Genomic DNA, 57,671 nt, shown 5'->3' on the forward strand with positions numbered 1-57,671 from the left:
AACGTCTTCGGGACCTATCTCACGGCGTTGGAGCGTGGCGAGATCGTCGGGCAGGCGACCGGCAACCTCTGGCTCCCCCGCGAGCATCCCGAGCAGGCGCTGCCGGAGTTCATTGCGGCCCGCGAACGAGTCGCGCCGAACGATCACCTAGCGCTGAACGGGGTGAAGGTGATGTACGACGGCGTCTGCGAGACGTTCACCGCGGCCATCTCGCAGCCGTACACCGATGACACGCAGACGAACTCCGGGCTCACCTTCTTCGAGCCGGCCCAACTCACACCGATCATGCGTGACATCGACCGTGCCGGATTCGACATTCACGTGCACGCCATCGGTGACCGGGCGACCGACGAGATCCTCACCGTGTTCGAGAGCTTCATGCGCGGTGCACCCACCCGCGATCACCGCCACCAGATCGCGCATCTGCAGATCACCAACTCTGCGCTCATCGACCGCATGGCGGCGCTCGGCATCATCGCCAACGTTCAGCCCTTCTGGGCGCAGTCGGATGCTCAAATGACGCAGATGACACTGCCCTATCTCGCGGAATCGCTTCGCGCCACTCAGTATCAGTTCCGCTCCATGGCGCGCGCCGGCGTATCGCTGGCCTTCGGCAGCGATTGGCCCGTGACAACACCCAACCCCATGGACTGGATCCACGTCGCCGTCAACCGCGACTATCCCGGGGAAACCGATGGCCCGTTCCTGCCGGAGGAGGCCCTGTCAGTCCGGATGGCGTTCGAAGCGGCCACCAGCGGTGCGGCCAGGGCGGCACGCCAGGATGCACGCGGTGTGATCGAGCCCGGTCGGCAAGGCGATCTCGTGGTGCTCGACCGCACTCTGGCCGAGGTGCCCGACGAGGAACTCCACGACGTCGCGGTTGCCGCCACGATCGTGCGGGGCGACGTCGTCTTCGAACGCGGCGCAGTCACGCCGGCCGCCCGGTGATGGCTACAGCCCGGCGAAGCGCTCCTTGACCTGCTCGTCGGTCAACCCGTAGTCCGACAGCGAGTAAGTGTGCTTGGGCGCGCGGGGACCCTTCTGGCTCTCCGCGTGACTGTGGACGATCGCCGTGCGAGCCTCGTCGGTGAACCCGATGCCGAAGTGCTCATAGATGCCCTCGACGGCCGCGACCGGATCCTTGACGAACTCGAAGTAGTCGACATCGCAGAACTGAGCCGGGTCATGATCGGCCCGAACATCGTTGAACCGCTTGAGGCCTCGCGACCACGTCTCCAGGGCGTCCGCACCGATCTGGGCGCCGGTGAACGAGTTGGACCAGCCCGCCGTGGTGTGCTGCGCCAACGAGCACATGGACGCCATGATGGTCTCCGCCGGCCGGTGACACTGCACCACCAGCGCATCCGGGTACGTCTGCATCAACGCGTCGAGCGCGAATAGATGGCTCGGATTCTTGAGAACCCAGCGCTTCTCCGGATCGTTGAGACCGATCAGCTGCAGGTTCTTGCGATGCCGCAGATAGGATTTCGTCCAGTCTTGACCGGCCAGCCACTTCGAGTACGTGGGCAGGTGCGCCAACGTCTCGTAGGACACCGAGTGCAGCGACTGACGCAGCAACTGCCAGCACTCCTCCACCTCATCGGCGGTCATGTAGTGCAGGCCCGTGTAGTCCGGGTCCTCCGCGTGAGCCTTGCTGAACTGGGCGTCCAGCTGGGCGAACACCGGGTTCTGCGACCAGGTTTCGCGCGGTGGCCGGGGCTGCGGGAACTCCGCGAGCCATAGTTCCAGCCCCTGGTGGCGTGGGTCCGCGGTGAGCAGGCGGTGGATCACCGTGGTGCCGGTGCGCGGCAGCCCGGTGACGAAGATGGGCCGCTCGATCGGCACATCGACGTGCTGCGGATACTGCGCGAATGCCGCCTCGGACACCAGCCGGGCGACGAGCGCGTTGCGCACGAAGAACCGGTTCATCTTGCTGCCGAGTTCGGTCAGGTCGGCGTCACGCCTGAAGGACTCCAGAAGCACGCCGAGTGCCTCACGGTAGTTGTCGTCGTCGACACCGAAGTCGTCGAGACCGCAGGCCTTGGTTGCCGACGCGTGCAGGTCGTCGACGGTTCCGACGTCGGTGCGTGCCGGGTTGTTCATCAGGCCTTGTACTCCCCACAGTTCACGTCGAGCGCCTGGCCCGTGATTCCGCTGGACAGGTCGCTGGCCATGAAGAGGATGGCCGAGGCCACCTCATCCTCGGTCGGCAGCCGCTTGAGGTCGGACGCCGCCGCGGTGGCCTTGTAGATCTCGTCAACGGTGGTGCCGTACTTGCCCGCCTGGTGGTTGAAGTAGCTCTCCAGCGTGCCACCCCAGATGTAGCCGGGCAGAATGGAATTGACCCGGATGCCCTGATCGCCCAGCTCGGTGGCCAGCGACTGCGACATCGCGAGCAGTGCGGACTTCGCCATCTTGTAGGCGCCGTACTTGGCCTGCGAGTGCCGCACGACCATCGAGTTGACGTTCACCACGGCGCCGTTGGCCTCGGCAAGCGCCGGCGTGAAGCCCTGGATGAGGCGCAGCGCGCCGAACACCGTGAGTTCGATCGCGTCCCGCATGTGCTCGAACGTGGTGTCGGCCAACGGCCTCATCGACGGCACCCGGAACGCGTTGTTGATCAGCACGTCGACCTTGCCGTAAGCCTTCAGCGCCTCCTCGACGAGGTTGTTCACCTGGGCATCGTCGGTGATGTCGGTACCGACCGAGACCGCCCGTCGCCCGAGATCGGTGACGGTCTTCGCCACGTCCTCGAGCCGTTCGACGGTCCGCGCCGCGAGCACCAGGTCGGCCCCCTCCTCGGCACATCGTCGCGCCAGCGTCGTACCCAGCGCGGGTCCGACGCCACTGATCACGACGACCTTGTCCTTGAGAATGCCACCCACGGCTAGCCCACCATCCTGTCGCCAATTTGCTTCTGGCGTAGCGCGATACGCGCGCGCCAGTCTTCCTCGGAGATCTTGTTCGCCTCGTGGTACGGCAGCGCCGCGGCCACCTGTTCGATGTCGACCAGTTCCATCGTCGGGCCGTCGGCCTCGGTCAACTCACGCGAGACCCGCTGCCACCGGAACTGTAGGTAACCCTTGCCGTGGCCCAGCGTCTCGCACCAGTTCGTCACGCCGGGGTTGGCGTCGGACACGACGATGCGGATCTTGCCGTCCGGGTCGGCCTGCATCTGGGTGCCGTTGAGCGAGGTCTGGTGGTTGATGTAGTCCAGCGAGATGTACCACAGGCTGCCCAGCTGGAAGCCCAGGTACGGCGCGTCGGTGACCGGCAGCGTGATGACGATGGCCTGGTCGGGTTTCAGGTCGAAGTGCCCGACCGACGAGTACTGGGTGGCCAGCCCGCCCGGGGTCAGCCGCGGGGCGGTCAGCGTGTTGACGGGCAAGTCGTCGTAGAACCACTTCGGGAACTGCAACCACGTCTTGACGCGCTGAACGAGCTGCTTACCGGCCACGGCGTAACGCTTCTCGATGAGTTCCTTGGTCAGCGGCGGCGGCGCGGTGCCCTCGGTGTCGGTGCGCGCGATGGCGAAGGAGCCGCGGTGCGCTGACCAGTCGTTGTACACCTCGCGGATGACGAGCTGGGCCGGACTGGTGGGCGTGAATCGCCACTCGAAGGTGCCGTCTGCGGCGATGTCGAGCTTGCGGTCGTCGAATGCCGTCTCGCTATCGGGCACGTTGTCGTCGGTGTACTCACCGCCGAGCAGCTGGAAGCTCACGTCGGTGGTACTGCCGCGCCTGCCCGTGACGACGTACTCGCGGTTGGCCTGCACCCGGGTGCCGAAGTACATCGTGTCCGGGTTGTCCAGGCCCATCTTGGTGAACGGCCCTGTCCCCTCGTGGAGGAACGGGTGGTCGCGGTCGTAGTCGAACGCGACGTGCGTGCACGCGGCGATGCAACCTGCCAGGTACTGGAGCCCCTCGATGAGGTCGGCCTCGGACTCGATGAATGGTGCCGTCGTGACGAGGTGCTCTGCCTCGGCGATGGCGTCGACCAACGGTTGTGAATACATACGGATTGCTGCCTCCGTGATCGTCTGCCCGACTCCTCCGCGGCTTCGTTTCTCGCAGCATCGTCGTCTTCGGCGGTTCAATATTGGACCGTGCTGGTAGAGTTTCTGACCTGAGAGTAGAACGCGTTCTAATCTCAGTCAACGTTCCAGTGACGGGTAGGTGCAGCATGGACGGCGAATCCGGCCGGGCGTCTCCACCCACCACACGCGTGGTCACCGTCCTCGAGTTCCTGGCCCGCCATCCCCACGACCGCTTCGGTCTCTCCGAGCTGGCCCGCCGTGCAGGGGTGAGCAAGCCGACCTGCCTGGGCATCGTCACGACGCTCGCCGCCTCCGGGTACCTGGTTCGCGACGCGCAGGACAAGACCTACCGACTGGGTCCCGCACTGATCACGCTGGGACACAAGGCCCAGGAGTCACTGCGCGTGAGCCCGGCCGCGCGTGACGAACTGGGTCGGTTGTCCGCTCGCTTCCGGGTGGCCGCCGCGCTGTCCGGAGTGATCGACGATCGCATCACGCTGATCGAGTTGGTGGAGCCGCCCGGTTTCCGCGCCGGCGTGGAGGTCGGCCAGAGCTACCCCTTCGCACCACCGGTCGGGCTGATGTTCGTGCTCTGGGATGACGAGGCGCTACGCGACTGGCTCGCCAAGGAGCCCACCGTGCCGCTGCGCACGAAGACCGCTCAACTCAACCGGGTGATCGAGAACTGCCGCGCAGACGGATATCTGGTGGAATGCCTGACGCCGGGAGGCAGACGGCTGTACGCGTTGATGGCTGGGATGTCGACGACGAACCTGCCCGACGAGTTGCGCGCGCTACTTGGCGAACTGGTGTCCGATATCGGCGAACGGGTGTATCTGCGCGACGAGAGTCCGCGTGGTCGCACGCCGCACGACATCAGCGTCATCTCCGCGCCGGTGTTCGACCATCACCAGCGCCAGGTCATGGTCGCCTCACTGCATATCGGAAAGGCCTTGACCGACAAAGAGATCACCGAGCGCGCCCAGGCGCTAGCGGCAACGGCCGACGAGTTGACCAAACAACTCGGCGGAATCAAGCCGCAGCGCCCAGCCCACTCGCCTCAGTAGTTGTTACAGCTGCCGAAGATCTGCTGCATCAAGCCAAGGTACTGCTGATTTCCCGGCACACTCATGATCATCGCGGCCATCTGTTGACGTTGATCGGGCGGCGCCCCGAGGAACTGCCGCAAATACCCCTGCGACTGCGATGATCCGCTGAACTGCGCGGCAGCCGCCGGGTCCTGAGCATTCGCCGCCGACATCACCTGCTCGTAGCTGCAGGTTGTGTTGACCATTGGCCCCAGATCAGGTTCGGCGGCCGCGAGTCCGGCCCCGGCTGTCAACGACAACGCCACACCGCCGACCACGGCGGCAATTCTGCTCAATGACAGTGCAATCATGTGAAAACCTCCCCCAAGGCGCACTTTAATCCGTCGGCTCGAACTCTTCCGGGGTTTCGCAACGCCTCAGCGCTCATCCTTGGGCAGCAGGAGTTCACGCACCACCGGCCGGGGGCCTGTCGGCTGAAGGAGTGAACTGGCGGGGCGCTGGCGCACCCGTTGCGGCCACCAGAACCAGCGTCCCAGCAACGCGGCGATCGAGGGTGTCATGAGCGCGCGCACCACCAGGGTGTCCAACAACAGACCGATACCGATGGTGGAACCCACCTGCCCGATGATGCGCAGGTCGCTGGCCAACATCGACATCATGGTGAAGGCGAACACCAGACCAGCGGACGTCACGACCTTGCCGGTGCCGCCCATCGCCCGGATGATGCCGGTGTTTATCCCGGCACCTATCTCCTCTTTCATCCGCGACACCAGCAGCAGGTTGTAGTCGGAACCGACCGCCAGAAGGATGATCACAGACATCGCGAGGACGAGCCAGTGCAGGTGGATGCCGAGGATGTGCTGCCAGATCAGCACCGACAGCCCGAACGCCGCGCCCAGCGACACCGCCACCGTGCCGACGATAACCAGCGCGGCCACAAGGCTTCTCGTCACTATCAACATGATGATGAAGATCAGACACAGCGCGGCGACTCCCGCGATCAAGAGGTCGTAGGTGGAGCCGTCGCGCATGTCCTTGAACGTCGCCGCGGTCCCCGCAAGATAGACGTGGGCGTTCTCCAGCGGTGTCACCTTGAGTGCCTCCACGGCGGCGCTCTGCACCGCGCCGACCTGCGCGATACCCTCGGGCGTCGCGGGATCGCCCCTGTGCGAAATGATCAAGCGCACCGACTTCCCGTCCGGTGAGAAGAACAAGTTCATGGCGCGTTTGAAGTCGGCATTCTCGAAGACCTCGGGGGGCAGGTAGAAGGAGTCGTCGTTCTGCGCGGCGTCGAAAGCCCTGGCCATTTCGCTGGAGTCCGCACTCGACTCGTCCATGAGCTCAAAAGTGCCCGACATGGTGCTGTACATCGTCAGCATCATGTTCCGCATTGTCTTCATCATCGCAATCATCGGCGGGAACTGCGCCAACAACTGCGGCATGATCGCGTCCAGTCGATCGAGACTTCCGACGAGACCCTGCAATTTGTCGCTGACGTCATTGATACCGTCGACGGCGTCATACAAGGATCGGAAGGCCCAACAGATGGGAATGTCGTAGCAGTGCGGTTCCCAGTAGAAATAGTTGCGGATCGGTCTGAAGAAATCGTCGTAATCCGCAATGGACTGCCGCAACTCGTTCGTGAGAATCTCCAGCTGATGCGCGTTGCGCACCATATCGTGGGTCGCATTGATGAGCTTTTGCATCACGCCGTACATGTCTTGCATGATGTTCGTCATCTTCGTCAGGCCGTCGGCCTGGACGAGTAAGTCCTTCATGCGATCCTTCTGAAACGGCAAGACCTGCTTCTGACTCGCGCTCTGCAGGCTGAGTAGAAACGGTATCGACGTTTGTTCAATCGGCGTTCCCTCAGGTCGAGTTATGCCCTGCACCCTGGAAATTCCGGGAACCGCGAAGACAGCCTTGGCCAGTTTGTTCAAGACCAAGAGGTCTGCCGGGTTACGCATGTCGTGGTCGGACTCGACCAACAGAATGTCGGGCATCATTCGCGACTGCGGAAAATGTCTGTCCGCAGCCGCGTAACCGACATTGGAGGGGATGTCCTTGGGCAGGTACATTCGGTCGTCATAGCTGGTCGTGTAACCCGGCAGCGCCAATAGGCCGATAAGCGCGATAACGCATGCGGTGAGGAGAATGGGCGCGGGCCACCGGACGATAGCTGTGCCCAGCCGCCGCCATCGACGGACGTTGATCTTGCGCTTGGGCTGGAACAGCCCTAAACGGCCACCTACCGCGAGAACCGCGGGAATCAGCGTCACGGCCACCGCAACCGCGACGACCATCGCCACAGCAGTGGGCGCACCCAGCGTCTGGAAGTAGGGCAATCGGGCGAAGCTCAGGCAGTAGATCGCTCCGGCGATGGTCAGGCCCGAGGCCAAGACCACCTTCGCAACGCTGCGATATGTTGTGTAGAAAGCGGTTTCGAGGTCTTGGCCGGCCTGACGCGCCTCCTGATAGCGCCCCGTGAAGAAGATCCCGTAGTCCGTTCCGACCGCGATCCCCAGCGATACCAACAGATTAACGGCAAATGTCGAAAGCCCGATGATCTCGTGATCGCCGAGAAGCGCGACGGCTCCGCGGGCCACCTGCACCTGTATCCCCACCATGACCAGAAGGAGGATGGCGGTGGCAACCGATCGGTAGACAAGAACCAGCATCGTGAAGATCACCGCGAGAGTCACCACGGTGATTCTGATGATGGAGTGATCGCCGGCATGGTTCATATCGGTCACCAAAGGTGCTGGGCCAGTGACATATGCCGTGACCCCCGGCGGCGGCGAGGCCCGTTCCACGATGTCCCGGACGGCCTCCACTGACTGGTTCGCCAGGGCCTCGCCCTGGTTGCCTGCGAGGTTCAACTGGACATACGCGGCCTTACCATCAGCGCTCTGCACACCCGTCGCGGTGAGCGGATCTCCCCAGTAATCCTGCACATGCTCCACGTGCGTCGTATCGGCTCGCAACTCACGAACCAAATCGTCGTAATAACGGTGCGCACCGTCGTCGAGAGGACGCTGGCCCTCTATGACGATCATCGCCACACTGTCGGAACTGGATTCCTCGAAGCTCTCCCCCATCCGCTGCATCGCCTCGAACGACGGCGCGTCCCTGGGCACCAGCGATACGGAGAACTCCCGTCCAACCTGTTCCAGCGACGGAATGACAAAAGTCACGAGACCGACGATCACCAGCCACCCGAGAATGATTGGCACGGCCAGCCTGTGGATCGTCCGCGCAACGAACGGCGGACGGTTGGCTGTGCGCTCGCCGCTCATGCTGCCTTCATCTACGGTGAACGTTCTTCTTGACCCAATAGAAGGGCACGGACCAGCGGCCGGGGGCCCGTCGAGCGAAGTAGCGAACTGGCGGGCCGCGGACGCACCCGTAGCGGCCACCAGAACCAGCGCCCCAGCAGCGCGGCGATCGAGGGCGTCATGAACGCACGCACCACCAGGGTGTCGAACAACAGACCGATACCGATGGTCGACCCGACCTGACCGATCGTGCGCACATCGCTTGCCAGCATCGACATCATCGTGAAGGCGAACACCAGACCCGCGGCAGTCACGACCTTTCCGGTACCACCCATTGCCCGGATGATGCCGGTGTTTATCCCCGCGCCCACTTCCTCCTTCATCCGTGACACCAGCAGCAGGTTGTAGTCAGAGCCGACGGCCAGAAGAATGATCAGAGCAATTGCCTGCACGAGCCAGTTCAATTCGATGCCGAGGATGTGCTGCCAGATCAGCACCGACAGCCCGAAGGCCGCGCCAAGCGACACCGCAACCGTGCCCACGATAACCAGCGCGGCGACAAGGCTTCGGATCATGATCAGCATGATGATGAAAATCAGGCAGAGCGCAGCGACTCCCGCGATCAAGAGATCGTATCGGGATCCGTCCACCTGATCCTTCGCCATGGCCGCGCTGCCCGTTATGGAGATCCTGGCACTCTCCAATGGAGTTCCCTTGAGACCCTCCTCCGCGGCGGTTCGTATCGGATCGACTCGCGCGATCCCCTCCGGCGTTGCGGGATCGCCGCGTTGCGAAATGAGCATTCGCATCGACTTTCCGTCCGGCGACACGAACACATTCATGACTCGTTTGAAATCCTTGTTCTCGAAGATCTCCTTGGGCAGGTAGAACGAGTCATCATTGCGTGCCGCATCAAAATCCTTGCCCATGGCGGTGGCGTTCTGGCTCGAGTCCTCCATCTGGGTGAATACTCCCGACATGGTGCTGTGCATGGTCAGCATCATGGTCCGCGTGCTCTCCATGGTGGCGATCATCGACGGGAACTGAGCGAGCAGCTGCGGCATGAGCGCATTCAGCTGGTCGAGGTTCTGGACGAGATCATCCATCTTCTGGCTGATCCGATCGACGCCGTCCAGGGCATCGAACAGGGACCTTATGGACCAGCAGACGGGAATATCGAAACAGTGCGGCTCCCAATAGAAGTAATTGCGAATCGGCCTGAAGAAATCATCGAAGTCCGCAATGTGATCACGCAGCTCGTTCGTGACGTCCTCGAGTTCGTGCGTTTGACGAACCATGTCATTCGTCGTACTGGCAAGCCTTTGCATCAGACCGTACATACGCTGCATCACGTCTATTGTCTTGGACAATTCGTCGGCCTGCGTGAGCATATCCTCCATACGGGCCTTTTGAAATGGCAGGAGTTGCAGTTGACTGGCGTTCGACATGCTGATCATGAACGGTAATGTGGTGTGCTCGAGTGGAGTGCCCTCGGGCCGAGTCACCGCCTGAACTCTGGAGATTCCGGGAACGGCAAGAACGCTCTTGGCCAATTTGTTCAACACCAGGAAATCCGCCGGGTTACGCATATCGTGATCGGCCTCGACCAACAAAATGTCGGGCGACACCATCAGCGACTGAGGAAAGTGCCGGTCAGCCGCCGCATACCCCTCATTGGCGGGAATGTCCTTGGGGAGATACTTCTGATCGTTGTAGCCGGGTTGGTAGGCCGGCAGCGCCAGCAGGCCGATAAGTGACACGGCGATCGTCGTCAGAAGGATGGGTGCGGGCCACCGCACGACCGCCGTACCCACCCGCCGCCATCGACGGACGATGATCTTCCGCTTCGGCTCGAACAGCCCAAAACGGCTTCCCACCGCAAGAACCGCGGGAATCAACGTCAGCGCCACAGCAACCGCGACGATCATTCCCAAGGCGCAGGGAACACCCAGGGTCTGAAAATAGGGCAACCTGGTGAAGGTCAGACAGAAGACAGCTCCGGCAATCGTCAGGCCCGAGGCCAGGACCACCTTCGCCACGCTGCGATATGTGGTGTAGAAGGCCGTTTCCCGGTCCTCGCCAGCCTGACGCGCCTCCTGATACCGCCCGGTGAAGAAGATGCCGTAGTCGGTGCCAGCCGCGATTCCGAGCGTCACCAGCAGGTTGACGGCGTAGGTGGACAGACCGACCCACCCCTGGTCACCGAGAAATGCCACCACTCCTCGGGCAACCTGCAGCTGCAACCCCACCAGGATCAACAGAATGATGGCGGTGGCAACGGAGCGGTAGAAGAAGAGCAGCATCGTGAAGATCACCGCGAGGCTCAGCCCAGTGACCAGCAGGACCGTCTTATTGCCGCTCTGGCTCAGGTCCGCGATGAGGGCCGCGGGGCCGGTGACATAGGCCTTGACCCCCGGCGGCGGTGGCGTCCGGTCAACGATGTCCCGGACGGCTTGCAGGGACTCGTTGGCCAAACCCTGGCCAAGATCACCCGTGAGGCTCATCTGGACGTATACGGCCTTACCGTCGGAGCTCTGCGCCGCGCCAGCCGTAAGCGGATCCCCCCAGAAATCCTGCACGTGCTGCACATGCGCGGTGTCGGCCTTCAACTGCCGGATCACGTCGTCGTAATAGCGGTGTGCGTCATCGCCCAGGGGTTGCTGTCCCTCCAAGACGATCATCGCCACACTGTTTGACGTGGATTCCTCGAAGCTCACACCCATGCGGTGCATCGCCTCGAATGACGGCGCATCGTTCGGAATCATCGATACCGAACGCTCTTTCTCAACTTGCTCCAGCGGGGGGACGGTCGCGCCGAGGACATAGGCGATCACCAACCACCCGAGGATTACGGGAATCGCCAGCCGACGGATCATCCGCGCTATGAACGGCGGATTGACGCTCGTCGGCTGGCTGGTCATGCGGCCTTCAGCTGGCAGAAGGTGAACGCACTCGCCCCTTGCCTGACTCGCTCCGCTTTGACCTCATCGCCCACGGTGATGCGGCAGCCGATGCTGTCGCTGTTGCCCTGCGCGACGATATTGGCCATGGCGGTCGCCTTGGTCATTGCGAACTGATACGACCACGGCAGGCTTGCTCCCTCGACGAAACGCGGCTCCGAGTCGCCGTCGAAATAGCTGATACTCGCCACCGTCCCGGGCGGCCCGAAGACCTCGTAGACCAGCTGCTTGGGGTTGTAGGGCTGACGCTCCTCGGTTTCGGTGTCGGAGTAGGCCGCGCGATTCTCAGAACCGAATACGCCGTGCAGCCGGGACACAGTGAAGCCCCCAACCGCGAGCACCACCGCTATCAGCAGCGGAATCCACAGCCGCCTCAGAACCCCCAAGATTGCGAACCCCCTACATCCGAATTCCAGGCTCGGACCACGAAAACTGCTCCAGCCGGCGATGCCCATAGGCCGCGCTGCGCCGACGCCTCGAATGCTGTGAGCACCCGAGGCCAGCCGTGTGGGGGATCACGGCAAACGTGCAACGCCTCGGATAGCGCAATCCGAACCTGACGAGTAAAACATGAAGGCCCCCCTCCATATCAGTTCATTTCCCCACTGTGATATGGGATCGTAATACATTCAACCTTCACCCAGACGAGGAACGGAAGGTTTAAGCCGGTCGCAACCGACCGCAGAAAACTGTGTATTCGCTACCTAGACGCTGCGGATTGCATACCGCTGACACCGGTCGATCACACTGGCCATGCGCGGCGCTATCCGACGTCAATGATGCTGGCGCCCAGAGCCTTACGGTTGATGGGACTGCGCTCGCCCAGTAAGTGCCGCGACACACTCGGCCAACCGCACCGTCGACTCCGGCGCTCAGGTGCGGCGAGCGCTCCAGAAGCTGCGCGGTTCTAGCACCGCCAGTTTGGACGCGTCCGCTCATCGCGTCCCCGGAGGCCGTCGTCAAAGAAGTCAAGAATCGCCGAGTTGACCGCTTGTGGCCGTTCGAGGAAACCCAGATGACCCGTGTCAGCAATTTCGAGATAGCTCCCATTCGGAAGCGCCTGTGCGACCTCCGCGCCAAGGTGCGGGGGCATCACGAGATCGTCGGAGAATCCGATCACCAGCACACGTGCGGTGATCGATGCGTAGGCAGGCAATCGATCGTGCTCCGGCGCCACGCCATACTGGGCGCGAGTGCCTGGGGTCGGTTTTGCGGGCCACATCGTGAAGGTGTCGATCCAGTCTCGAACGGACTTGTCATCGTTCAAGGTCTTCGGTGAAAAGCTGCCAAGCAAACGACGCTTCGCCTCATAGGACGGCGGTAGAGCAACACCGGAGTCGAGGAGATCCTGTTCGGCTGTGCGACAGAACTCGCGCATCCGATCGTGGCGCCCGCGGGTCGCCATCAACGCGGCCTGCCGCACCAGTTCGGGCCGGGCCAGCATGAGCTCCTGTGCGATGTATGCACCCATGGAGACGGCCACGAGGCGTACGGGAGCGACGTCGAGCCTCTCGATCAACTCCGCCGTGTCGGCGACCATTGTCTCCGTTGAGAAGCCGTCAGCGGTCGCCGTCGCACCCACTCCCCGGTTGTCGAACGTGATGACCCGGTATCCGGCGTCCAGGAAGGCTGGCACCTGATGGAGATCCCAGGTGCGTCCAACGCCGCCTTGACCGGCAATGAACAGCACCGGTTCGCCCTGGCCACGGTCATCGCAGGCCAAATTCAATTCCCACCTCACCTCTGGTCCGACTAGGCGTCCAAGCGGTCGAACTGACCGTGCCGATACTGCTCCACACACGCCGCACGCCTGACTTTGCCACTCGTGGTGATCGGTATCGCCCCACGCGGCACCAGAACTAGGTCGGCGACGCCAAGACTGTGCGAGTCGAATATCGCCGAGGTCACCTCACGCTTGACGACCGAGAGCTTGTCCATGGACTCCTGGTGGGACCCACCCCGCAGCGCGGCTTCGATGATGACGACGAGCTTCTCGGTGGAGCCGTCCGGAACGGCTATGGCCGCGCACCGGCCACCCGAGATCTCCTGAATCGTCGCCTCGATATCGTCGGGAGAGTGGTTGCGCCCGTACACGATCAACAAATCCTTGATCCGGCCGATCACGAACAGGCCGCCATCGAAGACACACCCCAGGTCCCCTGTGCGTAGCCACGGCCCCTCGGGTGTGCCATCCGTCGACGCGACAAGCCGTCCACCGAACGTGGCCTCGGTCGCGTCAGGTTTCCGCCAATAGCCGGCGGCCACGTTGTCACCGTGCACCCAGATCTCGCCAACGGTTCCGGCCGGGCATTCGACGCGTGTCTCTGGGTCGACTATGCGGATCATCGGTGACTGCGGTATATCATACCTGACCAGCGGCGTCCCACCGTCGCCCGCACACCGTTGCGCCGTGCCGGCCGACAGCTTCTCGGATTCGAAGCGCACGATGGCCGCGGGCTCCTCGGATGCGTCGGTCGCCACATAGACCGTTGCCTCCGCGAGGCCATATGACGGTCGAATCACCGCTTCACGCAGGTTGAACGGGGCGAAGCGCTGGGTGAACCGCTTGAGCGTTGCCGGGTGCACCCGTTCACTACCGGTGATGATGACCAGCACATCGGAGAGATCAAGCCCGGCCAAGTCATCGTCGGTCGTCTTTCGCGCCGCCAACTCAAACGCGAAGTTCGGTGCGGCCGAGTAAGCGCGACTGTTGCTCGCCAGGAGTTGCATCCACCGGGCCGGTCGCTGCAGGAACGCCATCGGGCTCATGAGCACAGCGGTAACCCCCGAGAGAACCGGTGCGCAGACCCCCAGATACAAACCCATATCGTGATAGAACGGCAGCCAGGACACGATTGTGGCGCCTGGCGGAGCGAGGCCTCCGTAGTCGGCGAAGTAGCCGGACATCACCTGTTCGAAATTGGCCATCAGGTTTCTGTGCGACATCATCACGCCGGCCGGCTGCCGGGTCGAACCAGATGTGTACTGCAAATACGCTGTGTCCGTGCGACTCTCGCCTCCGGCGAACGAGCCCGCCGGAGTGGCGTAATCAAGCAGGTCGACCTCGACGATCGACGGCGTGGATGCACCGGATTCGGACCTGACGTACTCGGCTACGGCGCCGCCGACGGGGGACGTGGTCAGAATGACCGACGGCGATGCATCCCCCAGCACCGAACTCACGCGTTCATCGCTGACGCCGCCGAGCGGAACTGACAATGGCACCGCGATCAGTCCCGCCTGCATCGCACCGAGAAAGGCGACCATGTAGTCCAGCCCCTGGGGGGCCAGGATCACAGCGCGGTCACCCGCCGACCCACACTGCTTGAGTTCCCGCGCAACGCTCAGCGTCCGCCGATACAGCTGGGCGAACGTGAGGCTCTCCGAGACCCCGTTCCAGTCCTGCTCGTAATCGATGAACGTGACCGCCGCATCGTCGCCCTGCAAGCCCGCACGCTCGCACAGCAAATCCAGAATCGTGGTCTCCCCCACGGGCATCAGGGTATCCCGACCATCACGGCCGTATGTCCGGAAAGAACGGCGAATTGCTCGGATTTCAGGACAACCGGGTGTACGCGAACCTAACCTATTGACACCGGCGTAGTTAGCCGGCTCACATCCGGGGGGAGTGAGCCTTGCAGTGGCCAGAGAAGCTGCAGGGCCTGCTGTGAGGAGGGGATTTGTCTCCGTCAGAGACATTGCATCCGTGGAGTTCGGCTCCAAGCGCCTCTTCGCCGACTGCGCACGCCACACCTGTCACTCCGGTAGCCGTCATCGGCATGGCGTGTCGACTTCCCGGCGGTATCGACTCCCCGGAACAGCTGTGGGAGTCACTGCTGCGCGGCGATGACCTAGTTACCGAGATTCCCGCCGATCGGTGGGATTCCGACGACTACTACGACCCGGAGCCTGGGATGCCCGGTCGGTCGGTGTCGAAGTGGGGTGCATTCCTGGACGACGTTGCCGGCTTCGACTTCGAGTTCTTCGGGATCAACGAGCGCGAGGCCACCGCATGCGACCCACAGCACCGGTTGCTGCTGGAAACCTCCTGGGAGGCCATGGAACATGCCGGCATGACCCGGCATGCGATAGCCGACACGCTGACCGGGGTGTTCGTCGGGTTGACGCACGCCGACTACCAATTGTTAGCCGCCGACGCGCACGCCGTGGAGGGCCCGTACGGCTTCACCGGTAACAACTTCAGCCTGGCGTCGGGGCGGGTCGCCCATGCCCTCGGAACCCACGGTCCTGCCCTCACCGTGGACACCGCCTGTTCCTCGGGCCTGACCGCGGTACATCTGGCCTGCCGCAGCCTGCACGAGCAGGAGAGCGAGCTTGCGCTGGCGGGTGGCGCCACGCTGATACTTGACCCGCGGAAATGGGCTTCGGGGTCCGCCGCGGGCATGCTGTCTCCCACCGGACGCTGCCACGCCTTCGACATCGCGGAGGACGGGTTCGTGCCCGGGGAGGGCTGCGTCGTGATCATGCTCAAACGGTTGCCGGATGCGCAGCGGGACGGTGACCGGATCCTGGCCGTGATCCGCGGCACGGCTGTGAATCAGGATGGCCACACGGTGAATATCGCAACACCGTCGCGGCCGGCGCAGGTCGCGGCCTATCGCGAGGCGTTGGCGGCGGCGGGTGTTGACCCCGCCAGCGTGGGCATGGTGGAGACGCACGGCACGGGCACCGCCGTCGGCGACCCCATCGAATACGCCAGTCTGGCCGAGGTATACGGCCTCGACGGTCCATGCGCGCTCGCGGCCGTGAAGACCAACTTCGGACACACCCAGTCGGCATCCGGGGTGCTCGGGCTGATGAAGGCGGTCCTCGCACTGCAGCACGGTGTCATTCCGCAGAATCTGCACTTCACCCGCCTGCCCGACGCGATGGCACAGATCGAGACCAATCTCTTTGTACCGCAGGCCACCACGCCGTGGCCCACGCCGGGTCACACGCCCCGGAGGGCGGCGGTGTCGTCGTATGGGGTGTCGGGAACCAATGTGCACGCCGTACTGGAGCAGGCTCCCGAGATCCACGACACGATGTCATCGACCGCATCGTCACAGGCACCAATGCTCTTTCCGCTGTCGTCCACCTCAGCCGAGGAACTGCGCCGCTCCGCAGGCAGGATGGCCGACTGGCTGCAGAGACACGATGACGTGGCGCTGCCCGATCTGACCTATACCCTGGCACGTCGGCGCGTGCATCGCCCGGTACGCACGGCAGTCATTGCCAGCACCCGATCGCAGCTCACCGAGGCCTTGCGCGGGGTCGCCGACGGCGATACGCCGTATCGGGCGGCCGTCGGGGACGGGATGACCAATCCGGTGTGGGTGTTCTCCGGGCAGGGCTCGCAATGGCCTGCGATGGGTGCGCAACTGCTCGAGACCGAACCCGTGTTCGCGGCGACTGTCGCGCAGGCCGAGCCACTGATCGCCCGCGAGTCCGGGTTCTCGGTGACCGACGCGCTATCACGGCCACAGATGGTGACGGGTGAGGACCGAACACAGCCGACACTGTTCACGATCCAGGTCGGCCTTGCCGCCACCATGAGGGCCTACGGCGTGCGTCCCGGCGCGGTCATCGGGCACTCGCTCGGCGAGGCCGCCGCAGCTGTCGTCGCAGGGGCGCTGTCGCTGGAGGACGGGGTCAGGTTGGTGTGCCGTCGGTCCCGGTTGATGTCGCGCGTCGCCGGTGGTGGTGCCGCGGCGACGGTGGAGCTTCCTGCCAAACAAGTGCTCTCGGAGCTGACCTCCCGAGGCGTCAAAGACGCCGTGGTGGCGGTGGTCACCTCACCCCAATCCACGGTGATTGCCGGCGCCAGGGAACCGGTACACGATCTGGTCGTTGCCTGGGAGCAGCGTCAGGTGACGGCCCACGAGATCTCCGTGGACACCGCCCCGCACTCGCCTCAGGTCGATCCGATCCTCGACGAGCTGACGGACGCGCTCTCGGATCTGTGCCCGATGGCACCAGAAGTCCCGTTCTACTCGGCCACGCTTTTCGACCCGCGCGAGCAACCGGTGTGCGACGCCGCGTACTGGGTGACCAATACACGGCGCATGGTGCGGTTCGCCACGGCGGTACAGGCCGCATTGGAGGACGGCCACCGCATATTCGCCGAGCTGGCACCACACCCGCTTCTCACCCGCGCGCTTGAGCAGACCGCCCACGGCCGCGATATGCCGCTGACAGCTCTGAGCGCTATGCGCCGCGAACAGGTGCTTCCCCACGGGCTGCTCGAATTCGTGGCCGATGTGCACAGTGCGGGCGGCGCAGTCGACTTCTCCATGCAGTGCCCGAGTGGGCGGCTAGTGGACGCCCCGCTGCCGACGTGGACGCACCGAAGGCTGTGGTTGAGCCAGGGGGATCAGCAGTCCCCAACGCATGGCGGTCACACCGTCGCAGTGCATCCGCTGTTGGGGTCGCACGTGCGTTTGCAGGAGGAGCCGGAGCGCCACGTATGGCAGGCCGATGTCAGCACTGCAAGCCAAACCTGGTTGGCTGACTATCAGATTCACGGTGTGGCTGTCCTCCCCGGGGCGGCCTACTGCGAGATGGCACTGGCGGCCGCGCGCACTGTCCTGGGTGAGGCTTCCGAGGTCCGCGATATCCGCTTCGAGCAGCCGCTGTCACTGGGTGGGCACACCACGGTCGACGCCTCTGCGTCACTGTCAACATCGGGTGTCATCGAGTTCACGGTGGAGACGAATCGGGAGAGCGAGCACGCACGACACGCCACGGCAGGTCTGCATGCCGCGCTGGACGAGCAGCCACGTGCACACGACACGTTCGCACTGCTCGCCTCGCACCCACATCGCGAGGACGGCAACGAGGTTCGCAAGCGCGTGGACCAGCATGGTGTCTCCTACGGCACGGCATTCACCGGTCTAACAGCGGTTTACACCGGCGAGGGCCAGATCGGCACCGTTCTCGCTGAGGTCGCGCTGCCCCGCTCGATCCGCTCGGAACGTGACGCTTACGGCGTGCACCCCGCACTGCTGGACGCATGTTTTCAGTCCGTCGAGGCTCATCCACACATCCAGACCATCGGTGGGGACGTTCTCGGCCCCCCATCGGGTGTCCGACGGCTGCGCGCCTACGGCTCGGCCCGCAATGCCCACTACTGCTACACGCGGGTCACCAGCACCGACGACACTGGGATCGAGGCCGATATCGAGGTGCTCGACGAGCACGGGTTCGTCCTACTCGCCGTGCAGGGGCTGCGGTTCGGTACCCGATCCGAGCAGGTTCGCCGCGACCGAACACTCGCCGAGGGGCTGCTGACAATCGAATGGCAGCAACGGACACCGCCCGTGGCGGAGTACGCCGACGCAGGAAGCTGGCTGTTGATCAGCACCAGCGCCACCGAGCCGGACGCGGCGACCGCACTGACCGATGCACTGAAAGTTCGAGGCGCACAATGCGACACACTGCACTGGCCCAAGGACGCCGATCACGCCTCGAATGGCGAGCGGCTCATGAGTCAGCTGCGTTCTGGCGGATTCGCCGGCGTGGTGATCCTCACCGGAGGAAGCGAACCTCGCACCGACTGCGACGCAGGCGACCAACGTCTGCAGAGCAGCGACTACGTGCGGCACCTGGTGCATATCACCCGCGAGCTGCCAGCCATCCACGGCGAGCTACCTCATCTGTACGTTGTGACTCGCAACGCCCACAGCGTATTGGCAAGCGACATACCAAACCTGGAGCAGGCTGGGCTGCGGGGTCTGATCCGGGTGGTCAGCGCTGAGTACCCGCATCTGGGCGCCACTCAGATCGATGTGGACGCGGCCACCGACTCTGCCCAACTCGCGCAGCAACTGCTCAGTGGATCCGAGGAGGACGAAACCGCCTGGCGAGATGGCAACTGGTACATCGCACGGTTGCGCACCACACCGTTGCGTCCCGAAGAGCGACGAAACGTCAGAACCTTCCACGATCGCGACGGGATGCGAATGCAGATCCTCACCCCCGGCGATCTGACGTCGATGGAAATCGTTGCCTGCGAACGGATACAGCCAGGACCGGGGCAGATCGAGGTCGCGGTCACCGCATCCAGTGTCAATATCGCAGACGTGCTGGTCGCCGCCGGCAGCCATCCAGACTGCGACGGGCAGCTGCCAGCACTGGGCACAGATTTCGCCGGGGTGGTGACCGCGCTCGGGCCTGACGTCATCGATCATCAAGTCGGCGACCATGTCGGCGGTCTGTCGCCGGACGGCTGCTGGGGCACGTTCGTCACCTGCGACGCCCGCTTGGCCGTGAAGCTGCCGCCCGGTCTGGCCGACGATCAGGCCGCCGCGGTGACCACCGCCCATGCAACCGCGTGGTACGGCCTCCACAATCTCGCCCACATCGAGGGCGGTGACAAGGTGCTGATTCACTCAGCCACCGGCGGGGTCGGGCAGGCGGCGATCGCGGTCGCCCGCGCCGCCGGTGCGGATATCTTCGCGACCGCAGACAGCGCAGGGCATCGACAACTGCTGCACGACATGGGCATCGAGCACGTGTACGACTCGCACAGCGTTGATTTCGCCGACCAGATTCGTCGCGAGACCGCAGGGTACGGCATCGATATCGTGCTCAACTCGGCAATTGGATCCGCTCAACGAGCGGGATTCGAACTGCTCGCTCTCGGTGGTCGGTTCGTAGATATCAGCCAGCGCGACAGCCACACCGACACCAGGCTGGAGTTGTCCCCATTCCGTCGCAACCTCTCCTTCTACGGGCTTGACCTTGGGTTGATGTCGGTTAGCCATCCTGGGCAGGTGCAGGAGTCGCTGAGGACGGTGTACCGGCTCACCGCAGACGGTGTGCTGCCGATGCCCGAGCGCACGCACTATCCGCTCGCCGACGCCGCCGCCGCTCTGCACCAGATGAGCACCGCCCAGCACACCGGCAAGCTGGTTCTTGACATCCCGCATGCGGGCCGCAGCGATGTGGTGCTACCCCCGGAGCAGGTTCGGGCGTTCCGCCGCGACGGTGCCTACATCATCACCGGCGGCCTTGGCGACCTTGGGCTGTTCTTCGCCCAGAGGCTGGCCGCAGGTGGCTGTGGCCGAATTGTGCTCACCTCCCGGTCTGAGCCCGACCAGAAGACAATGGAGACAATCGAGTTCATCCGCGCGACCGGCGCCGAAGTGGTGGTGGAGTGCGGCGATGTCGGCGAACCGGAAACAGCCCAGCGGGCGGTGGCCGCGGCGACCGGATCCGGGCTCCCCGTGCGCGGTGTGCTGCACGCCGCCAGCGTTATCGACGACGCCACGCTGACCAACATCACCGATGATCTCCTGGAGCAGGAGTGGGCACCGAAGGTGCACGGTGCGTGGAACTTACATGTGGCCACCGTGAGCCAGCCGTTGGATTGGTTCTGCTCGTTCTCCTCGGTGGCGGGGCTCGTCGGCTCGTCCGGCCGTGGCGCCTACGCCGCGGCGAACAGCTGGCTCGATGCGTTCACCATGTGGCGGCGGACTCAAGGTCTACCCGCCACGGCAATCGCGTGGGGCGCATGGGCTCAGATCGGGCACAACACTGCCGCGGCACACGGCGCCGACGTCGCCATTGCACCCGACGACGGCGCCTATGCGTTCGAAGCACTGCTGCGCCACGATCGCCCCTGCACCGGCTACGCGCAGGTTGTGGGCAAACCATGGTTGGCTACCTTCCCCCAGCACAGCGCCTTCACCCAGGCACTCCGCTCCACTGGGCAGAACTCAACAGGATCCGCAAGGTTGCGCGCCCAACTCACCGGACTGCCCCCAGACGAGTGGCCCAGCGTGCTGCGCCATCTCATCGCTGATCAAGCGGGCCTGATCCTGCGTCGCAGCATCGATCCCGACCGCGCGCTCTCCGAGTACGGTCTGGATTCGCTGGGCGCCCTCGAACTACGCACCCGCGTCGAGACCGAGACCGGGGTGCGCATCTCCACCACCGATATCACCACCGTCCACGATCTGGCGGACTTGCTGTGCGAGAGGCTCGTACCCGTGGACGCCACCTGTCGTGTCGGCCAATAGGATTGGGTGACTAGATGAGACTGAACCGAGCGCACTTTCGGCCTCGCCGCTCTTACCGTCTGCCCGTGGTCGCGCTGCTGCCATGGGCCATGCTCGTCGCCATGGCGACAGACATCATAGGCATGCCGCGGGCCGGACCGGATGCGTCCTGGCTGTCGCGGCGGTTACAGACCAATCGGCTGGAGTACCTGGATCGCGACGATGTCGATGAACTCAAACACAAGGTCGTCACCGCGCTCGACCGGGGCGGGCGGCGACCGCGATTCGGCACCTACGAGAAGCACGCTCAGTTGGCGTTGGCTGAGGTGCCAGATGTCCCCGCACCGAGGATTCTCGAGATCGGATCCGGCCTCGGCGGGCTGTCACGCAAGCTGCTTGAGCTGCACCCCACCGCTGAGGTGACGGTCACCGACGTCGATCCCGGTTTCGTCGCCGATATCGCAGCCGGGGATCTGGGCAGTCACCCACGCGCCACGGTCCGGGTGATGGACGCCACCGCGATCGACACCCAGGATGGGCACTACGACCTCGCGGTATTCGCGTTGTCGCTGCATCACTTGGCACCACCGCTGGCCGCCCAGGTGTTCAGCGAGGGGACGCGGGCGGCGAGAAAGCTGTTGATCATCGATGTCCGCAGGCCATCGATACCGTTGCACTTGGCGATGTTGGCGGCGGTCCTGCCGTTCACTCGAGTGCCGGTGGTGCACGACGCAGTCATCAGCGGCCTCCGCGCCTACAGCCCGTCAGCACTAAGGGCGCTCGCCCATCACGCCGACCCGGCGATCACCGTCGAGTTCCGCACCCGACGGATGGGCCCGACAGTGATGCTTGCGAGTCGCAACTAGCGGGACGAGGGGTGGACGACTCATCGAACGACCGCAATGTGCTGCGGTCGCCGATGAAACTGCGTTGCGCGCCACGCGTCGATGAACTGCGACTTCTGTCACTTCGACACTCGGGTGACGAGACATAGTCCGTTGCACTGGATTTCCACACTTGACTACCGGACGACACAGGAGAACACCGACAGAACATGACGTCGCACGAAGGGCCAGCGCATTGTTTCAAGTAGTGCCCAGCAAAGCGCCAACGGAGTAGGATCCCGACCATGTGGGGGCCGTTGTTGGTGCTGGCACTTTTGACGACGATCAATCCCGTGCGCCTTGGCATCATCCTTCTGGTGCTGTCTCGGCCACGGCCGATGCAGAATCTGCTCGCCTATTGGGCAGGCGCCTTGATCGTGGGACTTGCCACCCTGATCATTCCGCTTATTGCGCTGCATGCCACGCCGACATCGGCCTCTTTTGCAAGAGACTTCGCGCACCCCACCGCGAACCCCACCGCCCAACGCACCGCGATCGGCATAGGCGTAATCCTGCTGTCGGTCGCCGCGCTGATGGTGGTGCGCTCATTGGTGCGGTCACCGAGCAACGGCGGTGGGCTCCCGATGCCCGATCGGCACGGCAACGCCAGCACCTCGACGCTGGTTCTTGATTCGACTGCACCGCCCGTGTTCTCACGGCTACTGACCACCACTCAGGACGAGGCCACCGAGGGTGGATCCCCCGTTCGTCGATTGCTCAGGCACGCCCGCAAGGCGTGGCAGAACGGCAATCCGTGGATCGCATTCGTCATTGGCCTCGTGGTGCTGCCACCGCTGGACGGAGTTCTCTTCGCGCTCGCCATCATCGTGGCCTCGGGAGCCGCGCTCGGAGTGCAGGTCGGCGCTGCCGTCGCGTACATGATCGGTGTGCTCGTGATTGAGGAGATCATTCTCTTCAGCAATGTGTTTGCGCCCGCGAAGACCCAGGCAGTACTGCAACGACTGCACGACTGGGCGCAGGCTCACCACCGAAAGTTCGTGGCTGCCATCCTGACTGTGGTTGGGATTTCGCTCGTCGTCCGGGGCTTGGGTGGCTTCTGAGTTCGTGATGGGCGTCATCGATAATTGATTCGTCGAAGGGAGTTACATGTCTGCACGCGTCGAGCAGTTGGAGTTTCAGGCCGAGGCACGCCAGCTACTGGATCTGCTGGTCCACTCGATCTACTCAAACAAGGACTCCTTTCTGCGGGAGCTGATCTCAAACGCCTCCGATGCGCTGGACAAGCTGCGCCTGGAAACGCTGCGCAACAAGGACCTCAACGTTGACGCCTCAGATCTCCACATCGATATCGAGGTGGGGCAGGATCCACGCACCCTGACCGTTCGCGACAACGGCATCGGCATGACGCACGACGAAGTCGTGGATCTGATCGGCACTCTCGCGAAGTCAGGTACCGCCGAGCTGCGTCAGCAGTTGCGAGAGGCCAAGAAGTCCGTCTCAGAGGAACTGATCGGTCAATTCGGTATCGGTTTCTACTCGACATTCATGGTGGCAGACAGGGTCGAGCTGCTCACCCGCAAGGCGGGCGAGAGTGGAGCCACCAGGTGGGTGTCGAGCGGTGAGGGCACCTACACCATCGAATCCATCGATCCTTCCGATCGCGAGGTTCCGGTCGGAACGTCGGTGACATTGCACCTCAAACCCGAGGACGCCGAGGACGAACTGCATGACTACACCTCGGAGACCAAGATCAGGGAGCTGGTGAAGCGGTACTCCGACTTCATAGCGTGGCCCATCCGGATGCAGGTCGAGCGCCGGGCCCCTGCTGCCGAGGAGGGTGGCGAGGAGAGCGTCACGCTCGAGACGCAGACCCTCAACTCGATGAAGGCCCTGTGGGCCAAGTCCAAGGACGAGGTCTCCGACGTCGAGTACAACGAGTTCTACCGGCACATTGCGCACGCCTGGGATGACCCGCTCGAGGTCATCTCGATGAAGGGCGAGGGCACCTTCGAGTACCAGGCGTTGCTGTTCATCCCTTCGCACGCCCCGATCGACCTGTTCTATCGGGACGCCAAGACCGGGGTGCAGCTGTATGTCAAGCGCGTCTTCGTCATGGCTGACTGCGACGAACTCATGCCGAGGTACCTGCGCTTCGTCAAGGGCGTCGTCGACGCACAAGGCATGTCGCTCAACGTCTCTCGAGAGATATTGCAGCAGGATCGCCACATCACGGCGATTCGTCGTCGCCTGACCAAGAAGGTTCTCGCGTCCATCAAGATTCTGCAGACCGAGCGGCCACAGGACTACCGCACCTTCTGGTCCCAGTTCGGCGCCGTGGTCAAGGAGGGCCTGACGTCGGACTTCGACAACCAGGACGCCCTGCTGGGCATCTCCTCGTTCCACTCCACGCACAGCGACGAGGAACTCACCACTCTGGCCGAATACGTCGAGCGCATGAAGGACGGTCAGGAACAGATCTTCTATGCCACGGGCGAGTCGGTACAGCGACTTCTGAAGTCACCGCATCTGGAGGCGTTCAAAGCCAAGGGGTATGAGGTACTGCTGCTCACCGATCCGGTCGACGAGATCTGGGTGGGATCGGTGACCGAGTTCGACGGCAAGCCGCTGCAGTCGGTGGCCAAGGGTGAGGTGACCCTCGACACCGAGGATGAGAAGGCGGCGCACGAGGCCGAACGCCAGGATCAAGAGCGGGATTTCGCCGATCTGCTCACCTGGTTGAAGGAGACGCTGAGTGAGGATGTCAAGGAAGTCCGGTTGTCCACCCGCCTGACGGAGTCACCGGCCTGCCTCGTAACCGACACCTTCGGCATCACACCGGCGCTCGCGCGTATGTACCGGGCTTCCGGGCAGGTGGTTCCCGTCGGGAAGCGGATTCTCGAGATCAACGCCAATCATCCACTCGTGACAGGGTTGCAACAGGCGCACCACAACAGCGGCGACGATTCCTCACGGGCGGGCGAGCTCGCCGAGACCGCCGAATTACTCTATGGAACAGCCCTTCTCGCCGAAGGCGGTGAACTCGACGATCCGGCGAGATTCGCTGCGCTCATCGCGGACCGGCTCGCCCGCACGGTTTAGGGTCACGGCCGAACAGGGCTGGAGAATCACCGGATTCTCCGGCCGGCGCCGATGTAGGCTGATCGCTGGGGCAGCATTGCGCGGTGTGGGGAGGACCCGTGAAAGATCTTCTCAGAATGCTGGTATCGGGCACTCTCGGGATGGCAGTGTTCGGATCATTGCTGTTCGTGCCCGCCGGTACGTTCAACTACTGGCAGGCGTGGGTGTTCTTGGCGGTGATTGTCACCGCATCATGGATCTCCAGCATCTACTTTCTGCGCACGAATCGCGCAGCGCTCCAGCGCCGCAAGTTGGCGACCGAGACGCGAATGGCGCAGAAATTAATTGCCGCTGGCATCGCCGCATTGTGGGCGGCGATGGTTGTGGTCAGCGTCCTCGACCACCGCTTTGGTTGGTCCGCTGTTCCGGCTGCGATCTCATTGATTGGCGATGTCCTGGTCGCGGTGGGAATTGGCCTGGTGGTGCTGGTGATTGTGCAGAACAGCCACGCAGCCGTGACCGTCCGGGTGGAGGAGGGCCAACAGCTCGTCTCCACCGGTCTCTACGGGCGGGTGCGACATCCCATGTACACCAGCAACATCTTCCTTCTGGTCGGAACGCCCCTTGCGCTGGGCTCGTACTGGGGACTCCTCTTCGTCGTCCCCGGCCTCCTGGTGTTCGCGGTGCGGATCCGCGACGAGGAGAAGCTGCTCTCGGAGGAGCTGGCCGGATACCGCGAGTACATGCAGAGGGTTCGCTATCGCCTGGTGCCCGGCATTTGGTGAGCGACTTCCATCAGCTCTCTATTGCGCGCTCGAGTTGATCGCCGTACTCACCCAGTGCCTGGGGAGTGAACATCTCATAGTGCGTGAAGTCGACCGAGTACGCCGTGATGTCACCGGCAACGTAGGGTCGCCAGCTCAGCAGGTGGAACCGAGCACCCAATCGGTTTCGCAGCGCTCGCCAATGCGACCTCAGGCTGGAGCCGCTCATGACGTCGTTTCTTCTTCGGGCAGCGGAGAATATGACGATATCGCCGTCGAAGACATCCGGCACATGTTCCAGAAGACACAGCTGGTTTGCGTTCAGGCTTTGAATCATGAAATCCACCAGTGCCCTCGGCGGAGGAGCGAACCCCTTCGCCGCCTGCTGCTGGATCAGCTTCTCGGCACGCCGAGACGTGAGCGGACCCCAATGCGGGGGAACATCAATGTGATTGGCCCGCAGGATGTACTCCAGAACCTGGCCCTCGGCCAGAGCTCGGTTTCTCGCGATGGACCTGGTGGTCGCTGCCCTGATCTTGGACATCCTATTGACGATCAATGCGGCGTCAAGTAGGACGAGACGTTGGACTTCACACCCCCTCCTACGGAGTTCAATGGCGAGCTCGTGGGCGACGACGCCGCCGAGAGACCAGCCCAGAATCTTGTACGGACCGTTGGGATAAAGGGTTTGGATCCGGTCTGCGTAGTGTGCCGCCATCCCTCGTATCGATGTGGATCCGATCTCGTCGCCCTGTGGGACTTGGTTAATGCCGATGATCGGGCATTCGAGATAGTCACCCAGTGCCCGATAGGACCAACTCAGCCCGAAACCGTCATGCACACAACACAGCGGTACGCCGTCGCCCTCCTTGAGGATCTCGATCGGGAGCACTTCGTCCTTCTTGTCAGCCTTGACCACCTCCTGGGCCAGGCCTCTCGCCGAGGGTGCGTCGAATATGGCGCGAACCGGCAGGCAAGCGCCCATGGCTTCGTTGGTCTTGGCGATGACCTGCATCGCCAGAAGCGAGTCCCCACCCAGGTCGAAGAACGAGTCCTGGGCTCCGACCCGGTCGATGCCAAGCACCTCGGCATAGATGCCGACCAGGATCTCCTCGGTGAGCGTGGCCGGGGCCCGGTAGTGCTCGACGTCGGTGTATTCCGGTGCCGGCAGGGCCATCCGGTCCAACTTGTCGTTGACCGTCAAGGGCAACGCGCCGAGCACCACCACCGCGGCCGGGACCATGTACGCCGGGAGCCGTTCGGCCAGCACGGCACGCGCGTGGACCGGGTCTGCGGTGCCCGTGATGTAGCCGACGAGGCGTTTGTCACCGACGCGGTCCTCGCGGGCGATCACCACCGCCTGCTCGACCCCAGCCACCTCGGCCAGCGCGGCCTGGATCTCGCCGAGTTCGATGCGATACCCGCGGATCTTGACCTGCTCATCGGCGCGACCCAGATAGTCCAGTTGCCCGTCCGCACCCCAGCGCACCAGATCTCCGGTGCGATACATCCGTTGTCCCGTTCCGCCGAACGGGCACGCCACGAACCGCGCCGCGGTCAACCCGGTTCGGCGCACATAGCCGGCCCCCACGCCACGACCTGCCACGTACAACTCGCCGACCACGCCGGCGGGCACCGGACGCAGCCAGGCATCGAGCACGAACAGCGCGGCTCCCGTGATCGGCGAACCGATCGGTGGCGCACCAGATCCCACCGTCAACGGCGCACTCTTGGACGCCCACATCGTGGTCTCGGTCGGGCCGTAGACATTGACCATCACCCGCCCCGGCGCCCAGCGGTCCACCAGCTCATCCGGACACGGCTCAGCGCCGATCACCAACGCCGCCGACCCCAATCCCTCCGTCGAGAGCATCCCCACAGCAGAGGGAGTTTGGGACAGAACTGTCACCTGCTCGGTGACCAGCAGGGTGTGGAACTCCTCCGCGGAGCGGGCTACCGAGTCGGGCACCACTATCAGCCGGCCACCATGCAGCAACGCAGCCCAGATCTCCCACACCGAGAAGTCGAAGGCGTAGGAGTGAAACTGCGTCCACACCTGCCCCGGCGCCAAGTCCACGCCGATGTCCAGAGAGTCGAACAGCTGCACGACGTTGTGGTGGGTGACCGCCACTCCCTTCGGTGTGCCAGTGGTGCCCGAGGTGTAAATGATGTGGGCGAGGTCGTCAGGGGCCGGGCTGGGCAACGTCGTGCTTGGTTGCGTGTCGATGCGGGGGTCATTGAAGTCGATGACCGTTATGTCGCACTGGCTCAGCCGCTCCGCCAGCTCGGCGGTGGTTACCGCGGCAACCGGCGCCGCATCGGTGAGCATGAACTCGATCCGCGCGTCGGGATGTGCCGGGTCGATCGGCAGATACGCCGCACCGGTCTTGAGCACCGCCAGTATCGACACGATCGCCTCGGCGCAGCGATCGAACAGCAGCGCAACGGACTGTCCCGGGCCCGCGCCGTGCTCGGCCAACTCATGCGCCAACCGATTCGCGGCACTATCGAGTTCGACGTAGGTCAGTGAGTTGCCGTCGCAGCTGAGCGCCACCGCATCCGGCGTGCGTGCCACCTGCGCGGCGAACAGCTGTGGAATGGACTCGCCGGCGCCGGTTTTGGTCAGCGCCATCCGGTTGCTGAACTCGTCGAGACGCATATGCTCGTCGTCGTCGAGAACATCCAACGATGACAGCGACTCGGTCGGGTCAGCGGTAAGCGCGGCCACGATACGCGTCAATCGCTCCACCAGCGTCGCCACGCTTGCGGTGTCGTAGACGTCGGTGCGGAACTCCACCGACCCCTTGATCCCGGCCGGCGCACCAGTAGCGGCGAAGCGTTCCTCCAGCGAGAACGCCAGATCCATCCGGGCGCTCTCGGTGTCGGCGGACAGCGGTCTGACCTGGACATCGCCCATGGCCGACTGTGCGGCCGGGTCACCACTGTCCTGCCCGGCGAAGTTCTGCCAGCCCAGCATCACCTGAATCAACGGATGATGCGCCAGGCTGCGGGTCGGGTTCAGCCGATCCACCAGAATCTCGAACGGCACATCCTGATGCTCGAAGGCGGCGACACTGCGCTGGCGCACCTGGGCCAACAACTCCGCGACCGTCAGATCGCCACGCAGATCGACGCGCAACACCAACGTGTTGACGAAGAAGCCCACCAATTCGTCAAGCGCCGGGTCCTCACGTCCGGCGATCGCAAATCCCACAGCCACATCGGAACTGGCACTCAGTTTCGACAACAGCACTGCCAGGGCGGCCTGTACCACCATGAAACTGGTCGCGTCATGTTCACGGGCGACCCTCGCGATCTGCTGCTGCAACTGCGCCGACCACTCCACACTCACGCTCGCCCCGCGGAGATCGGCGACCGGCGGATAGGGCCGATCAGTGGGCAGCTCCAGCCGTTCGGGCATCCCGGCCAAGGCATCCTGCCAGTAAGCCACCTGCGCTGAGATGCGGCTGTCAGGATCGCTCAGATCACCCAGCTGTTCGCGCTGCCACAGCGTGTAGTCCACGTACTGCACCGGCAGGGGCGCCCAGCTCGGTGTCTGTCCCGCACACCGGCTGATATAGGCCACCCCCAGATCGCGCGCCAGCGGGGCGATCGACCAGCCGTCGGCGGCGATGTGGTGCACCACCATCACCAGCACATGTTCGTCCTCGTCGACCCGGAAAAGGGTTGCTCGCAAGGGGATCTCACTGGCCAGATCGAAACTGTGCCGCACCGCCGTGCCGACGGCCTCCGCCAGCCGGTCCTCCGACCAGCCGAAGGCATCAACCACCTGCCAGCCGAAGTCGGCTCGATCAGCGGGCACCACCACCTGGTGGGGTACCCCCTCGGTCGCCGCGAACACAGTGCGCAGACTCTCGTGGCGACTCACCACATCACCCAGTGCGGCACCCAGAGCCGCCACATCCAACGGGCCGCTGATCTGATACGCAGTCGGCATGTTGTACACCGGCGAAGGCCCCTGCAACTGCCCCAGGAACCACAACCGGTGCTGCGCAAACGACAGCGGCACTAGGGCCGGCCGATGTTGCGGTGTCAGTGCCGTCCCCGCGGGGTGACCGGAATCCGCTCCGATCCGAATCCCCAACTCGGCCACAGTTGGAGAGTCGAAGAGGGCTCGGATCGGGATATCCACACCCAGGTCAACCCGGATTCGCGCGATCAGCCGTGTCGCCGACAGTGAGTGCCCACCAAGATCAAAGAACGAGTCATCGATACCGACCCGTGCCACCCCGAGAACGTCTGCGAACAGTGCGGCCAATGCCCGCTCTCGACGGTCGCGCGGCGCCCGATACGCCACCCCACTGGTGAACTCCGGGGCCGGCAGAGCGCGAGGATCGAGCTTTCCGTTGACCGTCAAGGGCAGCGACTCCACCATCATGATCGCCGCCGGCACCATGTACGCGGGCAGCCTGCCAGCCGCAAACTCGCGAAGTTCCGCCACACGTTCGACCGCCGAGGGGTCGTTGACGTACTCGGCGAGGGAGCCAATCTGTTTGGTCGGCAGGTAGACATCCGACAACGCCGGGACCAGTTCTGTGGTGTGGGTGTAGATCACGTCCATGAGCCCTGCTGTCGGCGACCAGGTGACCGCCGTGGCATAACCCAGTTCCTGGCCCAGCAGATGACACTGATGCGGTAATACCGCATCATCGGGAGCGGCGATGCCAGCACGCAACTCGTCGACGGTCGTCCGATCGCCAGCCTTCGCCAGCGCATGCACCAGCGCGACATCGGGCCAGATCCCGGCATGAGGCACCCCGGCGACCCGCACTTCCGGCAGCTGTTCGGAGTGCAGGAACTTCCGCAGCCGGGCCAGGCTCCCGAACCGCTGCCACGGCTGCGACGGAAGGTCTGCCGCCGAGTGCACAGGAGCTGACACCGGTGCCTTGCGCAGCACCACCTCGTATCGAAAACCACTGAGCTCGTTGACCGCGTCCATAGTCTTGAGCTGCACATCCACCGCGCCGATATCGGAGAGATGCTGCGGCAGAGCCGCGAAGAACTCCGGGGACACCAACAGTTCCTGCTCGGCCAGGATCTCTCGGCGCACCCGCTCGCAGACCACGGGAGCCGACTCCTCAGCACCAGTGGCAGCACACACCACGCCTGTGGTGAAGGCCCGCAGCAACGACAGATTGCGCACATCACCGACGTACACCGCCCCACCCGGTGCCAGTGCCCGCATCGCCACCGCCAGCACATCCATCAGGTACCCCGCGCTCGGGAAGTACTGGACGATCGAATTGAGCACCACCACATCGAAATGACCCTGCGGCAACCCATCTGACGCATCGGCCGGCTGTACCCGCAACCGCACCCGATCGCCCCATGACTGGCCACCCACCGCAGCCGTCAATGTGTGAATAGTGGGCGCGGAGAAGTCTGTACCCCAATACTCGTCACACTTCGGCGCCACGCGGGCAAGCAACAGTCCCGAGCCGACGCCGATCTCCAACACACGCCGCGGCCGCAGCGAGAGAATCCGATCGACTGCGGCCGAACGCCAGTGGCGCATCTCCTCGAGCGGGATTCGCGTACCGGTGTAGCTGCTGTTCCAGCCCCCGAAGTCCTCGCCCAGTTCGGTTTGCGCGCCGTCGGTGAACGACTCGCCGGTGTACAGATCCTCATACACCTCCTGCCACTGCTCAACGAGCTGGACTTCGCGCGCCGGTTCCCGGACTAGCCTCATCTGCCGATCCGGCACCACATAGCCCACCAACTGCTTGTCGCCGGGTCGGTCCTCGCGGGCGATGACGGCCGCCTGTGCAACCCGCGGATGGGCCGCCAACACGGCTTGGACTTCCCCGAGTTCGATGCGGTAACCGCGGATCTTGACCTGCTCATCAGCACGGCCGGCATACCGCAACTGCCCATCGGCACCCCAGGACACCAGATCCCCGGTCCGATACATCCGGGTGCCGGGTGCGAACGGGCAGGCCACAAACCGTGAACCCGTCAACGACGGGCGCCGCACATAACCCACCCCGACACCGCGACCGGCCACATACAACTCACCGACCACTCCGGTGGGCGCAGGGCGCAACCACTGGTCCAGGACGAACAACGCCGCACCCGGCACCGGCAATCCGATCGGCACCACACCCGAGCCGGCTTGCATCGGGGCGCTGATCGTGGCGTACACCGTGGTCTCCGTCGGCCCGTAGCCGTTGATCATCACCCGCCCCGGCGCCCACCGATCCACCACATCGAGCGGGCACGGTTCGGCGGCCACCATCAACGCCGCCGACTCCAACCCATCCGGCGCGAGCATCCCCACCGCCGACGGGGTCTGGCTCAACACACTGACCCGCTCACGTGTGAGAAGGGCCTGTAGATCCCGCGGGGAGCGCGTCAGATCCTCGGGCACCACCACCAACCGGCCCCCATGCAGCAGCGCACCCCAGATCTCCCACACCGAGAAGTCAAAGGCCAACGACGAACACTGCGCCCACACCTGCCCCGGACCCAACACCACACCCACATCAAGACCATCGAAGAGCCGCGTCACATTCTGATGCGTGACCGCAACACCCTTGGGCACACCCGTGGTCCCCGACGTGTAGATGACATGCGCGACATCATCAGCCGCCGGACCCGGCAACCCACTACTGGGACACCCCCCGATACGCCGATCCCCGACATCAACGACCACCACCCCACACCCAGCCAAACGATGCGCCAAACCCGCCGAGGTGATCGCCGCAACCGGCGCCGCGTCAGCGAGCATGAACTGCACCCGCGCATCCGGATGAGCCGGATCAATCGGCAGATACGCCGCACCAGACTTCAACACCGCCAGAATCGACACGATCGCCTCAGCCGACCGATTCAACAACAGGGCCACACACCGACCCGGCCCCGCACCCAACCCCACCAACAAGTGCGCCAACCGATTCGAGTCCTCATCCAACTCCCGATACGACAACGAGGCACCCGCACAACTGACCGCCACCGCATCCGGTGCGCGCAGAACCTGCGCCGCGAACAACGCCGGAATCGACACCCCCGCCACCGACTCACCCAACACCGCACGATGACCGAGCCCATCCAAGCACTCACGCTCAGCCCCGTCGAGCACATCCACCGACGACAACAACCGCATCGGGTCGGCTGTCATCGTCTCCAACACCCGCCGCCACCGCCCGATCAGCACCTCAACGCTGGCCGGGTCGAACACATCGGTGCGAAACTCCACCGTGCCCCAGATCCCGGCCGGTGCACCGTCGTCGTCCCAGTGCTCACGCAGGAAGAAGACCAGATCCATTCGGGCAGTGTGGGTCTCCGCCGAGAGCGGCGTGGCCTGCACATCCCCCAGGTTCAGCGCGGTTGCGGCATCATCGTCCTGCCAGGGCAGGTTCTGCCAGGCGAAGATCACCTGGATCAGGGGGTTGTGGGTCAGGCTTCGCGTCGGGTTGAGCCGCTCGACCAGCACCTCGAACGGAACGTCCTGGTGCTCGAAGGCGGCAAGGCTGCGCTGGCGCACCTGATCCAGCAACTCGGCGATGGTGGGGTCCCCAGCCAGATCGACCCGCAGCACCAGGGTGTTGACGAAGAACCCCACAAGTCCGTCCAACGCCGGATCGCGACGCCCGGCGATCGGGAAGCCCACCGCCACATCAGAGCTGGCGCTCATCTGCGATAGCAGTACCGCCAGCGCGGCCTGCATCACCATGAAGCTCGTCGCGTTGTGCTCACGAGCGACCCGGGCAACCTGCTGTTGCAGTTCGGCAGGCCAGTCCACGGCCACACTGGCGCCGCGATAGTCGCTCACGGGAGGATAGGGCCGATCGGTAGGCAACGCCAACCGCTCGGGCAAGCCGGCCAGGGCCTGCTCCCAATAGGCCAACTGCGCCGCGATGGGGCTATCGGCATCCGCCAGATCTCCCAGATGCCTACGCTGCCAAAGGGTGTAGTCCACATACTGCACCGGCAACGGCGCCCATTCTGGCGCCCGTCCCGCGCTCCTGCTGGCATACGCGACGCTCAGATCGCGCACCAGGGGCGTTATCGACCAACCGTCCCCGGCGATGTGATGCATGACGGCAACCAGTACGTGCTCGTCCTCTGCAACACGGAAAAGCCAGGCCCGCAACGGTATCTCGGAGGACAGATCGAACGCGTGACCCACCGCTCTCCCGACGGCCTCACCGAGGCGCTCCATCGACCAGTCGGTGGCATCAACGATCTGCCAACCAAAGTCCGCTTGCTCGGCGGGCACGACCACCTGCCGGGGCACACCCTCGACCGCCGGCAGCAGCGTGCGCAGGCTCTCGTGGCGACCCACCACATCACCCAGTGCCGCCCCCAACGCCGGCACATCCAGCGTGCCATTGATTCGATACGCGGTCGGCATGTTGTAGGTGGCGACCTCGCCCTCGAACCGGCTGAGGAACCACAGCCGGTTCTGGGCATACGACAACGGCACCACCGTCGGACGCTCCAACGGCGCCAAGGACGGCAGCCCGGCTGAACCCTCCCCGATCCGCGGCGCCAGCAGGGCCACGGTGGGCGCGTCGAACAGGACCCGCACCGCGAGGTCGGTGTCCAAGCTGGTGTTGATCGCGGCAATCACGCGCATAGCCGACAACGAGTCCCCACCCAGATCGAAGAACGAGGCGTCGACCCCAACTCGCTCCAGCCCGAGGACCTGGGCGTAGATACCGGCCAGGATCTCCTCGGTGGGAGTGGTAGGGGCGCGGTACCCGTCACCGGTCTCGGCGTACTCGGGTGCGGGCAATGCCCGCCTGTCCAACTTGCCGTTCACCGTCAACGGCAGCGCATCCAGGACCATGACCGCGGACGGAATCATGTAGGTCGGCAGCCGATCCGAGAGTCGGGCGCGTATCTCGGCAGGATCCGCGGTGCCCGTGATGTAGCCGACCAGACGCAGGTCGGCTGGGCGGTCCTCACGGGCGATCACCGCCGCCTGCTCGACACCGTCCAGATCGGCCAGGGCGGTTTGGATCTCGCCCAGTTCGACGCGATACCCACGAATCTTGACCTGCTCATCAGCACGACTCACGTAGCGGAGCTGACCGTCGCCACCCCAGGACACCAGATCTCCGGTGCGATACATCCGAGTGCCCGCACCCCCGAACGGGCACGCGACGAAACGCGACCCGGTCAACCCGGCGCGACCCAGATAGCCACACGCCACGCCACGACCGGCGACATACAGCTCACCGACCACCCCGGTGGCCACCGGACGCAACCACTGGTCCAATACGAACAGCGCGGCGCCGGGCACCGGCGAGCCGATCGGGATCACACCCGGGCCCACCGTCAGCGGCCCGCTTCTCGACGCACACACCGTGGTCTCGGTCGGGCCGTAGCCGTTGATCATCACCCGCCCCGGCGCCCAGCGGTCCACCACATCAACCGGGCAGGGCTCACCGGCCACCAGCAGCGCCATCGACGCCAAACCCTCTGGGGTCAGCATCGCCAATGCCGACGGAGTCTGGCTCAACATGCCGACCTGTTCAGCGATCAGCAGGGCCTGCAGGTCCTTCGGCGCGACCCCCACATCCTCGGGCACCACCACCAGCCGTCCACCGTGCAACAACGCAGCCCAGATCTCCTCCACCGATGCGTCGAAGCCATAGGAATGCCACTGCGCCCACACCCGCGCGGCCAGCTGAGCGTCCGGCGATGCCAGCAACTGGGTGACGTTGTGGTGGGTGACGGCCACCCCCTTCGGAATGCCGGTCGTACCCGACGTGTAGATGATGTAGGCGATGTCATCGGCCGCCGGCGGCGGCAACACGGTGCGGGGTTGGGCGCTTACTCGCGGATCACTGCTGTCGATGACCGGCAGATCCGACCCGTCCAGCCGCTCGGCAAGCCCGGGGGTCGTAAGAACGGCTATCGGCGCGGCATCAGCGAGCATGAACTCGATCCGGCCGTCGGGAAGCGTCGGGTCGATGGGCAGATAGGCCGCCCCCGTCTTGAGCACTGCCAGCATCGCCACGATTGCCTCGGCGCACCGGTTGAACAGCAGCCCAACGCACCGTCCTGGAGCCGCGCCCTGGGCGACCAAGAAGTGCGCCAGGCGATTTGCCGCCTCATCGAGTTCCCGGTACGTCAGTGAGCTGCCGTTGAAGGTCACTGCCGCTGTCTCCGGTGCGCACGCCACCTGCTCGGCGAAGATCGCCGGAATCGACACCGCGGTGGCGGGCTGGCCAAGTACCGCCCGGTTCCCCCATCCATCCACCCGGGCATGCTCATCAGCGTCAAGCACATCCACCGACGACAACGACCGCGCCGGGTCGGCGGTCATAGCCATCAACACCCGCTGCAGGCGCTCGATCAGCGTCTCGATGGTTGCGGTGTCGTACACGTCCGTCCTGAACTCCACTGTTCCCGCGATACCCGCAGGCTCACCGGCTGCAGTCCAGCTCTCAGACAGGGAGAACGTCATGTCCATGCGGGCGGCTTGAGTGTCGGCGGACAGCGGACTGACCTTCACATCACCCAACGTCGAGGAGGCGGCGGGATCCCTGGCGAAGTTCTGCCAGGCCAACATGACCTGCACCAGGGGGTGATGGGTCAGGCTTCTGGTCGGGTTGAGCCGATCGACTAACACCTCAAACGGCACGTCCTGGTGCTCGTAGGCCACCAGGCTGCGGTGACGCACCTGGTCCAGCAGCTGCGCGACGGTGGGGTCCCCGGACAGATCAACCCGCAACACCAGGGTGTTGACGAAGAAGCCCACCACGTCATCGAGCGCCGGATCACCACGTCCGGCGATCGGGAAACCCACCGCCACATCAGAACTCGAGCTGAGCTGCGACAGCAGCACCGCAAGGGCTGCCTGCACCACCATGAAGCTGGTCGCGTTGTGCTCGCGGCCCACCACGTGCATCTGCTGCTGAACCTCGGCCGGCCAGTCCACGGCCACCGTCGATCCGCGGAAATCAGCCGCCGGCGGGTAGGCCCGATCAGTGGGCAACTCGAGGCGTTCGGGCAGCCCGGCCAGCGCCTGCTCCCAGTAGGCCAACTGTGCCGATATCACGCTGTCGGGGTCGGACTCGGCACCCAGCCACTCCTGTTGCCACAGCGTGTAATCCACATACTGCACCGGCAACGGAGCCCAGTCGGGGGCTTGGCCGCCACACCGGCTGGCATAGGCAACCCCGAGGTCACGTGCCAGCGGCCTGACCGACGCACCGTCGGCGGCGATATGGTGTACCACCGCTACCAGCACGTGTTCGTTATCGTCGGCACGCAGAAGCGTTGCCCGTAAGGGTATCTCGTTGGCCAAGTCGAATGGGCGAAGCGCCGCGAGACCGATGGCCTCACGCAGTCGCTCCGGCGGCCAGCCACGAGCGTCAACCACCTGCCAGCCGAAATCGGCCTGCTCGACGGTAACCACCCGCTGTTGAGGAATCCCCTCGGGTGCCGTGAACAGGGTGCGCAGGCTCTCGTGGCGACCCACCACATCGCCGAGCGCCGCACGCAACGCATCAGCATCGAGGCTCCCGCTCAGCCGCAAGGCCACCGCCATGTTGTAAACCGGTGAGGGTCCCTGCAACTGATCGAGGAACCACAATCGCTGCTGGGCGAACGACAGCGGCACCACCCCCGGCCGCTCCTGCTCCGCCAACGGCGCACGGCCGCCCGAGGACTCACCGATACGCGGCGCCAACTCGGCCACCGTGGGCGCCTCGAACACCGCGCGCACAGCGAGCCCGCCACCCAGGCTGATATTGATCTCGTTGATCACCCGCGTCGCCGACAGCGAGTCTCCGCCCAGGTCGAAGAACGAGTCGTCGACGCCGACGCGATCCAGACCGAGTACCTGGGCGTAGATTCCGGCAACGATCTCCTCGACCGCGTTGGCCGGAGCGCGGTAGTGGCCAATGTCGGTGTACTCCGGTGCCGGCAGTGCGCGCCGGTCCAGTTTGCCGTTGACCGTCAATGGCAGCGCGTCCATCACCACGACCGCGGTCGGCACCATATAGGCAGGGAGTCGCTCGGCCAACGCGGCGCGCAGCGCAGCCGGCTCTGCGGTGCCGCTCAACGACTCGGTGATGTAGCCGACCAGCCGCTTGTCCCCGGGGCGGTCCTCGCGAGCTATCACCACCGCCTGCTCCACACCGTCCAGATCAGCCAGGGCCGTTTGGATCTCGCCGAGTTCGATGCGATAACCGCGGATCTTGACCTGCTCATCGCCGCGGCCCAGATACCTCAGCTGCCCATCGGTGCCCCACGACGCCAGATCTCCGGTGCGATACATACGTGTGCCAGGTGCCCCAGAACCCCCGAACGGACACGCCACGAACCGGGACCCGGTCAACCCGCCGCGGCGCCAGTACCCGCATCCGAGTCCGGCACCGGCCACATAGAGCTCGCCGATGACACCTGCGGGTGTCGGCTGCAACCGCCTGTCCAGCACCAGAAAGGCAAGATGGGCCAACGGCACCCCAATGGGACTCACACCACTGTCGGCGTCGCCTGCCACGATCTCGCGGAACGAGGCATGCACTGTCGTCTCGGTGGTGCCGTACATGTTGATCAAGCGCGGCGTTCCCAGATGGCTGTCCAGCCACGTCCGAAGTCGCTGCGGTTCAAGCGCCTCCCCTGCGAACACCACACTCTCCAGCTTCAGCTGACGCCCCAGTTCGGGATGTAGTGCATCGGCGGTCTGCAAGGCGTAGAACGCTGATGGGGTCTGGCTCAACACGGTCACCTGTTCGGCAACCAGCAGGGCGTGGAAGTCCTGCGGCGAGCGTGTCACCGACTCGGGCACCACCACCAGCCGCCCGCCGTACAGCAGTGCGCCCCAGATCTCCCACACCGAGACGTCGAAGGCCAGCGAATGCCAAAGCGTCCACACCTGCCCCTCCAGCTCCAGGGCGCCGTCCAACGACTCCAGTAACTGGGTCACGTTGAGGTGGGTGATCGCCACGCCCTTCGGCACACCCGTGGTGCCCGAGGTGTAGATGAGATAGGCGACATCGTCGGGCGACGGCACCGGCACCGGGGTGATGGGTGAGGTGGCGATGCGCGGGTCGTCGGCATCGATCACCGGCAGCTCACACCCCGCCAACCGCTCGGCCAGCCCAGCGGTGGTCACCGCCACGATCGGCGCGGCGTCAGCCACCATGAACTCAATCCGCGCATCGGGATGCATCGGGTCGATCGGCAGATACGCCGCACCGGTCTTCAGCACCGCAAGAATCGACACAACCGCCTCAATCGAATGCGGGAATAGCAGTGCCACAATCTGTCCCGTGCACGCCCCCTGCACGACCAACAGATTCGCCAACCGGTTGGCCGCCTCGTCGAGCTCCCGATACGTCATGCAGTGGCCGTCGCATGTCACCGCCACGGCCTCCGGGGCACGTGCCACCTGCGCGGCGAACAAGGCCGGTATCGACGCCGACATGCGGAACTGCTCGATCAGGACCGCCCGGTTGCTCCACCCATCGAGCCGGGCGTACTCATACTCATCCAACAGATCCATCGACGACAACCGTCGAGTGAAATCAGCAGCCACGATCATCCCCCCAGAGCAGCCACGCGACGCTGTTGGCGTCGAAGAAATCAGTCCGAAACTCCACCATCCCGCCAGCTTTCCAATGCACGCACGAGTTCTTTGGAATACACATTCAGAGAGCTGGCGCTGAACATCTCGTAGTGGGTGCAGTCCACCGAGTGCGCTGTGACGTCCCCAGTGACATACGGTCGCCAACTCTGCGAATGGGACCGGGTGGCCATTCGGTTTCGCAGTCCTCGCCACCGCGACCTCGGACCGGAGTCGCTGTTGTCATCACTCCTACGGCGCGCGGCAGCAAACAGGACGGTATCGCCGTCAAACACATCGGGCACGTGTTCGAGGAGGCACAGCTGGTTGGTGTTGAGGCTTTCAATCATGAAGTTCACGAGTTCTCGGGGCGGCGGAGTGAATCCCATCTCTGCTCGCCGCTTGATGATCCGCTCGACCCGCCGATAGCTGAGTGGACCCCAATGTGGCGGAACATCAATGTGATTGGATCGCAGAATGTACGCCAATACCTGCCCCTCGGCCAGCGCGCGGTTCCTTGCGATGGACCTGGTTGCGCGTGTCCTGAGCTTGTTCATCTTGTTGACGCTCAGTGCGGCGTCCAACAGGACGAGGCGTTGGACTTCGCATCCCCGTCGCTGAAGCTCAATGGCGAGTTCCTGCGCCACCACGCCGCCGAAGGACCAGCCGAGAATCTTGTAGGGCCCGTCTGGATAGAGAGACTGCAGCCTGTCCGCGTAGTTTGCCGCCATACGTCGTACCGACACTGGTTCGGCCTCGTCACCGTGGGCAACCTGGTTGATCCCGACAATCGGGCAGTCCAGATAGTCACCCAGGGCCCGATACGACCAGCTCAGGCCGAAACCATCGTGGACACAACACAGTGGAACACCGACGCCCTCCTTGAGGACCTCGACAGGGATTACCTCCTCAGCGCCGTCGGCTCGGCTCACCCGATCGCTGAGGCCCCGGACCGACGGTGCGTCGAAGATTGCGCGCACTGGCAGCTGCGTATCCAGGGATTTGTTGACCGCGGTGATCACCTGCATCGCCGACAGCGAGTCCCCACCCAGGTCGAAGAAGGAGTCGTCGACCCCGACTCGCTCCAGCCCGAGGACCTGGGCGTAGACACGGGCGATGCTCTCGTGAATGGGAGTGGACGGAGCCAGGTAAACCCCACTGGCCCGGGTGTATTCGGGTATCGGCAACGCGCGGGTGTCGAGTTTCCCGCTGGACGTCAGCGGTAGCGCGTCGACAATGAGCACCGCGGCCGGGACCATGTAGGCCGGGAGTCGTTCGGCCAGAGCGGCACGGGCGTGGGCCGGGTCTGCGCTGCCCGTGATGTAGCCGACGAGTCGTTGGTCGCCGGGGCGGTCCTCACGGGCGATCACCGCCGCCTGCTCGACACCGTCCAATTCGGCCAGCGCTGTTCGGATCTCGCCGAGCTCGATTCGGTATCCCCGGATCTTGACCTGCTCATCGGCGCGTCCCAGATACTGTAGTTGCCCGTCAGCGCACCAGCGGACCAGGTCTCCGGTGCGATACATGCGTGTTCCAGCCGCGCCCGCACCTCCCAATGGGCACGCCACAAACCGCGAGCCGGTCAACCCGGTCCGGCCCAGATACCCAAGGGCCACACCGCGACCGGCCACATACAACTCACCGACCACGCCCGCGGGCACCGCGTGCAACCACTGATCCAGCACGAACAGAGCGGTGGTCGAAGCCGGCGCCCCGATCGGCACCACACCCGCCCCCGCGGCCAGCGGTGCGCTCATGGACGCGTACACGGTGGTCTCAGTCGGACCGTATGCGTTGATCACCACCCGGTCAGGTGCCCAGCAGTCGACCACTCCGCTGGGGCAGGGCTCGCCGCCCAGCAGCAGAGCCACCGACTGCAACCCCTCCGGCGCGAGCGCAGTGACCGCCGACGGCGTCTGTGTCAGAACGTTCACCTCCTCACTGATCAGCAAGGCGTGCAGATCATTTGGCGATGTGGTGACCGATTCGGGCACCACCACCAGCCGGCCCCCGCGCAGGAGCGCGGCCCAGATCTCCCAGACCGAGAAGTCGAAGGCGTAGGAGTGGCACTGTGTCCACACCTGCGCTGCAGGCAGATCGGGCGGCATGGACTGCGCCAGGTGGCTCAGGTTGCGGTGCGTAATGACCACACCCTTCGGCGTGCCGGTGGTCCCCGATGTGTAGATCAGGTAGGCGATGTCACCGGCCTCCGGCACCGCCAATGCGGTACTGGGTTGGGCGTCAATTCGGGGATCAGCCATATCGATGATCACCAGATCGGAGTCGTCCAGCCGGTGCGCCAGCTCTGTGGTGGTGACCGCCGTTGCCGGCGCGGCATCGGCCAGCATGAACTTTATCCTGGCGTCGGGAAGCGCCGGGTCGATCGCGAGGTATGCGGCGCCAGTCTTGAGCACTGCCAGCATCGCGATGATCGCCTCGGCCGAGCGGGAGAAGAGCAGCGCCACAGACTGTCCCGGTCCCATGCCCTGCCCGGCCAGTAGACGGGCCAGCCTGTTGGAGGTCTCATCGAGTTGCCGGTAGGTGATCGAGTGTCCGTCGAAGCTGATAGCCACGGCCTCGGGTGTGAAGGCGGCCTGTTCGGCGAACAACACCGGAATCGAGACCGTTGTCGCGGGTTGGGTGAGCACAGCTTGGTTGCCGACCTCATCGAGGCGGGTGCGCTCACCCTCGTCGAGTAGATCCACCGACGCCAGCCGCCTGGTCGGGTCGGCGGTCATCTCGACCACCACACGCTCCAGCCGCTCGACCAGCGTTTCGATGCTGCTGGGGTCGTAGACGTCGGTGCGGAACTCCACCGACCCGGAGATCCCTGCGGGCTCACCGGCGGCCGTGAAGCCCTCGGACAGGGAGAACGCGAGATCCATCCGGGCGGAATGGGTGTCCGCGGATAGTGCGGACACAGCCACATCACCCATGGCCGGTTCGATGGCGGAGTCACCACTGTCCTGCCCGGCGAAGTTCTGCCAGCCCAACATCACCTGGATCAGCGGGTGATGGGTCAGGCTCCGCGTCGGATTGAGCCGATCCACCAGCACCTCGAACGGCACGTCCTGATGCTCGTACGCAGCGAGGCTGCGCTGGCGCACCTGGGACAACAGGTCGGCGACGGTGAGATCGCCACCGAGCTCGACCCGCAGCACCAAAGTGTTGACGAAGAACCCCACCAGGTCATCGAGAGCGGGGTCGCGCCGCCCAGCGATCGGGAACCCCACCGCCACATCGGAACTGGTACTCAGCCGCGACAGCAGCACTGCCAGGGCGGCCTGCACCACCATGAAACTGGTCGCGTCGTGCTCGCGAGCGACCCGCGCGATCTGTTGCTGCAATTGCGCCGGCCACTCCACCGTCACACTGGCGCCGCAGTAGTTCGCAGCTGGCGGGTAGGGGCGGTCGGTGGGAAGCTCCAGCCACTCGGGCATCCCGGTCAACGCCTGCTGCCAGTAGTCCAGCTGCGCGGAGATCCGGCTGTCCGGATCGCTCAGATCTCCCAGATGTTCGCGCTGCCACAACGTGTAATCCACGTACTGCACCGGCAACGGTGCCCAGCTGGGTGCCAGTCCCACGCATCGGCTGCCATAGGCCACCCCCAGATCACGCACCAGCGGGGCGATCGACCAGCCGTCGGCGGCGATGTGGTGCACCACCACCACCAACACATGTTCGTTCTCATCGACCCGGAAAAGGGTTGCTCGCAAGGGGATCTCACTGGCCAGATCAAAACTGTGCCGCACCGCCGTGCCGACGGCCTCCGCCAGCCGCTCCCCCGACCAGCCGAAGGCATCAACCACCTGCCAGCCGAAGTCGGCTTGGTCGGCGGGCACCACCATCTGCCGCGGGACTCCCTCCACGGCGGCGAACACGGTGCGCAGACTCTCGTGACGCCGCACCACATCGCTCAGCGCGGCACCCAGAGCCGCCACATCCAACGGGCCGCTGATCCGATACGCCGTCGGCATGTTGTACACCGGCGAGGGGCCCTGCAATTGACCCAGGAACCACAGCCGCTGCTGGGCATACGACAACGGCACCACCTCGGGCCGCTGCTGAGGGGTCAACACCGACCCCGCACGCACCTCGGCATTCCTGCTGATCCAGTCGGCCAACCCCACCACAGTCGACGCGTCGAACAGGGCCCGGATCGGGACATCGACGCCCATATCGACCCGCAGCCGTGCGATCAGACGTGTCGCCGATAGCGAGTGACCACCCAGGTCGAAGAACGAGTCATCGATACCGACCCGCGCGACGCCAAGAACCTCGCTGAACAGTCCGACCAACATCTGCTCGCGTTCATCACGCGGTGCCCGGTACGCCACCCCGCTGGTGAACTCCGGTGCTGGTAACGCCCGGCGATCAAGTTTTCCGTTGACCGTCAACGGCAGCGACTCCACCATCATGATCGCCGCCGGCACCATGTACTCCGGCAACCGCTCCGCCACGAAACTGCGCAACTCGGTGGCACGCTCAATGGCCGACGGGTCGTTGACGTACCCGGCGAGGGAACCAACCTGTTTGGCCGGCCGGTAGAGATCCGACAGCGCAAGCGGTTCGGTGGCCTGGGTGTAGATGACGTCCACCAGACCGGCAGTGGACGACCAGGTGACCGCCGTGGCGTAACCCAGTTCCTGGCCCAGCCGATGGCACTGCTGCGGCAACACCGCATCGGGGGCGGATATGTCGCCACGCAAGTCGCTGATCGGTATTCGATCCCCGGCCGTCTCCAACGCCTGCGCCATCGCCACATCCGGCCCGATCCCGGCATGCGGAATCCCGGTGACACGCAGCTCAGTGGTCTGGTTTGACCGCAGGTACTCACCGAGCGCCATCAGGCTGCCGAATCGCTGCCACGGTCGCGACGGCAGGTCAGCCGCCGAGCGCACCGCCACCGGCGCCTTGTGCAGCACCACCTCATAGCGGTAGCCACTGAGTTCGTTGACGGCGTCCATCGCCTTGAGCTGCACGTCCACCGCGGCGATATCGGGAAGATGCTGAGGCAGAGCCGCGAAGAACTCTGGGGCCAACAGCAGTTCCTGCTCGGCAAGGACCTCCCGGCGCACTCGTTCGCAGACCTGCCTTGCCGTCTCCTCCGCGCCGGTGTCGGCGTTCACCACCGCAGTGGTGAACGCGCGCAGCAATGACAGGTTGCGCACGTCGCCGACGTAGAGCGCCCCGCCCGGCCCGAGCAGCCGCATCGCCGCCGCCAGGACATCCAGCAGGTACCCCGCGCTCGGGAAGTACTGGATGACCGAGTTCAGCACGACCACATCGAAATGCCCCTGCGGCAACCCATCTGACACATCAGCTGGCTGTACCCGCAACCGCACCCGATCGCCCCACTGCTGCTCACCCACCGCTGCCCGCAGGGTCTGGATGGTCGGCGCGGAGAAGTCTGTGCCCCAGTACTCCTCACACTTCGGCGCCACATGGGCGAGCAACAGTCCCGAGCCGACGCCGATCTCCAACACCCGCTGCGGTCGCAGGGCCAGGATCCGATCAACCGCGGCCGACCGCCACTGGCGCATCTCCTCGAGCGGTATTGGCGCACCGGTGTAGCTGCTGTTCCAGCCCCCGAAGTCCTCGCCCAGTTCGGCCGCCGTGCCGTCGGTGAACGACTCCCCGGTGTACAGACCCTCATACACACCCTGCCACTGATCGACGAGTTGGGCTTCGCGGTCTAACTCTCGGACCAGTCTCATCTGCTGATCCGGCACCACATAGCCCACCAACTGCTTGTCGTCGGGCCGGTCCTCGCGGGCGATGACCGCCGCCTGCGCAACCCGCGGATGACCTGCCAGGACCGCGGCAATCTCGCCGAGTTCGATGCGGTAGCCGCGGATCTTGACCTGTTCATCACCGCGGCCCAGGTATTGGATCTGCCCGTCGTCACGCCAGCGGACCAGGTCCCCGGTGCGATACATCCGCGCTCCAGGAGCGCCGAAGGGGCAGGCCACAAACCGTGAACCCGTCAACGAGGGGCAGCGGACATACCCGACCCCGACACCGCGGCCGGCGACATACAACTCACCGACCACCCCGACGGGCACCTCCCGCAACCAGGCATCCAGGACGAACAACGCCGCCCCGGGCACGGGGAACCCGATCGGCACCACACCCGCACCAGGAGTCAGAGGAGCGCTGATCGTGGCATACACCGTGGTCTCAGTCGGGCCATAGCCGTTGATCATCACCCGACCCGGCGCCCACCGGTCCACCACGTCGGCCGGGCAGGCCTCCGCGGAGACCATCAACGCCGCCGACTCCAACCCCTGCGGCGAGAGCATCCCAATCGCCGACGGGGTCTGGCTCAGCATGGTGACCCTCTCGGCGGCCAGCAGTGCCTGTAGATCCCGCGGGGACCGGGTCAAGCCCTCGGGCACCACCACCAACCGGCCCCCATGCAGCAGCGCACCCCAGATCTCCCACACCGAGAAGTCAAAGGCCAACGACGAACACTGCGCCCACACCTGCCCCGGACCGATCTGCACGGCCACGTCTAGACCGTCGAACAACCGAGTCGCGTTCTGATGGGTGATTGCAACACCCTTGGGCAGACCCGTCGTCCCCGACGTGTAGATGATGTAGGCAATGTCATCCGGGGTCGGGCCCGGCAACGGACTGCTGGGTTGAGCGTCACAGCGAGGATCCTCGACATTGATCACCGGCACGCCACACCCAGCCAAACGATGAGCCAAACCAGTCGTGGTGATCGCGCCGATCGGCGCCGCATCAGCGAGCATGAACTGCACCCGCGCATCGGGATGAGCCGGATCAATCGGCAGATACGCCGCACCAGACTTCAGCACCGCCAGAATCGACACGATCGCCTCAGCCGACCGGTTCAACAACAACGCCACATACTTTCCGGGTCCCGCACCCTGGTCAACAAGCAAGTGCGCCAGCCGATTCGACGCCTGATCAAGCCCTCGATACGACAACGAACAGCCCTCAAAGGTCACCGCCATCGCATCGGGTGCATGCACCACCTGCGCGGTGAACAACGCCGGAATCGACGCTTCGGTCGCGGGCTGAGTCAACCCCGCACGATGCCCGAACTCGTCCAGACGACCACGCTCAATCGCGTCGAGCATGTCCACCGACGACAATGATCGCGCCGGATCCGCTGTGATCGCCTCCAACACCCGTTGCAGTCGCCCGACCAGCGCCTCGATGCTGGCGCTGTCGAACACATCGGTGCGGTACTCCACCGTGCCCCAGATCCCCGCCGGAGCACCGTCATCGTCCCAGTGCTCACGCAGGAAGAACACCAGATCCATTCGGGCAGTGTCAGTTTCCGCCGACAACGGCGTCATCTGCAGATCCCCCAGACTCAGTGCAGCGGCGGGGTTGTTGTCCTGCCAGGGGAGGTTCTGCCACGCGAAGATGACCTGAATCAGCGGGTGATGAGCCAGACTTCGAGTCGGGTTGAGCCGCTCCACCAGCATCTCAAACGGAACGTCCTGATGCTCGTAGGCGGCGAGGCTACGCTGGCGCACCTGATCCAGCAGCTCGGCCACGGTGGGATCACCGGCCACATCGACCCGCAGCACCAGCGTGTTGACGAAGAACCCCACCAGCTCGTCCAGCGTCGGATCGCGACGCCCGGCTATCGGAAAGCCCACCGCCACATCGCTGCTGGCCGTCAGCTCGGCCAACAGCACCGCCAGGGCGGTCTGCACCACCATGAAGCTCGTCGCGTTGTGCTCGCGAGCAACTCGAGTGACCCTCTGTTGCAGTTCTGCAGGCCAGTCCACCGTCACACTGGCACCGCGATAGTCCGCCACCGACGGATAGGGCCGGTCAGTCGGCAACTCCAGCCGCTCGGGCAACCCGGCCAGCGACTGCTCCCAATAGGCCAACTGCGCGGCGATCGGACTGTCGGCGTCGACCAGATCACCCAGCTGAGCGCGCTGCCACAGCGTGTAGTCCACATACTGCACCGGCAACGGCGCCCAGTCCGGTGCCCGTCCAGCGCTCCGGCCGGCGTAGGCCACCCCCAGATCACGCACCAACGGGCCGATCGACCAACCGTCTCCCGCGATGTGGTGCACCACGGTCACCAATACGTGTTCGTTCTCAGCTGCACGGAAAAGCCATGCCCGCATGGGTATTTCAGTTGCGAGGTCAAAGCTGTGGCGCACCGCTTCCCCGACGGCCTCACCGAGGCGCTCCATTGACCAGTCGGTGGCATCAATGATCTGCCATCCGAAGTCGGCCTGCTCGACCGGTACCACCACCTGCCCGGGTACCCCGTCGACCGCCGGTAGCAGCGTGCGCAGGCTCTCATGGCGGTCTACAACGTCACGCAATGCCGCGCCCAACGCCTCGGCGTCGAGCGCCCCGCTGATTCGATACGCGGTCGGCATGTTGTAGGTGGCGACCTCGCCCTCGAACTGATTGAGGAACCACAACCGTTGCTGGGCATACGACAACGGCACCACCGCGGGTCGTTGTTGCACCGTCAGCGGCTCACGCCCACCCGCACCCTCCCCGATACGCGACGCCAGCGCGGACACAGCTGGCGCGTCGAACAGGGCACGCACCGCGAGGTCGGTATCCAGGCCGGAGTTGATCGCGGAGATCACCCGCATCGCCGACAGCGAGTCCCCGCCCAGATCGAAGAATGAGTCATCGACCCCGACACGGTCGAGGCCCAGCACCTGGGCATAGATGCCGGCAAGGATCTCCTCGACCGGGTTGGCGGGGGCCCGGTACCCATCTCCGGTGTCGGTGCAGTCCGGAGCAGGCAGTGCGCGGGTGTCCAGTTTGCCGTTGACTGTCAGCGGCAGCATCTCGAGCACCACCACCGCGATCGGCACCATATAGCGAGGCAGGATCTCGGCCAGCGCGGCGCGGATCTTGGTCGGGTCTGCCGTGCCGGTGATGTAGCCAACCAGGCGTATGTCGGCTGGGCGGTCCTCGCGGGCGATCACCGCCGCCTGCTCCACGCCGTCCAGATCGGCCAGGGCGGTTTGGATCTCCCCCAGCTCGATGCGATAGCCGCGGATCTTGACCTGCTCATCAGCACGTCCCGAGTAGCTCAGCTGACCGTCCGCACCCCAGCGCACCAGGTCCCCGGTGCGATACATCCGAGTGCCCGCACCCCCAAACGGGCATGCCACGAAACGCGACCCGGTCAACCCCGCGCGGCGCAGATACCCCACTCCGACGCCGCGACCGGCGACATACAGCTCGCCGACCACCCCGGCAGGCACCGGACGCAGCCATTGATCCAGCACGAACAACGCCGCGCCGGGAACAGGCGAGCCAATCGGCACCACGGGAGACCCCGTCGTCAGCGGCGCACTCCGCGATGCGCACACCGTGGTCTCTGTCGGGCCGTAGCCGTTGATCATCACGCGGCCCGGCGCCCATCGATCCAGCAGATGTGCCGGACAGCGCTCACCAGCCACCAGCAGCGCCATTGACTCCAAGCCCTCTGGTGTCAGCATCGCCAACGCCGACGGAGTCTGGCTCAGCACGCTGACCTGTTCGGTCACCAGCAGGGTATGCAGATCCTGTGGTGAGCCCGCCACTGTCTCGGGGATCACCACCAGCCGCCCACCGTGCAACAGCGCAGCCCAGATCTCCTCCACCGATGCGTCGAAGGCATACGAATGCCACTGCGCCCACGCCTGGGTCGGCAGATGCGCGTCGCGCGTCCCCAACCACTGTGTGACGTTGTGGTGAGTTATCGCCACCCCCTTCGGGATACCGGTGCTGCCCGACGTGTAGATGACGTAGGCGATGTCATCGGCCGCCGGCGGCGGCAACGTCGTCGCTGGGTGGGTGTCAATGCGAGGATCGCCCACATCGAGCACCAGCAGCTCATAGCCGTCCAACCGCTTCGCCAACGCGGTGGTGGTGACCGCGACAGTCGGTGCGGCGTCGGCAAGGACCGCCGCGATCCGCGCGTCGGGATGTGCAGGATCGATCGGCAGGTAGGCCGCAGCGGACTTGAGCACCGCCAGAATGGCGACTATCGCCTCAGCCGACCGCTCCAATAGCAGCGCCACGCACTGGCCGGCGCCCACACCGTGGCCGACGAGCATGTGCGCCAACCGATTAGCCGACTCATCGAGTTCTCGGTAGGTCCAAGAACGCTGCCCACACGTGATCGCCACCGCCTCGGGTGTGCGCATCACCTGTTCGGCGAACAACACCGGAATCGACACGGCGGACGCGGGGTGAGTCAGCACCGCGCGGTTGGCCCAGTCATCCAGCAGGGCGCGCTCACCGGAATGGAGCAGATCCACCGAGGACAACGACCGCGCCGGGTCGGCGGTTATCGCCTCCAACACCCGCTGCAGCCGCTCGATCAACGTCTCGATGCTGGCGGCGTCATACACGTCGGTGCGAAATTCCACCGATCCGCAGATCCCGAGTGGCTCCCCAACGGCGCTGAAGCGCTCGCCGAGGGAGAACACCAGATCCATCCGGGCACTGCGGGTGTCCACCGGAAGCGTGCTGACATCCACGTCACCAAGTGTCGTTTCGACATCGGTGCGGGTGTCCTGCCCGGCGAAGTTCTGCCAGGCCAACATCACCTGCACCAGCGGGTGGTGGGTCAGGCTTCTGGTCGGGTTGAGTCGATCGACCAGCACCTCAAACGGCACGTCCTGATGCTCAAAGGCCGCCAGACTGCGGTCGCGCACCTGAGTCAGTAACTCAGAAACGGTGGGATCACCGGCCACATCGACCCGCAACACCAAGGTGTTGACGAAGAAGCCCACCACATCATCGAGCGCCGGATCGCCACGTCCGGAGATCGGGAACCCCACTGCCACATCAGAACTGACACACAGGCTCGACAGCAGCACGGCAAGCGCAGCCTGAACCACCATGAAACTCGTCGCATTGTGCTCACCGGCCACCTGCGCGACACGCTGCTGGAACTCGGCCGGCCACTCCACGGTTACGCTGGTCCCACGGAAATCGGCGACCGGTGGGTACGGCCGATCGGTGGGTAATGCGAGGTGTTCGGGCAGCCCGGCCAGCGCCTGCTCCCAGTAGGCCAGCTGCGCAGATATCACGCTGTCGGGATCGGACTCGACACCCAACCACTCCTGTTGCCACAGCGCGTAATCCGCGTACTGCACCGGCAACGGAGCCCAGTCGGGCGCTTGCCCGCCACACCGGCTGGCATAGGCAACCCCCACATCACGCACCAACGGCCTGACCGACCACCCGTCGGCGGCGATATGGTGCACCACCACCATCAGCACATGCTCGTCATCGTCGACACGCAGAAGCGTTGCCCGCAACGGAATCTCTGCGGCCAAGTCAAAGGAGTGACCGCCTGCCGCGTCGAGGACCTCACTCAGTCGCTCCGACGGCCAGCCGCGGGCGTCAACCACCTGCCAACCGAAGTCGGCCCGCTCGACGGGAACCACCACTTGCCGCGGTACTCCGTCGGCCGCCGCGAACAGGGTGCGCAGACTCTCGTGGCGATCCACCACATCGCCCAGTGCCGCTCCCAGTGCGGCGACATCCAGCGCCCCACGGATTCGATACGCGGTTGGCATGTTGTAAACCGGTGAGGGACCCTGCAACTGATCCAGGAACCACAACCGTTGCTGGGCATGTGACAACGGCACGGTCGCTGGCCGCGCACCGGCAACGAGCGGCACACGGTTATCGGCCGCCGCGCCCAGACGGGGAGCCAACTCGGCGACCGTGGGCGCATCGAACACCGCGCGCACCGCAAGCCCGGCACCCAATCCCGCGTTGACAGCGGCGACCAGGCGAACCGCCGATAGCGAGTCCCCACCCAGGTCGAAGAACGAGTCATCGACGCCGACCCTTGCCAACCCCAGCACGTTGGCATAGATGGCGGCCAGGATCTCCTCGGTGGGCGTGGCCGGCGCACGGTAATGATCGACATCGGCGTACTCGGGTGCGGGCAGGGCCCGTTTGTCCAGTTTGCCGTTGACCGTCAACGGCAGCGCATCCATCACCACAATCGCGGCAGGCACCATATATGTCGGTAGCCGATCGGACAGCCGTGCACGCATGTCGGCCGGGTCTGCGGTGCCCGTGATGTAGCCGACGAGGCGTTTGTCCCCTGGGCGGTCCTCGCGGGCTATCACCACCGCCTGCTCCACACCGTCCAGATCAGCCAGCGCCGTGTGGATCTCGCCGAGTTCGATGCGATAACCGCGGATCTTGACCTGCTCATCGCCGCGGCCCAGATACCTCAGCTGCCCATCGGTGCCCCACGACGCCAGGTCTCCGGTGCGATACATGCGTGTGCCAGGTGCCCCAGAACCCCCGAACGGACACGCCACGAACCGGGACCCGGTCAACCCGCCGCGGCGCCAGTACCCGCATCCGAGTCCGGCACCGGCCACGTACAGCTCACCGACCACACCTACCGGCACTGACTGCAGTGCCTGATCCAGCACGAAGAAGGCGAGGTGGGCCAACGGCACCCCGATAGGACTGACACTGCTGTCGGCGTCGAGCTTGACGATCTCGCGGAACGACGCATGCACAGTGGTCTCGGTGATCCCGTACATGTTGATCATCCGCGGCGATCCCGGATGAGAGTCAAGCCACGGCCGAAGTCGCTGCGGTTCAAGCGCTTCGCCGCCAAAGACCACCGTCTCCAACTTGAGCTGGCGACCGACCTCAGACTGAAGTGCATCGGCGGTCTGCAGCGCGTAGAACGCTGACGGGGTCTGACTCAACACACTGACCTGTTCGGCAACCAGCAGGGTGTGGAAGTCCTGCGGCGAGCGTGTCACCGACTCGGGCACCACCAGCAACCGCCCACCAAACAGCAGCGCACCCCAGATCTCCCACACGGAGTAGTCGAACGCCAGCGAATGACACTGTGTCCACACCTGCCCCGCCAGCTGCAGATTGGCATCCAGAGACTCCAGCAACCGGGTCACGCTGCCGTGGGTGATCGCCACTCCCTTCGGCACACCGGTGGTGCCCGAGGTGTAGATGAGATAGGCGACGTCATCGGCGCCGGGTGCGGGCAGGGCGGTGCTGGGCTGGGTGGCGATGCGTGGATCGGCGGCATCGATCACCGGCAGCTCACACCCCGCCAACCGCTCGGCCAGCCCAGCGGTGGTCACCGCCACGATCGGCGCGGCGTCAGCCACCATGAACTCAATCCGCGCATCGGGATGCATCGGGTCGATCGGCAGATACGCCGCACCGGTCTTCAGCACCGCAAGAATCGACACAACCGCCTCAATCGAGCGCGGAAACACCAGCGCCACAAATGTTCCCGGGCACACCCCCTGCACGACCAACAGATTCGCCAACCGGTTGGCCGCCTCGTCGAGCTCCCGATACGTCAAGCAATGGCCATCAAAGGTCAGCGCGACCTCATCTGGGGCACGCGCCACCTGTGCGGCGAACATGGCGGGAATCGACAGCGCAGCCAATGGGGCGTTGGCCAGGGTGGCGCGGTTGCCCCACTCATCCAGCCGGGCGTACTCGCACTCATCCAACAGATCCATCGATGACAGCCGCCGAGAGAGATCGGCGGTCATGCCCTGTCCCCCACATCAGCGGTCATCGCCACCAGCACCCGCCGCAACCGTTCAATCAGCCGCTCAACGCTATCCGCGTCGAAGACATCGGTACGAAACTCCACCGTTCCCCCAATCCCAGCGAGTTCGCCGGTCTCGCTCCACCGCTCGCCGAGGGCGAATGTGAGATCCGTGCGAGCGGTATGCGTATGCGCGGGTATGGGGGTCACCTGCACATCACCCAAGGCCAGCCCGGCAGCGGAATCGCTGCTGTGCTGCCAGGGCAGGTTCTGCCAGGACAGGATCACCTGAACCAGCGGGTGATGGGTCAGGCTCCGGGTGGGCTTGAGCCGGTCGACCAGCACCTCGAAGGGCACGTCCTGGTTCTCGTATGCCGCCAGGCCGCGCTGGCGCACCTGGTCCAGTAGCTCAGCGATGGTGGGATCGCCGGCCAGATCAACTCGCAGCACCAGCGTGTTGACGAAGAAACCCACCAGCTCATCCAGCGCGGGATCGCCACGTCCGGCGATCGTGATCCCCACCGCCACATCGGAGCTGGTGCTGTGCTTCGACAGCAGCACCGCGAGCGCGGCCTGGATCACCATGAAGGTGGTCACGTTGTGCTCATGAGCCACCTCACGCACCCGCTGCTGCAGGCCAGCCGGCCAGTCCACCGCAACGCTGGCCCCCCGGTAGTCCGCCACCGGCGGATAGGGCCGATCGGTAGGCAACTGCAGGTACTCAGGCAGGCCGGCCAGGGCTTCCTGCCAGTAGGCCAACTGTTCGGCGATACGACTGTCGGCATCGGCCAGATCCCCCAGATGCTGGCGCTGCCACAGCGTGTAGTCCACGTACTGCACCGGCAGCGGCACCCAATCCGGCGCCCGGCCGCCGCACCGGCTGGCATAGGCCACCCCCAGATCAGCGACCAGGGGAGTTACCGACCAGCCGTCGGCGGCGATGTGATGGACGACGGCCACCAACACGTGCTCATCGGCTCCGACGCGGAAAAGAGTTGCCCGCAGCGGGATCTCGGCGGTCAGGTCAAATGGATGACGCGCCACCGCGCCGATGGCCTCCTCGAGCCGGCCCGCCTGCCAGTCCATGGCGTCAACAACCCTCCAGCACACGCTGGCGCGTTCGGGCGGCACCACCAGCTGCTGAGGTGTCCCCTTGGGCGCGGTGAAGAGTGTGCGCAGACTCTCGTGACGGCCCACCACATCAACCAGCGATTGGCCGAGCGCGTCGGTGTCCAGGCTCCCGCGGAGCCGCAATGCCACTGCCATGTTGTAAACCGGTGTCGGGCCCTGTAACTGATCGAAGAACCACAACCGCTGCTGGGCATACGACAACGGGATCCGCTCTGGACGTGGCATCACCTGCAACGGTGGGCGGGTCGTCCCGCCGTGATTCCGGTCCAGGTGATCGGCGAGGCCCCCTGCGGTCGGTGCGTCGAACAGGTACCGCACCGGCACCTCGCTGCCCAGCGCCGCCTGCAGCCGGGCACTGACCCGGGTGGCGGTCAATGAGTCTCCGCCAAGGGCGAAGAAGTCGTCATCGAGGCCGACCCGCCCGAGCCCGAGCACCTCGGCGAACGCCTCGCCGACGATCTTCTCGGTCCTGGTCCGCGGCGCCCGGAATGCGGTGGTGGCAAACACCGGTTGGGGCAGTGACTTTCGGTCGATCTTTCCCGAGGTGGTCAACGGGAACTCGTCGAGCACCAGGATCTGGGACGGCATCATGTACTCGGGCAGCCGCGCACTGATCTGTTGACGGACTGCGTTGATCTTGCCGTTGGCATCCGGGTCATTGGCGTGGCAGTTGCGCTGGCGGACCTCGGCGGGAGCCAGGTAGAGGTCGGTGAGCACCTGGCTGTGCGCATCGTCGGTTGGGGCGATGAAGACGGCGTCCAGCGTGCCGGGCTGCGCACCCCAGGTGACGGCGACGTGATAGCCGACGGCCTCACCGAGACTGTGCAGCTGTTCCGCGGTCGCGGTGTCAGAGGATGCGGCGGCGGCGCGTGCCTCGGCTAGCGGCAACCCAGCGGCCAGAGCCCGGTGGAGGTGAACGTCGGCGATCACGCCGGCACGGGGGATCTCAGTGATGCGCACGATGGCCGGTCGTTGCGATGTCAACTCGGCATGCAGCCCGCTCAGGCCTGCACACTCTGTCCATTCCCAGGCGGGTGCGGCGGCCAATGAGCACACGTGGGCGGGGGTCTTGTGGATGACGACGTCGTAGCGGTACCTGCTCAACTCGTTGTCGGCCACGCCACGCTTGACCCGGATGTCAACACCGGTTGCCGAGGGATTGTCGGCCGCCCACGTGGTGAAGAAGTCTGGGGCCAGCAGTAATTCGGGTTCGCCGAGGACCGCGCGCTGGACCCTCTTGCGGATGTCGTCGGCGTCGCGGGTCGCGGTGTGCGCCAGCGCGATGCCGGTTTGGAATGCCTCCTGCAGGCGGTGATTGCGGACATCGCCGATGAACAGTCGCCCACCGGGTGCCAGCAGGTTGACGGCGTTGTCGATGACGTCGGCCAAGTATCCGGCGTTGGGGAAGTACTGGACTACCGAGTTGAGAATGATGGTGTCGAAGTGGCCGTGCGGCAATGCACCGGTGACGTGCGCGGGTTGCGTCAGCAGCTGAACTCGATCACGCCACGGGAGCTGCAACCGCTCCAGTTCGCCTGCCAGGCTATCGATAGCCACAGCTGACATATCGGTGCCGACATAGTGTTCGCAGTGCGGGGCGATCTGTGAGAGCACGAGCCCAGAACCGGCTCCGATCTCGAGCACCCGCCGCGGACCAAGCGCCATGATTCGATCCACCGTGCGCGAGCGCCATTCCTGCATCTCGTGCAGCGGGATTGGCTGGTCGGTGTAGCTGCTGTTCCAGCCGCGGAAGTCGCTGCCGAACTCCGCCTTCTCGAGATCGGCGTCGTACAGCTCGTCGTACATGTGTTGCCACTGGTCCACGACTGCGGCGTCGTGATCGGCGCTGCTGGTGCGCTCCAGCGCGACGTAGGCGATGAGGTGGTCAGCGGTGTCGGCGCGGTGCACGGCCGCCGCGGCCCGGGTGACCAGCGGGCAGGCCAGCAGGGTGTTCTCGACCTCGCCCAACTCGATGCGCAGACCGCGCAGTTTGATCTGGGCATCGGCGCGACCCAGATACTCCAGCTGCCCCTGGGCACTCCAGCGGACGAGGTCGCCGGTGCGATACATCCGTGTTCCGGGTTCCTGCGCTGCGCCATAGGGGTTGGCCACGAACCGATCCGCGGTCAGCTCCGCGCGGCCCACATAGCCGCGCGCCAGTGCGGCTCCGCCGAGATAGAGCTCACCGACCACGCCGACCGGCGCCGGGTTCAGCCGCGCATCGAGCACCAGCGCGCTCACTCCCGCGATCGGAGCACCGATATCCACTGGCCGTCCCGCAGCCAACGGTGTCGTACAGGTGGCCCAGATGGTGGTCTCGGTGGGGCCGTAGGCGTTGAACATCTGTCGGCTCGGCGCCCAGGCGGTCACCAGCTCCGCCGGGCAAGCCTCCCCGGCGGTGATGAGCGTGCCCAGCCGTCCGTCGAGCCGAGCGCGATCAAGCGTCGCAAGCACCGTCGGAGTCATCACCGCCGCATCAACCCGCTGATCCTGCACCAGCGCGGTCAGCGCCTCCCCCGCATAGGAATCCGGCGGGGCCACGACCAATGCCGCTGTGGAACCGACGGCCAGGAGCATCTCAAAGACTGACGCATCGAAGGTCGGCGCCGCTACCAGAAGGACCCGCCCCGACGCGCCCAGTCCGAACAGCTCACGTTGCGCAGCAGCCACGCCCAGCAGTCCGGCGTGGCTGACCGCCACCCCCTTCGGTGTCCCGGTGGACCCCGACGTGAAGATCACATACGCCGCATCCTGCACCCCCACCGGAGCCAACCGTTCAGCATCGATGATCGGACTCGCCGAGCGCCCCGACAGATCCAACCCATCAACACGCAGCAGCGGCCGCGCCCCAGCCCCGTCCACCGCATCGGCCCCACAGCTCAACACACACACGGCCTCGACAGCATGCAACACCGTGGCAATCCGCTCGACCGGATGCCCCCGATCCACCGGCACATACACCCCGCCAGCCTTGAGCACCGCCCACCACGCCAACACCAACTCCGCACACCGACCCATCGCCACGCCCACCGCGCGCTCAGGACCCACACCAATCTCAATCAACACCCGCGCCAACCGATTCGACGCCTCATCAAGCTCGCGATAGGACCACTGCCGCACCCCATCAACAACCGCCACCGCATCCGGATCAGCAGCCACCGCCGCCGCCAACAACTGCGGCCCCCACCCCACCGGCGCCACCACCTGCGCACCAGACCACTTCTCCAACACCAGATCACGCTCACCGCGATCCAGCAACGCCACCTCACCCACCACCACCGACGAATCAGCCACCACCGCCTCAACCACCTGGCCGAACCAGCCAACCAACCGCTCGACGGTCGACTGATCGAACAAATCCGTGGCATAGGTCACCACCCCGGCAGCCATCGCAGCCCCGGCATCCTCACCGGGCCTCTCTCTCAAATCGAAGTCGAGGTCGAACTTGGCGGTGCGGGTGA

General features: G+C 64.9%; 19 protein-coding genes (2 of these 19 cut by a window edge). 7 read left to right on the top strand and 12 right to left on the bottom strand.

Going from position 1 to position 57,671, the window contains the following annotated elements; all coding sequences use genetic code 11:
- Positions 1-948, top strand: the 3' portion of a protein-coding gene (locus ABIA65_RS12820) for an amidohydrolase (protein WP_354523717.1). The gene continues 690 nt to the left of window position 1, outside the view; 948 of the gene's 1,638 nt are visible here — the last part of the coding sequence; its start codon lies off the left edge, out of view; it ends in the stop codon at positions 946-948.
- A 3-nt stretch (positions 949-951) separates the two neighbouring features.
- Here ABIA65_RS12820 and ABIA65_RS12825 read toward each other — a convergent pair whose 3' ends face one another.
- From ABIA65_RS12825 to ABIA65_RS12835, 3 genes are read right to left on the bottom strand one after another with little or no spacing between them, the layout of a single operon-like run.
- Entirely contained in the window at positions 952-2,103 is a 1,152-nt protein-coding gene (locus ABIA65_RS12825; RefSeq protein ID WP_354523718.1) for a sulfotransferase family protein, read from the bottom strand.
- Positions 2,103-2,885 carry an SDR family oxidoreductase gene (locus ABIA65_RS12830; protein ID WP_241402962.1) on the bottom strand — a complete coding sequence of 261 codons (783 nt, stop codon included), beginning with the start codon at positions 2,883-2,885 and terminating at the stop codon, positions 2,103-2,105. Before ABIA65_RS12830 ends, ABIA65_RS12825 begins: the two co-directional genes overlap by 1 nt.
- A gap of 2 nt (positions 2,886-2,887) precedes the next feature.
- Positions 2,888-4,015, bottom strand: a complete 1,128-nt coding sequence (locus ABIA65_RS12835; protein WP_241402961.1) for a hypothetical protein — start codon at positions 4,013-4,015, stop codon at positions 2,888-2,890.
- Positions 4,016-4,182: 167 nt separating this feature from the next.
- Between ABIA65_RS12835 and ABIA65_RS12840 the strand changes: the two genes are divergently transcribed.
- The gene (locus tag ABIA65_RS12840) at positions 4,183-5,103 is read left to right on the top strand and encodes an IclR family transcriptional regulator (RefSeq protein WP_241402960.1); all 921 of its coding nucleotides are present in this window, start codon (positions 4,183-4,185) and stop codon (positions 5,101-5,103) included.
- On the opposite strand, the gene ABIA65_RS12845 is transcribed toward ABIA65_RS12840, so the two are convergent.
- The 6 genes from ABIA65_RS12845 to ABIA65_RS12870 all read right to left on the bottom strand — a co-directional run bounded on the left by ABIA65_RS12845 (position 5,097) and on the right by ABIA65_RS12870 (position 14,812).
- Entirely contained in the window at positions 5,097-5,435 is a 339-nt protein-coding gene (locus ABIA65_RS12845; RefSeq protein WP_354523719.1) for a hemophore-related protein, read from the bottom strand. The two genes, ABIA65_RS12840 and ABIA65_RS12845, sit on opposite strands and share 7 nt — an antisense overlap.
- Before the next feature lie 66 nt (positions 5,436-5,501).
- Positions 5,502-8,381, bottom strand: a complete 2,880-nt coding sequence (locus ABIA65_RS12850) for an MMPL/RND family transporter (protein WP_354523774.1) — start codon at positions 8,379-8,381, stop codon at positions 5,502-5,504.
- Between the two features lie 11 nt (positions 8,382-8,392).
- Positions 8,393-11,281 carry an MMPL/RND family transporter gene (locus ABIA65_RS12855; protein WP_354523720.1) on the bottom strand — a complete coding sequence of 963 codons (2,889 nt, stop codon included), beginning with the start codon at positions 11,279-11,281 and terminating at the stop codon, positions 8,393-8,395.
- Positions 11,278-11,688 carry an MmpS family transport accessory protein gene (locus ABIA65_RS12860; protein ID WP_241405459.1) on the bottom strand — a complete coding sequence of 137 codons (411 nt, stop codon included), beginning with the start codon at positions 11,686-11,688 and terminating at the stop codon, positions 11,278-11,280. Before ABIA65_RS12860 ends, ABIA65_RS12855 begins: the two co-directional genes overlap by 4 nt.
- 539 nt (positions 11,689-12,227) lie before the next feature.
- Positions 12,228-13,049: an alpha/beta fold hydrolase gene (locus ABIA65_RS12865; RefSeq protein WP_354523721.1), complete on the bottom strand. Its 822-nt coding sequence runs from the start codon at positions 13,047-13,049 to the stop codon at positions 12,228-12,230.
- A 23-nt stretch (positions 13,050-13,072) separates the two neighbouring features.
- Positions 13,073-14,812 carry an AMP-binding protein gene (locus ABIA65_RS12870; protein ID WP_502919548.1) on the bottom strand — a complete coding sequence of 580 codons (1,740 nt, stop codon included), beginning with the start codon at positions 14,810-14,812 and terminating at the stop codon, positions 13,073-13,075.
- Between the two features lie 188 nt (positions 14,813-15,000).
- On the opposite strand from ABIA65_RS12870, the gene pks2 reads away from it, so the two are divergent.
- The 5 genes from pks2 to ABIA65_RS12895 all read left to right on the top strand — a co-directional run bounded on the left by pks2 (position 15,001) and on the right by ABIA65_RS12895 (position 26,029).
- On the top strand, positions 15,001-21,342 hold the full coding sequence (gene pks2, locus ABIA65_RS12875; RefSeq protein ID WP_502919549.1) for a sulfolipid-1 biosynthesis phthioceranic/hydroxyphthioceranic acid synthase: 6,342 nt from the start codon (positions 15,001-15,003) through the stop codon (positions 21,340-21,342).
- Between the two features lie 101 nt (positions 21,343-21,443).
- The gene (locus ABIA65_RS12880; protein WP_502919550.1) at positions 21,444-22,187 is read left to right on the top strand and encodes a class I SAM-dependent methyltransferase; all 744 of its coding nucleotides are present in this window, start codon (positions 21,444-21,446) and stop codon (positions 22,185-22,187) included.
- Between the two features lie 263 nt (positions 22,188-22,450).
- Positions 22,451-23,266, top strand: a complete 816-nt coding sequence (locus ABIA65_RS12885) for a GAP family protein (RefSeq protein WP_241402955.1) — start codon at positions 22,451-22,453, stop codon at positions 23,264-23,266.
- A 46-nt stretch (positions 23,267-23,312) separates the two neighbouring features.
- Positions 23,313-25,265, top strand: coding sequence for a molecular chaperone HtpG (gene htpG / locus ABIA65_RS12890; RefSeq protein ID WP_241402954.1), 1,953 nt, complete (start codon positions 23,313-23,315; stop codon positions 25,263-25,265).
- A 98-nt stretch (positions 25,266-25,363) separates the two neighbouring features.
- Positions 25,364-26,029 (top strand): methyltransferase family protein, encoded by a 666-nt coding sequence (locus ABIA65_RS12895; protein WP_241402953.1) that lies wholly within the window; start codon positions 25,364-25,366, stop codon positions 26,027-26,029.
- A gap of 10 nt (positions 26,030-26,039) precedes the next feature.
- On the opposite strand, the gene ABIA65_RS12900 is transcribed toward ABIA65_RS12895, so the two are convergent.
- From ABIA65_RS12900 to ABIA65_RS12910, 3 genes are all read right to left on the bottom strand, one after another.
- Positions 26,040-39,527, bottom strand: a complete 13,488-nt coding sequence (locus ABIA65_RS12900; RefSeq protein WP_354523723.1) for a non-ribosomal peptide synthetase — start codon at positions 39,525-39,527, stop codon at positions 26,040-26,042.
- A gap of 47 nt (positions 39,528-39,574) precedes the next feature.
- On the bottom strand, positions 39,575-53,080 hold the full coding sequence (locus ABIA65_RS12905) for a non-ribosomal peptide synthetase (protein WP_354523724.1): 13,506 nt from the start codon (positions 53,078-53,080) through the stop codon (positions 39,575-39,577).
- Positions 53,077-57,671 carry part of the coding region annotated (locus ABIA65_RS12910) for an amino acid adenylation domain-containing protein (protein ID WP_502919551.1) on the bottom strand (this coding region is incomplete at its 5' end). Its footprint extends 1,879 nt past the window's final position, so 4,595 of the 6,474 annotated nt are shown. The genes ABIA65_RS12910 and ABIA65_RS12905, both read right to left, overlap by 4 nt.

Origin of the sequence: Mycolicibacterium sp. 624, from assembly GCF_040548615.1 — a bacterium.
Lineage (GTDB): Bacteria > Actinomycetota > Actinomycetes > Mycobacteriales > Mycobacteriaceae > Mycobacterium.

Coding starts and splice junctions, on each gene's coding strand:
- ABIA65_RS12845 (WP_354523719.1), bottom strand. CDS start 5,435: ATGATTGCACTGTCATTGAGCAGAATTGCCGCCGTGGTCGGCGGTGTG.
- ABIA65_RS12835 (WP_241402961.1), bottom strand. CDS start 4,015: ATGTATTCACAACCGTTGGTCGACGCCATCGCCGAGGCAGAGCACCTC.
- ABIA65_RS12825 (WP_354523718.1), bottom strand. CDS start 2,103: ATGAACAACCCGGCACGCACCGACGTCGGAACCGTCGACGACCTGCAC.
- ABIA65_RS12840 (WP_241402960.1), top strand. CDS start 4,183: ATGGACGGCGAATCCGGCCGGGCGTCTCCACCCACCACACGCGTGGTC.
- ABIA65_RS12880 (WP_502919550.1), top strand. CDS start 21,444: ATGGCGACAGACATCATAGGCATGCCGCGGGCCGGACCGGATGCGTCC.
- ABIA65_RS12855 (WP_354523720.1), bottom strand. CDS start 11,281: ATGACCAGCCAGCCGACGAGCGTCAATCCGCCGTTCATAGCGCGGATG.
- htpG (WP_241402954.1), top strand. CDS start 23,313: ATGTCTGCACGCGTCGAGCAGTTGGAGTTTCAGGCCGAGGCACGCCAG.
- ABIA65_RS12905 (WP_354523724.1), bottom strand. CDS start 53,080: ATGACCGCCGATCTCTCTCGGCGGCTGTCATCGATGGATCTGTTGGAT.
- ABIA65_RS12850 (WP_354523774.1), bottom strand. CDS start 8,381: ATGAGCGGCGAGCGCACAGCCAACCGTCCGCCGTTCGTTGCGCGGACG.
- ABIA65_RS12885 (WP_241402955.1), top strand. CDS start 22,451: ATGTGGGGGCCGTTGTTGGTGCTGGCACTTTTGACGACGATCAATCCC.